Genomic DNA, 57,671 nt, shown 5'->3' on the forward strand with positions numbered 1-57,671 from the left:
CCCGAGAACATATAAATCAGTCCCAAATTCTCACTGGATAAAATCATCCCTTTTGTACTACCAGTCTTTTCCGCCAATAAGCGCTGGCTGATAGCAATATTCATGGCCGATTCCAACTTGAAATCTTTACTCGACGACATATACACACGGCACAGATAATTATACACCTGAAATTGATACTCAACAGCCCTACTATCTTTTTTCCCGATCGAATCAAGCTTGTTGGCCCAAAACACTAAACTGTCGACATCCTCTTTAATGGCATAATACTTACCAATGGCACTCATCGCACGATAACAGCAGTCAAGAGAATCAGCTTCATTTGCAACCTCTATAACCTGTTTCCAATAGGTCACTTCGTCTTGCTTTCCTGCACTCAGAGTTGCCAGGATTTGCAGAGTTTCTATTTTTTCATTCGGTTTATCCAGTTTCGATAAAACATGCAATAAACTATCCTGCTTTTGCTGCAAAACAACATTTGCTTCAGATGCCCGGCTCCGCGAGATAGTCAGAAGCAGAAGCAAGAGAATGAGTATCAGGCAATCAACAATATTCTTACTAATCACATTCATTTGTTATCCACATTTCCCGAAAAAGGTAACTCAAAGACAAAGCGAGCACCCTGTGTATAAAGCGAATCGACATACAAACGACCTCCGAAACGGTTAGAAATAGCACTGCAAATGGACAACCCCAGCCCTGCACCCTGCTTGAAATTATTCAACTTCTGGAAACGATTGAATATAATTTCCTGTTTATCCAGAGGAATGCCGCAACCAGTATCTGTAACAGAGAACTTAATCAGGTGAGCAGCTTTATCAACCTGATAATCCAAATGTATTTCCCCCTCTTCTGTACATTTTGCCGCATTCGTCAACAAATTTACCAGTAACTGTTGTAAACGGAGCGGGTCGGTGCTTATAATATAAGGTGCATCCGAACAACTGAAAACAAGATTTACACCGGAATTTACCCGATGCTTTATTGTTGTCAACGCATATTGGCAACACTCTTGAATATCAACTCTCTGATAATGCAACATAAAAGAATCAGCCTCCAGATGAGATAAGTCGAGAACATCACTAACGAGGTTCAACAGCAGATCAGAATTATTATTAATGACCTGCATATATTCATCACGTTCCTCCCTGGTAGAATCAGCCAACAGACTTGTAAAACCGACAATCGCATTCAAAGGCGTACGTATCTCATGACTGATATTTGCAATGAAATTACTTTTCATTCTATCTGCTTTTTCTGCTCGTTGTCTCGCGACTTCCAGATTCTTATTTGTCTCTATCAACGCAGATTGTTCCTTTAAAAGAATATTCTTCAATTTCCGGGTACGAGTCAAATAACGAAGCAAGAATAAAAGAGACAATAACAAAACCGAAGCAAGAATAATCAGCACAATCAATTGCAAACGTCTATTCTCAAGCTCTTTCTGTTGCAGATTAATTTTTTGTACAGCCTTATCCTCCTCGTTCAGTTTCTGAAGAGACCGAAGCTGGTCGATTTGCTTTGTATAAGCAAGTTCATTCTGAGATTTTCTATGATTCAGAAATTCCTGATAAACATTCAATTCATCCCGCTTTTTCCCCAACATCCTATAAATAGCAGCTCTTAATTCAAAGACAGGAGATTCCCGATCTGTTCGCCCATTAATAAACTCAAGAGCCTTCGAATAATCTTTCAGCAGATAATAATAACTAGCCATTGAGAGATTATAAACAGTCAAAATATAATTTTTAGATACATATTCTTTATACGGCTCCAGATATTCAATTGCTTGAGCGGCCTTTTCCGGCATACTTATTTCTGAATAAAGTCTGATCCGGTAAAGCGCAAGAATAGCATGCAACTCACCACCATAAAGACTTTTAAACCTTACATCACTTGCTTCCAACTTAGATAAAACATTTTCATAATCATCCAATGCCTTTTCTGCCTTTTGATAAGCATTCAAATATAAATAACTACGAATCAAACATTCATTCACCTGCAATTCATAAATAAATTCATTATCCAGTCGCTTCAGTATAGAGATACAATTTTCAAAGGCTTTGACAGATTCTTCAAAACGGTTAGTAGACATATAAATCATTCCCCAATTTTCATTACAACAAGCAAAACCATACTGGTAATCGGCCTTTTCTGCCCAGATTTGTTCCTTTACAGCTTCATTCATGGCCAGTTCATGTTCATCCAGGTTTAAATATAAACGACAGAGTGTATTATGAGTCAAAAATAATTCAACAGGATATTCCTTACGAACAGTTATAATCGAGTCAAACTTACTTACCCAATAAGTCAGGGAATCCAGCTGAAAAGTATTACAGTAATAACGACTTATAAAAAACAAAGACTCATAACGTTTATTTATTGAATCTGCCAGACAGGCAGCCTCATACATCTTCAACGAGTAATCCCTTTCCTCTTCCGTAAACCTGGTTAATGACACCAGATCACGAAATACCCCAATTCGCAGTGCCGGTTTCTCTGTCTTCGAAAGCAATTCCAACAGACTATCCTTTTTCTGTTTCAACAGATCTTCGTTATCATTAGCCTTCAGTGCCAATGTACTAAAGAATAAACTGAATAAAAGAAGTAACCAAAATGACTCTTTCTTCTTGATAATTATTAAAGTCGTTTTTTTCATATTACTTCAACTAACCAATGGAAGTTTAAAAATAAACCGGGCACCTTTAGTATAAGATGAATCTATCGAAACAGAGCCACCTAAACGACGAGCAATTTCACTACATATCGGCAACCCTAAACCTGCGCCTTGTTTAAAGTCATCCACTTTCTCAAACCGATTAAATATAGCTTCCTGTTTTTCCAATGGTATACCACAACCAGTATCTGTCACAGAAAACACAAGTTCCTGTGATTCCTTATCTATCCGATAATCCAGATTAATTTCTCCCTCTTCCGTATACTTAGCGGCGTTAATCAGCAAGTTAGTCAATAATTGCTGAAGCCGGGAAGAATCCGTACGCAAAATTAAAGGTGTATCCGGATGGGTAAAAGTCAGTTTAACTCCCTGAGCCACCTTGTGACTAATCGCACTTAGAACTTCCTGGCCACAATTCCGGATATCTACATCCTGAATATCCAATGTAAAACTATCGGCTTCCAGTTTGGACAAATCCAATACATCGTTAACCAGTTTCAACAACAAATCCGTATTTACATTAATTATATTGATAAATTCCGCCTGCTCTTCTTCTGTCACATCATTCAACAGGGCAGAGAAACCAACAATAGCATTTAGCGGAGTACGTATCTCATGACTGACATTGGCAACAAAAGAAGTTTTCACCTGATCAGCTTTCTCTGCTCTCTCTTTTGCGACCTTCAAATACGCTGTAGATTCTTTCAACGAAAGTTGTTCCCTTTCAAGTGCATTTTTTAATTTTCCAATCTTCAATGCATACCGAATAACACCGATAAGGAGAACAATCAACACACATATAAATATAAAAAATGCAATCAGTAATTCTTGCTTATGAACAATCTCTATTTTCTGGTTTTGCAGTAACTGAGCTTGCTTTTCCTTTTCAATCAACTCATGAAGGATACGCAACTGGTCAATTTGTCGTGTATAAGCCGAAACATTCAATTTTTCTACATATTTCAACGCATCCTGATATGTTTCTATAGCCTCATCAAACTTTCCGGCAGCAACTAATATTTTAATCTTTTCTTCCAAAGGCTCCAGCGAATAGTCTACCTCCAATGTCTTATTGACATATTCCAAAGCCAACGGATAATTATCCACAAAGTAGTAATAACGTGTCATGGCAAGATAATAAGCAGATGTATAACCAGGATCATATGTCTCATTCATATATTTGGTAGCCTTTTGAACCGCATCTCCAGCCTTTTCCCTCAGACTTTTTGCAACATAATAATTCACATAATATGAATAAAGCATGCAATAAGAGGCTTTTTCATACCTCCGGTCATCTACCGGATTTGCCAGAAGAATTCCTTTATCCAATACTGTACGATAAAAATCAAGCATCACTTTCATTTTATCCAATTCATTGATATGTAAATAAGCTGCTGCCAAATAAGACATGATCTGAACCTCTAGTATAGGTTTATCTCCTTCTTCTTTCAACAATGTCAAGCTCTTCTCCAAAGGAGGAATTGCATCCTCATCACGTCCGATCATCAAGTAAATCAATCCTATATTTTCATTACAAGTTATGATTCCATCTCTATAGCCAAGAGATTCGACTTCACGCAAAAGGCTAACAGCCTGATTCATAGCCACCTCATACTCACCATTTACGACATAGTATCGACAGACGCAATCACGTAGGTCAAAAGAGGCTTCTTTAAGCTCATGATGTTCTTTAGCAATCGAATCAACTATTGCCAAAGTTGATAATATACTATCGAGTTGATTGAAATTACAGTAATAGTGCCCCAAGGAAACAGATGCTTTGCCGAAGGCATCGATAGAATCATTTTCTAAAGATACTTTGACAAGCATCTTCAAATATTTCTCTTCATCCAGAGTAAATTTATTCAAAAAAATCAATTGACGGTACAATTCAATTCGCTTACCCGGATCCGTTGTATGATCCAAAACACGACACAGACTGTCCGTCATTTCATGGTATCTATCATTATTTGCTTTTATAGTGCATAATTCAAAGCAGAATAAACTCAACAATATAAATACATATTGATTACAAACTCTTTTTATCTTCATACTAGTGCTTAGGGTACGCTTCATGCATCAAAAACGCCTCATATTTTATTCCGGAAATAAATTACAATAATCGTAAATAAAAACGAAATAAGCAAGTTTTCTCTCAAAAAGAAAAGGTGATACATACTAATTATTAATATATATCACCTTTTACCCTTACTTTTTTATTCTGAATTACCTTCCCTGACGTTTGCGTTCCGTTTCATCCAGAATAACCTTACGCATACGCATATAATTCGGAGTTATTTCCACATATTCGTCGGCCTTGATATATTCCAAAGCATCTTCCAGACTGAAAACGATAGGAGGTGCCAATGAGACCTTATCATCCGAACCGGAAGCACGCATATTGGTGAGCTTCTTCGATTTCGTTACATTAACAACCAGATCGCCTTCTTTTGTATGCTCGCCAACTACCTGACCGGCATAAACTTCTTCCTGCGGAGAAATAAAGAAACGACCGCGGGACTGCAGATTGTTCAATGCGTAAGCAAATGCCGTACCTGTTTCCATTGCGATGATCGAGCCGTTGTTACGACGTTCGATCTCACCTTTCCACGGTTGATATTCGAGGAAACGGTGTGCCATGATCGCTTCACCGGCAGAAGCAGTCAGAACAGCATTGTTCAAACCGATAATACCACGCGAAGGTATATTGAACTCAAGATGCATACGATCGTTCTTACTTTCCATCATGGTCATCTCTCCTTTACGCTTGGTCACCATATCGATAATACGGCTGGATGATTCTTCCGGAAGATTGATAGTCAGCTGCTCGATCGGCTCACATTTTTCACCGTCGATTTCTTTGATAATAACCTGGGGCTGACCTACCTGCAACTCGTATCCTTCGCGACGCATCGTTTCGATCAATACGGACAAGTGAAGTACACCGCGACCGTACACCAACCATGAGTCGGCAGAGTCGGTCGGAACCACACGAAGGGCAAGGTTCTTATCCAGCTCTTTCTGCAGACGCTCAAAAATATGACGGGATGTCACAAACTTACCGTCTTTTCCGAAGAACGGAGAGTTGTTGATGGTAAAGAGCATAGACATTGTAGGCTCGTCGATAGCGATGGTCGGCAGGGGTTCCGGAGCGTTGACATCAGCAATCGTTTCACCGATTTCAAAACCTTCGATTCCTATTACTGCACAGATATCTCCTGACTGAACAGATGAAACCTTTGTACGTCCCAAACCTTCAAAGACATTCACTTCCTTGATTTTTGACTTTACCATCGAACCGTCGCGCTTGCAAAGCATCACATCCTGCCCTTCACGCAATTCACCGCGATGAACACGGCCTACTGCGATACGGCCTACGTATTTGGAGAAGTCCAGAGAGGTAATCAACATCTGAGGCGTACCTTCCAATACTTTCGGCTCCGGAATATACTCGATAATGGCATCCAGCAACGCCAGGATATCCTCTTTCGGTTCCTTCCAGTCGGTCGACATCCATCCTTGTTTAGCCGAACCGTAGATAGTCGGGAAATCCAACTGTTCTTCCGTTGCATCCAGGCTGAACATCAAATCGAATACCATTTCCTGTACTTCCGACGGGCGGCAATTGGGTTTGTCTACCTTATTAATAACAACAATCGGTTTCAATCCTAACTGGATCGCTTTCTGAAGAACGAAACGGGTCTGAGGCATCGGGCCTTCAAACGCATCGACCAGCAACAGACAACCGTCTGCCATGTTCAATACACGTTCCACTTCCCCTCCGAAGTCGGCGTGCCCCGGAGTATCAATAATATTGATTTTATAATCCTTATAATTAATAGAGACATTCTTGGCCAGGATCGTAATACCTCGTTCACGTTCCAGATCATTGTTGTCCATAAACTGATCCGGCTCAGCCTGTCCCTCACGGAAAAGCTTACCGGCTAATAACATCTTATCCACAAGCGTCGTTTTGCCGTGGTCTACGTGCGCGATTATCGCGATGTTTCTGAGTTTTTGCATCGAAGACTAATTTATTGGCTGCAAAAGTACGACATTTTTACGATATGTATGTGATATTCATGTTGCAAAATATAAAAAAGACAAGGAAAAGTGTTGCCAGACAAAAAAGTTATGCATATCTTTGTCGCCGCTTAGATAATATAGTATCAATTTATTAAAGTAAAAAGAATCATGTATTTAGATTCAGCAAAGAAAAAAGAATTATTCGAAAAGTATGGCAAATCAGCTGCTGACACAGGTTCTGCAGAAAGCCAGATCGCTCTGTTCACAGTACGTATTGCACACTTGACAGAACACTTGAAAGCTAATCACAAAGATTACAGCACTGAAAGAGCTCTGAAAATGTTGGTAGGTAAACGTCGTCGTTTATTGGATTATCTGATCAAGACTGATATCGAAAGATATCGTTCTATCATCAAAGAGCTTGGTATCAGAAAATAAGAAACTACTTCTCCGGAAGTTCACAAAAGGGCAATTCTTTAAAGAGTTGCCCTTTTTTTCTTTCAGTAAATTGCATTGGAAAATAAAATATTAATGTAAATTTGCGGCGTTTAGTTACAAATTAAAAGATATACTAATAAAATCATACTTATGGGAAACAACAAAATTATCGGAGCCAAGATAAAAAGTATCCGTGATTCTAAACAACTTTCCATCGAAGAAGTGGCCGAACGTTCCGGCCTGAGTGTAGAACAGATCGAACGCATCGAAAGCAATGTAGATTTTCCTTCGCTGGCACCACTCATCAAAATAGCACGGGTACTGGGTGTTCGCCTGGGCACATTCCTTGACGACCAGTCTGAACTAGGCCCGGTAATCTGCCGTAAAAAAGATAGTAACGATTCAAACAGCATCGGTTTCACCAACAATTCAATGGAAAACCGTAAACATATGGAATATCATTCTCTATCGCAGGATAAATCAGGACGCCATATGGAACCGTTCCTGATCGACGTTGCTCCGTCGGAAGAGGGTGTAGATTTTGTCCTTTCGACTCATGAAGGGGAAGAATTCATATATGTACTTGCAGGTGTTCTCGAAATAAACTATGGAAAGAATACTTATATCCTGGAAGAAGGCGACAGTATTTATTACGATTCGATCGTTGCACACCATGTACATGCCGCAGCCGACAGTACAGCTAAAATCCTTGGAGTTGTTTATACCCCCTACTAACTAATTGGAAGAAAGAGATGGAAATACAATTGCAAGATAAGACGCTGGGGCAATGGCTCGAACACTGGGCCGAAACGATCCCGGACAAAGAATATCTGGTTTATTCAGACCGCGACCTGCGTTTCACCTGGAAAGAGTTCAACGAACGTGTAGACCGGATGGCAAAAGGTATGTTGTCCATAGGGATCGGGCACGGCACACATGTGGGCATCTGGGCCACCAATGTGCCTGACTGGCTGACATTCCTTTATGCTGCCGCTAAAATCGGAGCAGTAGCCGTTACAGTCAACACGAATTATAAGCAGAATGAGCTCGAGTTCCTGGCGGAAAATGCCGATATCCATACCATGTGTATCACCGACGGTGTTTTCGACGGAAGCTATATCGATATGATGTATACCATGCTTCCCGAATTAAGGGAGTCACAGCGTGGATACCTGAAAAGCAAACGTTTCCCCAGATTGAAGAACGTGGTTTATATCGGCCAGGAAAAATACCGCGGCATGTATAACACCCCCGAATTGTTATTACTGGGAGAAAACATCAGCGACGATAAGTTGGAAGATGCCAAAAAACTTGTCAATTGTCATGATGTTGTCAATATGCAATATACTTCCGGAACAACAGGTTTCCCGAAAGGCGTTATGTTGACACATTATAATATAGCCAACAACGGACTGTTGACCGGTGAACACATGAAGTTTACTACCGACGACAAGTTGTGTTGTTGTGTTCCCCTCTTCCACTGTTTCGGTGTGGTACTGGCCTCTATGAACGTATTGACACACGGTTGTACACAGGTCATGGTTGAAAAATTCGACCCGCTGGTCGTACTGGCTTCTATTCATAAAGAACGTTGTACGGCTCTTTACGGTGTTCCGACCATGTTCATTGCAGAATTGAACCATCCGATGTTCCCGATGTTCGACCTGACTTCGCTCCGTACCGGTATCATGGCGGGCTCACTTTGCCCGGTGGAACTGATGCGCCAGGTGGAAGAGAAGATGTACATGAAAGTAACCAGCGTATATGGTCTGACAGAAACATCTCCGGGCATGACGCACTCGCGCATCGACGATCCGGCAGAAGCCCGTCACAACACGGTTGGCCGCGATTTCGAGTTCACCGAAGTACGCGTCATCGACCCCGAAACCGGAGAAGAATGTCCGGTTGGCGTACAGGGAGAAATGTGCAACCGCGGTTACAACAACATGAAAGGATATTACAACAATCCTGCCGCCACTGCCGAAGTGATCGACAAAGATGGTTTCCTTCATAGTGGCGACCTCGGGATCAAAGACGAGAACGGATATTACCGTATCACCGGACGTATCAAGGATATGATTATCCGCGGTGGAGAGAATGTCTATCCGCGCGAGATCGAAGAATATCTTTACCATCTGGAAGGGGTGAAGGATGTTCAGGTAGCAGCCGTCCCGTCAAAGAAATACGGAGAGGAAGTGGGTGCCTTTATCATCCTTCACGAAGGAGTAACCATGACCGACGATGTGGTAAAAGACTTCTGCCGCGGTAAGATCGCCCGTCATAAGATACCGAAATATATCTTCTTCGTCGATACCTTCCCGATGACCGGCAGCGGAAAGATACAGAAGTTCAAACTGAAAGACCTCAGCCTGAAGCTGCTGGCCGAACAAGGTATCACTCCGGTATAAATAAGAATTTCCGAACATAGATAACGCAGAATACGCAGATTATCGCAGACGGCATTGATTACTAATCAAATAAGTCTACGTGCTTCTGCGTATTCTGCGTTATTTGTATGTGCTCATTTTATTTGAAGAATTACCTTCTCTGCATTTCCACATATACATCTATTTACCAGCTGATTACAGTTTCCTCGTAATTTCCCGCTTTGGAAACTCCAGTTCCCTGCGGAGGGAACTGCAATTTCCTGCCGGGGGAACTAGCGTTTCCTGCCTGGGAAACTGGAATTTCCTAAGCAGGAAATTTTAATGATACCAGGAGATGGCATATGTTTGTCCCTAGGAATTATTCCTACAACCCAATAATTTGTTATCTTTGCCACACATTCAAAATAATTATTATTTATGTCACAATTATTTCCAACTAATCTGCCTTACAAAGTGGCGGATATGGGTTTGGCAGACTTCGGTCGTAAAGAAATCGAAATCGCCGAACACGAAATGCCGGGATTGATGGCGCTTCGCCAGAAATATGCCGATCAGAAACCTCTGAAAGGTGCCCGTATCACCGGCTCACTGCATATGACTATCCAGACTGCAGTGTTGATCGAAACATTAGTTGCGTTGGGAGCGGATGTACGCTGGGCAAGCTGTAACATCTTCTCTACACAGGATCATGCCGCCGCAGCTATTGCTGCAACAGGTGTTCCCGTTTTTGCCTGGAAAGGTGAAACACTGGAAGAATACTGGTGGTGTACCGACATGGCACTCCGCTTCCCCGACGGAAAAGGTCCTCAGATGATTGTAGACGACGGAGGCGATGCTTCTTTATTGGTTCACATGGGTTATCGTGCTGAAAACGATGCTGAAACAATCAACCGCAAAGGTGGTAACCATGAGGAACAGGTTATTCTGGATACACTGAACAGTATCCTGAAAGAAGACAACCAGCGCTGGCATCGTACGATAGCCGAAATGAAAGGTGTTTCGGAAGAAACGACTACCGGTGTTCACCGTCTGTACCAGATGATGGAAAAAGGCGAACTGCTGGTTCCGGCTATCAATGTGAACGACTCTGTAACGAAATCCAAGTTCGATAACCTGTACGGTTGCCGCGAATCATTGGCTGACGGTATCAAACGTGCTACCGACGTGATGATTGCCGGTAAAGTAGTAGTAGTTGCCGGATATGGTGACGTGGGTAAAGGTTGCGCTCACTCCATGCGTTCGTACGGAGCTCGCGTACTCGTTACTGAAATCGACCCGATCTGCGCATTACAGGCTGCAATGGAAGGCTTCGAAGTAACGACTATGGAAGATGCCGTTAAAGAAGGAAATATATTCGTTACCACTACCGGTAACTGTGACATCATCACGATCGGACACATGAGCCAGATGAAGGATCAAGCCATTGTTTGTAACATCGGTCACTTCGACAACGAGATACAGGTAGACAACCTGGTTAACTACCCGAATATCAAGCATACCAATATCAAACCTCAGGTGGATAAATATACGTTCCCTACCGGAAACTCGATCTTCCTATTGGCTGAAGGCCGTTTGGTAAACCTGGGTTGTGCAACAGGCCACCCGTCATTCGTGATGAGTAACTCGTTCACCAACCAGGTATTAGCCCAGATCGACTTATGGACAATGCCTTACGAAATAGGTGTTTACCGTCTGCCGAAACGTCTGGACGAAGAAGTTGCCCGTCTGCACCTCGAACGCATCGGCGTGAAACTGTCTACCCTGAGCCCGAAACAGGCCGACTATATCGGAGTGCCGGTAGAAGGTCCGTACAAGGCAGACCATTACAGATATTAAAAATAATTAGCCAATAAAAGAATGTGCCAATATGCCAATTTAGGAAATAATTGAATGAATTACTATTTCCATTGGCTTTTTGGCACATTCTCACATTAGCTAATTATTAATTGGCATATTGGCACATTAACTAATCGGCAAATTATTATGTTATACCGAAGTAAAGCACCTTTCAGACTGGGAATTGCCGGAGGAGGAACAGATGTATCTCCTTACTCAGACCTCTATGGCGGTGCCATCCTCAACGTTACCGTCAACCTGTACGCCCATGCGACCATTCGTCCGCTCAACAATGGGAAGATACGGCTCGTCCACATCAATGAAAACATTACGGAAGAGTTCGACGCGGTAAGCCAGTTGCCACTGGAAGGCCGGTTGTTATTGCAACGGGGTATCTACAACTCGATCGTTGCGCGGTATAACAACGGGGAACCGCTTTCCTTCGAACTGATCACCCAGATGGATGTACCTTCCGGTTCAGGGCTCGGCACCTCTTCCACCCTTGTTGTCGCCATCCTCGGCGCATTTACCGAATGGCTACGACTGCCGTTGGGTAAATATGACATTGCGCATTACGCTTACGAAATAGAACGCATCGACCTCAACATGGCCGGAGGTAAACAAGATCAGTATGCAGCCACTTTCGGAGGAGTCAACTTCATGGAATTCCTGGAAGACGATAAAGTGATTGTCAACCCTCTCCGTATCAGTGACGATATCCTGCAGGAATGGGCGATGAATACCGTCCTTTTCTATACCGACCAGCAACGTTGCTCCGGCAAGATCATCGAAGAACAGGCCGAGAACGTCAAAAACAACAAGAACGATTCGCTGGAAGCGATGCATAATGTAAAACATGAAGCCTTCCGCATGAAGAACTGCCTATTAAGGGACGAACTGATCGAACTGGGAAAAGCTCTCAACACAAGCTGGACCAATAAAAAGAAAATGGCCCGCAACATCTCGAATGAATTTATAGATCATATATACGAAACCGCCCTGTCTAACGGTGCGTTAGGTGGGAAAATCTCTGGTGCCGGAGGAGGAGGATTTATGTTCTTCTATTGTCCCGGAAATAGCTGCTACAAAGTATCCGAAGCATTAAGCAAGATGAATATCGGACGCATACAACAATTTGAATTTTGTAAGAAAGGACTGAACACATGGACAGTAAAGGAATAATCAGAAAACGGTTGGAGCAACACCGCGACGTGATCGAACAGATCTTGTCGGACGAGAAGTTGCAAGACATGATCGCACAGATCACTGAAACGATTGTCACCTGTTTCAAATACGGAGGAAGGGTTTATTTCTGCGGAAACGGAGGAAGCGCCGCCGATGCACAACACCTGGCTGCCGAGTTCTCGGGTAAGTTCTATCTGGAGCGGGATATCCTGCCGTCCGAGGCATTGCACTGTAACTCTTCTTACATCACAGCCGTATCCAACGACCTTAGCTTCGAAATCATCTATTCCCGTCTTATTTCGGGCATAGGGAAAGCCGGTGATGTATTGATCGGCCTGTCCACTTCGGGCAATTCTGCCAATATCGTAAAAGCATTCGAGACATGCCATGAAAAGGCGATCACGACGGTGGCCTTTACTGGTTCCGACGGGGGGCGGATGCGTGAATTATCCAAACTCATTATCAATGTGCCGTCTACCGATACACCGCGCATCCAGGAAGCGCATATCACCATCGGACATATCATTTGCGAGCTGGTAGAAGAAGAAATATTCGGTAAAAAGAAATAAGATGGAGTGTATCATATTGGCGGGAGGAATGGGGACACGGCTACAAAGCGTAGTATCGGACGTCCCTAAATGTATGGCGCCGGTAGCCGGACATCCTTTCCTGTATTATCTGATTACCTCGCTGACTGAAGCAGGTTTCAACCATATCATCCTTGCGCTGGGATACAAGCATGAAATTATAGAGGAATGGATCAGGGCGAATGCATTCCCCATAGATATATCGACTGTCACGGAAGAGACTCCGCTGGGTACAGGCGGTGCCGTCAAACTGGCTTTATCGAAGGCCAGAACCAATGAGGTATTTGTCTTAAACGGCGATACATTCTTCGGCGTCCGTTATGCGGAGATGTTGAGCTTACATAAGGCAACAAAACTGGCGGTTACCATCGCCCTGAAGGGAATGGAGAAGTTCGACAGATACGGAGTTGTCGATATAGAACGGCCAACAAGTCGCATCCTGCGCTTCAATGAAAAGCGATATTGCGAATCAGGTCTTATCAACGGAGGCGTATACCTGATCAACCGTCACGAACTGGATAACTTCCCGGTGAAGTTCTCACTGGAGAAAGACTTCTTTGAAACGGCTGTTCATACCTCTACCCTTTCCGGCTATATATCGGAAGGTTACTTTATAGACATCGGTATCCCCAAAGATTACGAACGTGCCCAAACAGACTTTAAAGATGAAAAATACAAAGCCATATAGCACGTTATTCCTGGATCGCGACGGGGTTATCAACAAACAACGTCCGCATGATTATGTCAAATCACCGGACGAGTTCATCTTTCTTGACGGAGCTTTGGAAGCCCTCGAACTCCTTTCCCCCTTGTTCGATCATATTGTGATCGTCACTAATCAGCGGGGGGTCGGTAAAGGGGTTATGAGTATGGAGGCATTGGAAGAGATACATGCCTCTATGTTGGCCACCGTGACACTTCACGGAGGAAGAATAGACAAAGTATATGCTTGTACCGCAACCAGCAATTCCCATAAAAGCCGGAAACCGAATATCGGCATGGCTCTTCAAGCTAAACAGGACTTTCCGGACATAGACTTCTCTACCAGTTTTATGGCAGGTGATAGCATTAGCGATATGCTCTTTGCAAAGAATGCGGGAATTACAGGTGTTTTTATTGGAAATAAATATGGCCCGGGAGAGATATCTAAAACACTCTACCAGGCCCATTATTCTGATTTATTAAGCTTCTCTCAGGCTTTCTTCTTGTAATGTTTCTTCAGTTCTGCTTCAACATCGACCTTTTGTTTCAAAATCACCTTACGAACAAAGGCATAGATAAATCCATTTCCATATCCCCCCAACTGGATAAAACTGGTTATAATAGACAGCAACGCGATAGACAGATTCTTATTTACCCACAAAGATTCCAGAAATAATGCCAGAATATATATACCTAAAGGTAACAATGCCCAAGGACAAATAAATGAGGAGATCAGCAGAAACAAAACTCCCAGGACAAAAACAGCAGGGAGCAGATGTACAGGTTTCAATGAGTCCGGATGCATCAGATATAAATCCACACGAGCCATACCAAACACATAGACCTGTTTGTAGAAAGATTTCAGACTCACCCGGCGCTTATGATAGACATAGGCTTCCGGGAACAACTCTACAGTGAATCCGGCTTTGCGGATACGGGTGCTCAAATCAATATCCTCTCCGAACATATCCTTAAATCCGCCAACTTTGAGATAAGCTTCCCGGGAAAATCCCATATTAAATGTTCTCGGAACGAACTTCTCCAATCCTTTTTTACTACCACGTATCCCACCAGTAGTTAGGAAAGAGGTCATCGAATAACTGATTGCTTTCTGCATCAAAGAAAAAGAGGAATGTGCCCTGTCAGGCCCTCCAAAGCAATCGGCATTTGTTTCTTTCAAATAGTCCGTCACTTTCTGGAAATAATCTTCCGGAATAATACAATCCGAGTCGAAAAAGACCAGATATTTCCCTTCTGCACGCTCCATCCCATAGTTACGGGTTAGGCTTCTTCCTGAGTTGGGTTTAAAAAAATAACGTACATTCAACCGATCGACATACTCCTTGGTTACTTCATCACATCGAACGGCAGAGCCATCCTCTATGATCAATACTTCAAAATCCTTGAATGTCTGCAACAACAGGCTGTCCAACAATTCGCGAACTTCAACGGGACGGTTATATACGGGAATTATGACCGAGTAAGTTATCATTTATCTTTTATATCTGTAGTATTACGACTCTGCTGCCAGTACTTCCATCCAGACCAGCCTACTGCTGCTATTAACAGCAATAAAATCAGGAAAGAGCTATAAGACGATACATAAGCTGCCGTTACATAAACTTCAGGACGGAATTCGAAAACAATTGTATGTTCTCCCGCCGGTACCAACATTCCGCGTAATATCCAGTCTGCACGGAAATGAGGGGCTTCTTTTCCATCAATCGTAGCTTTCCAACCCGGTTGATAGTATATCTCTGAAAAAACAGCCAATTGCTCAGAATCAGCTTTAGTCTTATAAGTCAAACGATTAGGACGGTATTTCTCAAGTACGATCGTTGCCGTAGAATCCTGAAGAGGAGTAAAACCTTCCAAATCTTTAGCAAAGCGTTTATCTACAACCGCTGTTTCCAACGGATTGATCACATTTAAAGCCTCTATCTCCGCATCTGCATTATCTACAATCTCCACCTTATTTACAAACCAAGCATTACCAAAGGCATACGGATTACGGATCGGAGCCTGATCCGGATTATAGATAATATAACGCATATTCAACATATTCAGCGAAGGTGATGCGGCCAAAACCGACATGATATCTTCTACCGATTGCGCTTTCTGCAAAGCTCCTATAATATTCCTGTACTCACCATCCAAACGATGATCGATCAACTCCTGATATCTACGCAATTTAACAGCATGATACCCTCCAATAGAATGGTGGAAATAAGAGACATTTGTATCCTGCCAGGGATTATTCAGACCGAATACACGGAATGACTCGTCCGTATCTTTGAATATCTCTTTATCTGCAACACTTTCTTTATAAGATTCCTGTGCCGTTTCTTTCACATAATTGTTATCATCCAAATAACGACGATCCACAGTCCACAGATCAACCAGGATTAACAGAGCAATAACTGCACTTACAAACATAGCTGTCGCCTGCTTATTCTTCGATTTCCAGTACCACACAAGCAATCCGGCACCTAAAAGAATAAAGATCAAAGAACGTAGAGCATCAGCAGAAGCCAATGAAGCACGGTCCATCAATAACGCAGTATAATACCATTCCGGAACCTGATTCTGGAATTGAGCATCATAGGCTGAATGGAAATTCAATAACAATGACGGCATCAGCCACAGTATTAAACAGAGTCCACCGGTTATCCCCAAAGACCAAAGGAAGCTCTTTTTCAAACGTGCTTCCTCAATCTTCTCCGCAAAGATTTCTTTCAATCCCCAGATTGCGACAAGCGGGAATACAAGTCCGGGTATTACCAGAGCCATCTCCACTGTGCGGAACTTATTGTATAGTGGCAAATAATGGAACATGATATCATTAAACGCATCAAAGTTCCTACCTAAAGCCAGAAATGTCAAAAAGACAGAGCCACCCAATAACCACCATTTCATCGGATTACGAATCACAAACATCCCCAGAACAAACAAGAAACAAACCAATGCTCCAAAATAAACCGGGCCGGATGTAAACGGCTTATCTCCCCAATAAGTATAAGTCTGTATTTCTTTTCCTACCTGCGCTCCATTCTTTTTGAGTTCTTTATATAATTCAGAAGAGCTATCCAATGTTCCTCCCGATCCGCCTCCATATACGTCAGGCACCATAACCGTAAGCAACTCTTTCCAACCATAACTCCATTGGAAAGCATAATCTTTATCCAGTCCGGTAGAAGCTTTCTCTACTTTTCCTGTTTCATCTGCCTTGGGTGTTAATTCAGAAGCTCCGCGAATAGAGTGCTGACCCAAATCCCAGTTTGAGTACATATGTTGAGCATTCGGCAACACAGCCAAAACAACGCAGCCAGCCATAATCAATGAACATTTCAGCCATTCACCATACGCCTTTTGCTTAAACATCTTTATAGCATATCCCAGATAGATGAATAAACAAAGCAGTACTAAATAATATGTTATCTGAATATGTCCGTTAGACAAAGAGAAGGCTACACCCAATAAAAATAAAACTGCTCCCCACAACCATTTCCGTTTAAACAACAAAAACATACCTGCCAATGTAACAGGCATATATCCTATAACATAAGCTTTCACTATATGACCAGCTTCAATTATGATAATATTGTAAGAAGCGAAAGCAAAAGCAATAGCCCCAGCTATTGCCAGCCACCAGTTTACCCCCATTATACACATCAAGAGATAAAAACAAACCAGACCCACAAAAACCATTGCAGCATGTGTATATCCTGGAGTCTTCAACCATCCATCAACAATACTATAAGAAGGTAGTTGGGGGGCAGGATTCCCATATCCCGGACCATAAGGCATACCTGAAAACATCGCATCAGACCAAACACTAAATTCTCCGGGCTCGGCCGTCTTTGCGTATTTATCAACCTGACTTGCCCCCATACCTGTTGCTTTTATATTATCTCCCTGCATGATAACCTTGCCATCAAATACAGCCGGAGAAAAATAAACCATTACTAATCCTAAAAATAAGATCAAGGCAGCGATATGCTTACCCGCATTTTTTACCATACTATGCATATATGTAATCTATATATATATTATTTATACTCTTCCTTTAAACCACTTGGCTGCATAAAAACGTATAGCAAACCATATATGGAATAACGATGTCGACACTACTCCATAATACTGACACATAATATCGTACCTCTCTTTTAAAGAAGCTTTCCGTTGGGTTGTACTTACACCACCATCCAGAAAGTTAGCAAGATTCATTCGTGTATTGTATATTCTACGTGCACTTTTCATACTGCGAATACACCAATCGAAATCAGCAGAATAACGATATTTTAAATCATATAACGGAGCAATAGTACGTTTTGTTATAAATGATTGGTGACAAACTAACATCCCCATCCTGAAACTTTTCCATGTAAGTTTTTTAGGAGCCTTCAATCTTCGGCTTCCCAATGATTTACCATCTTCATCAACAATATTTGTTTCCCCATAAATAATATCCGGCAATGTTCTCTTTTTCTGCGCTAACGAAGCAACAGACTGCACCGTATCGGATGTGTACAATGAATCACCGGCATTAATAAACCAAACATAATCGCCGGTCGCTTTTTCAAGCCCCTTATTCATTGCATCATAAATACCTTTATCCGGTTCACTGACCCAGTAAGATATACCGGAAGCATATTGCTTAATGATATCGACAGTCCCATCTGTCGATCCACCGTCAATAACGATATATTCGATATTCGGATACGACTGGCTCAACACATTCAGAATTGTTGATTCTACCCAACGGGAAGCATTGTATGTTATTGTGATAATTGAAAATACGGGTTGTTGCATGTCTACTTCATATTTACTTCGCATTTTTTATATGCTTGATTCGGATGATTTGGTTTATCTGGATATAGCCTGACCAAACGTCCAGTTTCCAACATAACCGGAATCAACTCATTTTTCAAATAAGCAGCATTCCTGTTAACCAAGGCTGCTAACTGATCTATTGTCAAATAACGGTCAGAAGAATGGTACTCTATCAATGCCATTAAATCATTTTTATTCATCCTCTTTTTTACGATTTCACCAGCTTGCAAGGTTTCTCCGCCAGCTTGCAAGGTTTCTCCGCCAGCTTGCAAGGTTTCTCCGCCAGCTTGCAAGGTTACGTCTTCCAATTTATCAGCAAACACCGTCACCATAAAACCATCAGATATATTTCCAAAGACCGGTTCTTTTTGCTTTTCCTTTCTGAAATAATCCAATATACGACGTATGCCTGAACCATATTTCTCTACAATCCCCAAATCTTTACAGAAATCAGCAATCAACTTATTTCTCGGAGTCGATTTATATGTATTTGCCCATAAATCCTCAACAGTTATATTATCCGGTAATCTTCCCGGATTATAAAATTCAATTTTATCAGGATAAATCTTAACGATAGAATCCGAAGCCGAACGATAATCCCGATGAATAATCATATTCATCACAATTTCTCGGATAGCTTCCAATGGATACTGCCACCGATGAATACTTTGTGGTTTTCCTGTGATAATAACCTCTTTATTTATATGTTTACGGACAAAATCCATTACCCGGTCTACCTGTGTCAAAATATCCTCTTTACTCCGATCCGAATCTTTAATAACAATTTCATCCTGAAAATATCCCAACTCAATAGTCGTTATCACAGAATTATCTTTCTTAAACAATAAATAAGCAGCATTACTCAATTTACCATCTCGTATTAAATCATATTTCATCAGGAACGTTAACGGATCATCATCAACCATTTTCCCTGTCAATTTCATTTTTTCAATTGCAGCCATAACCTTATCCAATGAAATATCCTCCACCGAATGCGAAGCATCCAAATAGTAATCCCAACTGGAATTCATTGACAACAGATGCATATCAACAACTTCGGCAATAGACAACTGATGATTGGAATTTCCAACCCGTTTATAATAACGTCCTTGTGTCGATACCGGTTTTACCGGATATTCCTGAACGGATAATAACAATATTGTACGCCCAGAAAACTCAATCACCTCGACATCCGGAATTAATGAAGGTATTGTTTTAAACTTTATTTCATTAACAATTTGTGCTATACTTTCTTTTCCTAGAAGAACACCTTTTACATCTCCATTATCTTCCATTCCGACATATACAGTGCCACCCTTACTATTAGCAAAGGCGACCAAGGTCTCTATAGTAGCAGCATTAAATGATTGCTTGAACTCTATATATTGATTTTCAGAATCAGGTAACAACATATTGTTTTAAAATCTTTATTCATAATCTAACGCCACTAAAATTCGATTAAATTAAGCAACCGCTCTGCCACCTTTCGTGGAGTATAATTCTCTAATACGAATTCCCGTCCATTCGCAGCAATATCTCCTAACAGAGATGATTCTCCTGACCTTTTTGAGTCCATAGCCAAAAGAGACTCTAATTTATCTATATTCTTGATATCTACACCAATATAATGTTTGCCATTCTCAGGCATTACAGGCAAAATACATCCATATTTGTCCAAATCAATATGAATAACACAACTTGCAGCAGCCCAAGCTTCCCACAATCTCCAGGAATCCCACTGACGAACCCGATCCCATTCATAAATATGGAAAACATTGTTTACCACACGAGCAATTTTTGCGGTATACTTATTATAGTTACCAATGGGTATAGCAAAAACACCCCCATAGCAGGCACAGACCATACTCGATGAAAGTTTCTTATAATATTCCGGATAATGCCTGGCACCAGTCTGTTCCCAAAATAAAAGATCATCACCTTCTAAAGTGTCAGAAGTAAATGTATCACACTCTGCATTCCAATTCATGTATTTTGAAAACACAGGCCGGATCAATTCTCCCATATAATCTCTTAATTGATGTTTCGCCCTGAAATTAACCAATATCTGAGGAATACGTTCAGAATACGGCAATGGAGAAACAGCATTCAATATGCGATTGGAAACGCCAAACTGCCAAGGACGAAAATTATCCGGATATTCATACAACCTGTTATAATGGGACTTCAATACATAGTCGCAATTCTGTGCCCCCTTTCTAAAGCCGGGAGTTCGCAAACCATCACTATCATCCAAAAATACTGTAATATATTTTCTAGGCAGTCTGTTCAACCGAATCAGAGTCTCATCTGCACGCACATCCCTTTCATACAAAGTATAATGAATAATTATAATATCGGCATCCTGGATATGATGATGGTCATCATATTTCATAAGGAAATCTTTGCCAATGCCCGGCAGGTAATTGGCAAAGTCTGAGTAGCATGCTACTCCCAAATCAGTCAATCCCTCTGCCAAGCAAATACAAGAATGATAAGCTCTCTTCCCCGGCAGCTCTCCTCCGAAATAAAAATATGCTTCCAATTTGATTTTTATAAAGATTCTTTCAAAACTTCCTTATACAAGGATATATATTTATGAGCAATGACTTCTTCTGAATATGCAGATTGAGTTTTTTTTATGCACAATTCAGATAATTCATCATACCTTTCATTATCCAAAATCCATTTTATTCCCCGAGATAAATCTTCCACATCCTTATATTCTGCAACATAACCATTTTGCAAATGATCTATCATTTCAGGGATGCCACCTATATTAAAACCAACACATGGAGTTCCACATGCCATCGATTCCATAATCGTATTAGGCAAATTCTCTTCCAACGAAGATGTAACAAACAAATCAACAGCATTATACAATAAAGCTATTTTCTTTTCTTCGGTCAAATATCCCATGGGATGAACCGGGACTGGTAATATATCTCGAATATCTTCCTTTATTTGTCCGAAAACAACTAATTCTATATTTCCCTGGTGTCGGTTTTTTTTCAATGCTTCAATCAAATAGAAAACACCCTTGCGTTCATCTGTAACGTTCAAAGCACCAAACAACAGTAATTGCTTGTCTTCAGGAAGTCCTAACTCTTGTCGGGCTTTTCCACGATCTTGACGATGGAAAATAGTCATATCCAACGTATTAGGAATAGACAATATTGATTTACCATGAAGTAATCTACTTTGTCTCGCACGATTAGCCAACCAATTACTACAACCAACAAAAGATATATCTGCTTTATTATATATTTGCTCCTTCTTCTTAAAAACATAAGTTGAAAGATCTTGACCACTTTTTGAATGAAGAAAAAAACAAGAACTACATTTCTCTTGATATTTCTCACATTCCCGAGCATGATGACAAATACCGGTACAAGGCCACATATCATGCATAGTCCAGACAATCGGTTTCCCTGATTCTACCAATTTTCTAATATCCTGCATCGAAAGAAATCCTTGATTAACCCAATGTAAATGAATGATATCAGCATTATTCACTAATGGATGTCTGGATATATCTTTACCTACATTAGCGATGGAAACACAAAATAAATCTTTCCTATTCAGATGATTAAATAAAAAGATAACAAGCCGTTCCCAATAAAAACGGAATAAGTTGGCAAACCGAATAATTGCATTCGTATTAACAGAAACAACATTACTGTCAGCCGATTGCTTTTCCCGCACAAGCATATTTACAGATACTCCGTTACGAAATAAAGCTTTAGCTAACCGTCCCGCAGCAACTGCCGCTCCACCTCTACGTTCTGATGTATTTATTATTACTACTTTCATTCAGATAACAATTGCAACAACTTTTTCATATTTAAACAAGTATATCCAATCCTTCTATCCTCCACGAAATTATCGATATACCCAACAACAGAAAAATACAAATGTAGTGAATCGCCACAAATATAAGCTGATGGCCGGTACGTTTTGATGTGGGATATAATCGGTTTTTCATATATCTGAAAATTATGATAATCCTCCGACACCGCCAGATATGTTTCCATCGGCGAACGGAACGACTTTTGTTTGTGATCGCGGCCGCAAAACAACATATACAGTTTTTGTTCATATTCGAACAAACAACAATGCCAAGGTTCTATTTTAACCTGAGCTTTATTCAAAAAAGAACCACCTTTTACTTCCTCAAAAACGGGATTTTCCAAATCGTCTCCTTCTAAGATGTCAATTCCTGTACATATTCCTTTTTTAGTAATTCCTGCATTCCCATTTAAACAATAAATCCTCAGTTTATTTTTGTACCTCAATATCGAAGGGGATAATAATTCCTGTTCAGGATTATCCGTTTCAAAAAAAGGACGGGCTTCACTCCATTGCTGCCCATCAGAGGAAGATTGTACTTTCAATATTTTTTGAAGCGACTTATCATCATATTCCCGAATGATAGAATACAAAGTATTATTGTCATAGAACAGTTCGATATCCGAGTTAAAGCGTGAACCTCCCGGCCAATCCAAAATAGGATTCTTTTTTATGGGAGTAAAATTTACTGGAGACCTTCCATTATCCCCCATCGCACAATAAATGCAAGGATTTTCATACTCCACCTGAGCCTCAGGATAAGGAGTTACTCCCAGCCAATGAGTTGCGCCATTCCAACCTTGTTTGATATACAAAATGGAAGGATGGGTTTGGCTTTGTTTGGGACAATTGTTAGGAACAGGTATTTTACACCAACTATATGGCAGATTTCCTATGATAACAGACTTTTTGTTGAATAGAAAAACTGTTCGGTCTAATATTTTCTGCAATAAAAGCCTTAATTCCTTCAATACAGATTCCATCTATTTTTTGTTAGGTTCACGATATTAATACAAAGAATATATCAATAATCTTTCAAGAGATAGCGCAATATCCGTTTATACGAAAAGAAATGCTTTTTTACCTCTGCGCTATCTATCAGCTTATTCGCAAATATATGCCGAGGATGTTTTAGGGGAAAACTAATTGATTCATAAGACCTATAAAATTTATCTGTATGCTTTTTCGTATGAGTGGCATTCGGATCATTCAGGCCGATATTGGTTACTAAATTAACTGATGGATATATCGATAACTGGTGCTGCAATCTAAGTGTAAAATAGTAAAACACCCCCCAAGGATTTAATCCATTACGTTTTGCTATGGCATCTGATAAAAACGATGTAAAATATATTTTCTCCCACATATTACAATAAAGAGAAGCATTCGAATACAGCTCTTTATTCCATAAGGAAGTACTCAAATCTACATTTTTCCATACCCGACGCCACGTAGCCCATCCCCAAATATGTGTTACCCAACAAAAATCGTAACTCAAATCAGCATTAACAGTATTCGGATAATAACAATTCCCCCCTATATGTCCAATGCGAGAATCATCTTTATATTTTATCAGTAGTTCTTCACAAAAAGGGAAAAAAGATAAATCCGGTAAACAATCATCCTCTAAAATCACACCATATTCTTCTTGTTCAAAGAACCAACTAATAGCTTCCGATACAGCTCTCTTACATCCTAAATTCTCTATTCTAAAGAGTGTCTTAACTTCACAAGGCCAATCAACCTGATGAACAATAGATCGAGTTTCAAGACACATCTCAACTTCTTTCGGTTTCGATTTCCTAGGAGCATCAGCAGCTATATATAATCTGGAAGGACGAATCTCCCGAATCCGATCAAATATAATTTTCGTTGTATCTGGTCTATTGAATATTAGAAATAGTATTGGAACTTCGTACATAAACAATTAAACTTTTTTGAAGAATTTCCCTTGAAAAAAATCTTTTGTACCACAAAAAACAGCTTTCGCCAAAACAGTTTTACGAGAAATCAATAATAGAAAAAGATGGTACACATTTAATAAGACTTGATATAATATAGACATCGTTTGTACTACACCTTTTAAATTCCTCTTATACAGCAACAAACGGTTTCTTGTATTATAATAACAAACTAAAGGAGATCCCTTTCCCGTACTTTGGCTACCTAAATGATATACAAACGAATTTGGTTCATACCAAATAGAATATCCCAAATTTTTTATGCATATTGACAAATCGACTTCTTCTGAATACAAAAAATATATATCAGGCCAACCACCGACACTATTCAAAATATCTCTTTTTATCATTAACGCAGCTCCATGAGCTAAAGAAACTTCTTGTAAAGTTTGAAGTCCATTTTTAGGATCTCCATTCAAATAATGTATTCTCAATAAAAAACGTCCAATAGGCTCACAACCACCATAACATAAAGAGCCATCCATATTCAATATTTGAGGAGACACTATTCCAACCTTCTCTTTTTGAGAAAAAATATCCAACAATGGAGTTATAAAATCAGAAGTAATAATGAGATCATTATTTAAAAACAACAAATAATCTCCTTTGGAATATTTAACCCCAAGATTATTCCCCCCTGAAAATCCCAAATTTACATCACTTCTAATAGCTTTAATCTGAAAAAACTCCTGCTGCAATAATTCAGCTTCATTTTCTTTAGAGCCATTATCCACAACAACCATTTCATACTCAATATCTACAATATTGATACATAAAGAATTCAGTAAATTCCTCGTATCAACAATTCCATTATAATTTACAGTAATAATTGAGATCATAAATTATGACAATGACATATGAAGCTTAAGAAATATTCTCTTTATCCAATATGGCGATTTAGATAATAAATAGCTTAAATACAAAACTCCACTATTATTTAAATAAAAAGCATTGAGTTGCTTACCCAAATAAGCATTAACATATTTTTCACAATTATACAAATCAGTAATTGCTCTTTCTGAAACACTCACACGTAACCAAAAAAGTTTTTTAAGAACTTTCCTTTTTAGACTAGAGGGTAAATTAATTTTTTTCAACAACATTAATTGATCTACAAATATATCACACCATTGTTCAAATACTTTTATCGACCACAAATTCCCTGCTGTTGAAGAAGTCTCTCTCAATATATAAGAATATGTAATATCAGAAATTACACTATAAGATCTGGCATATAACAATACTTGAAATGTGAAATAATTATCTTCAATCGTTTGATTGTCTATACATGCTATGTTGAATTCTTTCAAAAAGTCCAAATCATACAATTTATTCCAAGTATAAACAGGAAAACGCCCATCAAAAAAGCCCAATATTATACTCTCTTTATTTATCTCTACAGTTTGCTTCATACTGCAATCTATTGTATTGATAGGAGTTATTTTCTGATATGAACCACTAACAACATCGACTTTAGTACGACAAATCTCTTCATGCAACTTATATATACAGTCTAAGGATATCTCGTCATCACTATCCATAAAATAAAGGAATCTTCCTTTTGCATTTTTTATTGCAGTATTTTTAGTTGCGCCTGTACCTCGATTACAATCATGCTCTATTATCCTAACATATTTACCTCGAGGATGTTTTAATATAATATCCTTTACTATCTCTATAGAATTATCATTTCCTTTATCATCAACAACAATATATTCGAGGTTTTCATACGATTGATTCAATGCAGAAAGTAATGCTCTCTCTACACACTTTTCCACATTATATATAGGCATTGAAATCGTTATAAGATCCATACTTATTCTTTTTTCTTCCCTACGAAAATATAATTTAAAGTATACTTACTAGAGTCTTTACACTTATTATCTAAAAATAAAAATAAATCATTACATAACAAAGACATAGATCGCCTTAATAAAGTGAAGAACTTCCGCTTAAACAAAGCGGAAGTTGGATTGAACTCAATCCAACAGATTTGCAATAATAACTGTCCTAAAACAGCCCATTTTCCTCCATTAGCAATCTCCTCTACAATATCAAAACCGCTTTCTTCTAATAATGCTCTAAAGCCATATTTTGTAAAACGATAATAATCATAAGGTACCTCATGCATCTCCCAGATAAAATTACTACTTACAATAAAAAATCCTCCGGACTTAAGTAGCCTATTTGCCTCTTTAAAGACCTTTATGTGATCAAATACATGTTCAATAACCTGAGTGCAAATAACAATATCGTAAGAAGAGGAAGAGGCCGGTATATTTGTAGCATCACAAACTATATCGACCTTATTATCAGATGATTGAACAATATCACTCCCAATATACATTGCCGGAGTATCATTTTTCAATAATGATCGTATATATTGTTCAAAAGGTTTATTCCCACAACCAATATCAAAAACAAAATTATTTTCACAAATGTATTTATCAAGTACACCTTTCATATCAGTCAAATAACATTTGTAATAAATGTACTCCTTACTATATTTTGAAGGTATTTCAATATTTGACAAACGCATCAGAGCAATCTCTCTTTTATTATCCATCACATTCTACTTTATTCATAAATCTACTTACTAAAATCAAACAGATAAGATAGTACAATCTATTTTTGAAATATCAGCAGCTAAAGTTGAATATGTACTAGCAAAAGAACCGTATATTTTTTTTGTAGAAGACAGAAGATATAATTCAATAATAGCATCTGTTATACCTTCTAGAGAATCTCTTTTTTGTACACAATCTAAAAAATAGATTCTGTCAAAAAAAATTTTTTTAAGTTTTTCTTTTTCTTCTTTAGAGTCAGAAGCTACATAAAATTTCACATCAGGATTATCTTCAATGGACTTATACATAGAATCAATATATAAATCCAGAGGACTCTTACCTATAGATAAAGCATTATCAGTCCTACGAATATGTACACCTATTACATTTTTACCAAATGAAGACTTTAGATGTTCAATTTTTCTTCTTATATACAATTTAGGCCGCAAATAGCACAACATATTTTCCTTTGAATAAATAGGATAAAATGCAACTAAATAAGAATTACCTCCTTTTTTCAATTTTTGAAAACAAGATATTTCCTCATTATAAGCATCTTTTTCAAGTAATATTTGATCAAATATTACTCTTTGCCATAACAATGGCAACCAAAAATTTCTTTTTCTTGGTCTATCATAAACATAATGATACCATTTCGCATCTATAATTTCCACATTTGCTGTATCAACATCTTCAGACAATTCAAATAAAGAGTGGAAATCAGCTCCCATTCCTTTATCTTTAAACCAAATAACTTTAAGCCTTACATTATAGTCCTTACAAAATGCAATCGCCGAAGTTATTGCATAAAATCGATTTGCCAAACCTCCTATAGGGACTAAGGTCAACGTCTTCATAAATTTATTAATCCTAAAGCTTTTTGATAAAATTATTTACCAATAAATTTACATCTTCTGAAATCTTCAGTATGTAAATCAATGAACAAAGACATACCCCAACTATAACTGTACGATACACCCCATCAACTATGGCAATATGATATTTGGGTAATAATTCGTTAATACCAAACATAATAACAAATATCCCTATCAATTTAATCAATTTCAATGAGATCGGATTAGTTTTAATTTTTACTTGAACCAACCATTGTTGTGCACTATAGCTAATCAGACAAGTTAATGTTGTCGCTACCCCAGCACCTGTTACACCTAGAATTGGTATTAACCAATTATTAAAAGTAATAGCTATAGCGGTTATGAAAAAAGTAAAATACAATCCCCAATAATAATAACGAGAATAACTAATCAAATTATTTCCAAAATTCAAAGTCACTTCTATCAACTTTCCTAAAGCCAAAAAGAATACAACCCATTTACCCTGACTATACACTTCTCCATTCGGTATCAGGGCGAAAATGTTATCAATATTGATCCATATCAACAAAAAAACAAATCCGCCAACCATCAATTGGTGTAGTGACACTTTACGATATAATTGAGTCACAGCATGTATATCACCTTCTTTTAAAGCAGAAGATGCTATCGGAGAAGAAATTGTAGCTATTGAACGAGAAGGAATCTCAATAACAGCCACTATATAAAAAGCAATCGAATAAATACCTGCATAATCAAGCCCTAATTGTGAACCAACCATAAATAAATCCAATCGGCTTACAATATTCGAACCTAAAGCACCTATCATCCAAACCAATGTATAACTACATATTTGCTTTCGCAAATCGGTACTTATAAAGGAAAAATTATGTTTTAAAGATATCGATCCAATTTTAGATACATATAAAAATGCAAACATCATCGATATGGCATATACAGAGATATAACATGCTACAAAGCCGTTCATATCAACGAAATCGAATGCATACAATAAATAGGCTACAATTAATAATAATCTTAATATTACTTCCCGTATCAGTTTTGGCACAGCTATACGCATTAACAGGCTAGAGTATACCTCAAAAACAGTCCAATATAATAAAAATATCATAAAGGGAGGTACACTGTCAAAGTAATCGACAAACAACTTTGAATTCTTTATAAACAAAGCGGTAATAGGGTCACGCAAAAGATAATATAAAGTAATAAATACAATACTACCAACAAAAGGCAATAACATTAAATAAAAAAAGAATCCGTTGTTCTTCCCGTCCTCACTTTTGAAATACGGGAAAAAACGAATAGCCGAAGACGATACTCCAAACAAAGCAAAACTACTCAACAATGATGCAGCTTCAAACAACACGCGAGTTAGACCAATTTCTTCTGGAGTCAAAAACTTCGTTAGAATAAAGAATGTCGTTAAAAAGCCAATAAAAGCTCCTATATATGTAACAACAGTCCCTTTTATGCTTTGTCTTATAACAATTCCCATCTACCTCTTTTTCTCAACATTACACAAACGATATTGAACAGTTTTAATAACCTGTAATTGTTTTCTTTTTATTCTCTATCATTTTACAAAACAACTATCATACTATCATAAAAGCAATTATCTATTTACTAAAAGTATATTACTTATTTCCAATAATATAACTATTAAAACTCATTGAGACCTAGGTCTCGAAACCTTCACACCCAAGTCTTTGTATCGTTCAGATCGGGGTATAAAATGCATGAAAATAGGGGTCTCAAATAACTTTTCTCCTTATTTAGTCTTAAAAAATTACTTATTCGATATAAAAAAGTATGTACATAACACAAAATAGATCGAAGTGATAGTTAAAATGACAGTTAATTCTAATAAACATCTTTATGATCAGACACTATCATCTTCTTTTCACTGTATGCTTAAGCTTTAAAACAGCTAGGTTCTATTGTAATTTCCGGATATGTTACTTCATGTTCCTCATACAACAAATCAACCACCTGCTCACGTGTTACAGGTAAAGTCCTTTTCTGTAAAAACAATTGGAAGAGCCGTTGAATGCATTAAAAAATTGAACTAATCAGAATTTTTGACCAATTCAATTTTTATTTTGTAATATATATATATTCTACCTCCCTATACAATGATAAACAAACCCATTTCCTTCCATCTCTTTAATATCATAAATATTACGGCCATCAAGGACTAACGGGGTAGCCATCAGCTTCTTTACGGCAGACCAGGAAGGCAAACGGAACTCTTTCCATTCCGTAACGAGCATCAAGGCATCGGCATCCACCACGGCGTCATAGATATCCTTTGCATAATGAATCGAGTCGCCGATACGACGTTTTGTTTCTTCTACAGCTACCGGATCATAAGCATAGACCTCACAACCTGCGGCTAATAGTTTTTCTATCAGTACTAATGACGGAGCTTCACGCATATCATCTGTTTCCGGCTTAAATGCCAATCCCCAGATAGCGACGCGCTTACCTTTCAAATCTCCATTGAAATGCTTTTCCAGTTTACGGAACAACAAAGATTTCTGCTCATCATTTACTTCTTCTACCGCCTGCAATATACGCATTGGGTAGTTATTCAGTTTCGCTGTATTGATCAGCGCTTTCACATCTTTCGGGAAGCAAGAACCACCATAACCGATACCGGCATATAGGAAGCGATTACCAATACGATTATCCGAACCGATACCTTTACGCACCATATTTATATCGGCACCGACAATTTCACATAGATTGGCCACATCGTTCATAAAACTGATACGAGTAGCCAACATGGCATTTGCTGCATATTTGGTCATCTCTGCAGATGGCACATCCATAAAAATTACACGGAAATTATTTAAAAGGAAAGGACGATACAGACGAGTCATCAACTCTTCTGCACGCTCCGACTCGACACCGACAACAACACGATCCGGACTCATAAAGTCGCTGATTGCTGCCCCTTCTTTCAGGAATTCAGGATTGGAAGCAACGTCAAATTCGATCTGCACTCCCCGTTTATCCAATTCTTCCTGAATAGCCTGGCGAACTTTCTTCGCAGTACCGACTGGAACCGTACTCTTTGTTACCACCAAAATATGTTTCTTGATATGACGCCCCACAGTACGGGCTACTTCAAGCACATACTTCAAGTCTGCACTACCATCTTCATCAGGAGGTGTACCTACGGCACTGAACAAGACTTCTACCTCGTCCAGACACTCTGTCAAATCGGTTGTAAAATGTAATCTCCCGGCCAGTTGGTTACGATGAACCATTTCTTCGAGGCCAGGTTCGTAGATAGGAATTATGCCTTTTTTTAGATTCTCAATTTTTTCGGTATTTACATCTACACAAAAAACTTCGGTACCCATCTCGGCAAAACAGGTTCCGGTTACCAGGCCAACATAGCCTGTACCAACTATTGCTATTTTCATAATTTATAATCAAATACAAAATTAAAGGCTCTTGAAATATTTAATTGTCTCTACCAAACCCTCCTCCAAACGAATATTCGGTTCCCAGCCATTCAATCTTTCTTTGGCTAAAGATATATTCGGCTTACGCTGTTTGGGATCGTCAGCAGGAAGTGGAGTAAATATAATTTTCGATTTTGAGTTAGTCATCTTAAGTACCAGTTCCGCCAGTTCTATCATAGTAAATTCTCTCGGATTACCCAAGTTAACAGGACCTGTGAAATTTTCTGTAGCCATCATACGCACCATTCCTTCAATCAGGTCATCCACATATTGAAAACTACGAGTTTGCTTACCGTCTCCATAGATAGTGATATCCTCCCCTTTCAAAGCCTGCATGATGAAGTTTGAAACAACTCTTCCGTCATCCGGACGCATACGGGGACCATAAGTATTAAAGATACGGATAATCTTAATGTCTACATTGTTTTGTCTGTGATAATCCATAAACAACGTTTCTGCACATCGTTTTCCTTCGTCATAACAACTTCGGACACCTATCGGGTTCACATTTCCCCAGTAACCTTCTTCCTGCGGATGAACGAACGGGTCACCATAAACCTCACTTGTTGAAGCCTGGAGGATACGGGCTCTTGTACGTTTAGCCAACCCAAGCATATTGATAGCACCGATAACAGAAGTTTTAGTCGTACTCACCGGATCGAACTGATAATGTATAGGCGATGCCGGACAAGCCAGATTGTAAATCTCGTCAACTTCTACAAAATAAGGAAATGTTACATCATGACGGATCAGTTCAAAATAAGGATTATTCAATAAGTGGACGACATTCTGTTTTCGACCTGTAAAATAATTATCCATACAAATCACATTATTTCCGTCTTTCAGCAAACGTTCACAAAGATGAGAGCCAATAAAGCCAGCCCCTCCGGTAACTAAAATTTGTTTCATACTAGCTGTATAATTTGGGTTTTCCTATGTATCTCAAGTATCTTCAAAAAATGAAGATACACTAAGGTTCGTCAGTCCCAAGCCGAGAATGACAAAACTTTTACAAAGATAGGAAATTGATGGGATTTTATCCCTATAAAAAGCATATTTAAACAATTGCTCCCAACCGACATATCATCAGACTAACCAACACAATCAATGCTATTGCTCTTTTAGTGCGTAAATACGCTGTATCATATCCACCACTTTCATGCCTTCCAGTACATTAGTGGTAATACTTTCTGAGCCGGAACCCGAAAGTACACGGACAACATTGCGAATTACGAAGTTATGATTCTGAGCCGAACCTTTATAAGGGCCATAGTCATTACCAGGATTAGTCGGAGCCAGTTCAGGCATTTCGTAATCCCTCACATGACAATATTCCACTTCGTTCATATATTGTCCACCGATCTTTACGCTACCATTCTCGGCTACGATCAGCATACTGCTTTCCATATTTCTATTCCATACGGAAGTAGAATAGTTCAAGCTCCCCATACCACCGTTCACGAAGTTGAAGTTTACAAAGCCGGAGTCTTCGAAATCCGTCAGCTTTTCGTGATTGAAATCAGCAAAACGAGCCTGAATATTACATATATCACCAAACAACCAGTACATAATATCGATAAAATGAGAGAACTGAGTGAATAGTGTTCCACCATCAAGTGCAGCATCTCCATGCCAACCACCCGGTTTATAATAGCGGTCGTCACGATTCCAGTAGCAATTCAGCTGAACCATATAGATCTTACCCAATTTTCCGGACTCAATCATCTCTTTAATCCAAACAGAAGGAGGAGAATAACGGTTCTGCATCACACAAAACACTTGCTTATGATATTTCAAAGAGGCATAGACCACCTTCTCCGCATCTGCCAATGTCAGAGCCATCGGCTTTTCTATTACTACGTTACAGCCAGCCTCAACAGCCTGTACTGCCATAGAGGCATGTAAGCCATTCGGTGTGCAGACATTAACTACATCTACCTGAACATTACTCTGCAACAAATCTTGCAAACCATGAAAGAAAGGAACATCGTAAGCCTCGATTCCCAATTCTTCACGCGGACGAATATCACACAAGGCAACCAGTTCGGCATCCGGATCACGGGTCACCATTTCGGCATGACGTTTTCCGATATGCCCACAGCCTACTACAGCAAATTTTATCTTATTCATTATACTTAAAATTGACTATCGCATCAATTATATACTCTTGTTCTTCTTTTGTCATTTCAGTATGGATCGGTAACGACAGAACGCATTGACTCAAACGAGCCGATTCATCAATGCTTCCCGGAGTACGTGCCATCCATTTATAAGCATCCTGCGCCTGTAAAGGCAACGGATAATAAACCATTGAAGGAATACCTTTCTCTTTCAGATAATCCTGTAAAAGCTTCCGTTGCTCCGCAATAGATGAGAAACCAGCAACAGGCTTCAACCGAACCGTATACTGATGATATACATGAGTGGAAAAAGCTGATCTCTTCGGAAGAATCAGAAAGTCACACGAAGACAGCCCCTCATCGTATCTTGCAGCCACTATCCTGCGGGCTTCCGTAAATTCATCGATATATTTCAGTTTCACATCCAAAATAGCGGCCTGCAAAGTATCCAATCTTGAATTACATCCGATCAGTTTATGATGATATTTAAGCTCCTGCCCATGGTTGGCAATCATACGGATACGTTTAGCCAAAACTCCGTCAGAGGTCATCAAGGCCCCTCCATCCCCATAACAGGCCAACGGTTTGGAAGGAAAGAAAGATGTTGTCCCTATATACCCCATTGTACCCGTTTTCTTTACGTGACCATCTGCAAAAGTATATTCAGCGCCAATGGACTGGGCATTATCTTCTATCACATACAAATGGTACCTATTAGCAATCTTCAGAAGCGGCTCCATATCGCAGGATTGCCCGAATAAATGTACCGCTATAATAGCCTTTGTATTGCGGGAGATCGCTCCCTCTATCTTCCGAGGATCGATATTGAATGTTTGCGGATCTACATCTACCAGTACCGGTGTCAACCCTAATAAGGCAATCACTTCCGCAGCAGCTACATATGTGAATGAAGGGACGATCACCTCATCACCAGGTTGTAGTTCCAGAGCCATCAATGCAATCTGCAAAGCATCCGTTCCATTCCCGCATGGAATCAAATAAGGAATATTCAGATACCCGGCCAAATGATCTCCAAAGGTTTTCACCTGAGGTCCGTTGATAAAGGCACTGTTTTCAATTACTGCTTGCATTGCAATATCTATCTCCTTTTTCAGACGATAATATTGTCCATGCAAATCGACCATTTGTATCTGTTTTTCAAACATCTTTATTTTCTTGTACCCGTTTTGTTTTTCCTTGCTTTAAATAACGCAGCAATAGTCATATTATTATAAAAAAAGTGTGCCATTCATGCAGAAACAAGATGACACACCCTTTACCTTCTACGCAAGGCTTATTTCTTTTATTTTACTTCGCTACCTGGTTTCACCTCTTTCTCAGGAGTAATCACAGCCAACTTGCCATCAAAGTTTTCCGCAGACAAGATCATACCTTCTGATACAATACCTTTCAATTTGCGGGGAGCCAGGTTTGCTATAAAACAAACTTGTTTTCCTACCAACTCTTCAGGTGCATAATGCTGGGCAATACCGGAAACAATCGTACGTTTCTCCAACCCGTCGTCAATACGGAACTGCAACAGCTTATCTGCTTTAGGCACTTTTGTACATTCCAATATCGTACCTACACGGATATCCAGTTTAGTGAAATCGTCGAACTCGATATTTTCACGAACCGGTTTTGCTTTATAACTTGCTTCCTCATTGGCTTTCTTTGTATCCAGCAACTTCTGTATCTGTGCCTCTATCACACTATCTTCAATCTTTTCGAACAGAAGTTCTGATTTACCCAGTTGATGACCGGCTTCAAGCAAATCGGTTGAACCCAAACGATTCCAGCCCAGCGGCTCTACATTTAGCATCTTATTCAGCTTATCCATACTGAACGGCAGGAACGGTTCAAAAGCAATTGCCAGGTTGGCTGTAATCTGCAATGATATATTCATGATCGTCGCCACACGTTCCATATCCGTCTTCGCCAGCTTCCAAGGCTCTGTATCAGCCAGGTATTTGTTACCGATACGAGCTAGATTCATCGCCTCTTTCTGTGCATCACGGAAATGATATGTATCCAATAAACGTTCTACATTAGCTTTTACATCTGCAAAATCCTTCAATGTCTGACGGTCATAATCTGTCAGTTCACCGGCAGCAGGAACCTTTCCTTCGAAATATTTCTCTGTCAGCACCAAAGCACGATTCACAAAGTTACCCAGGATAGCAACCAGTTCATTATTATTACGAGCCTGGAAATCTTTCCAGGTAAAATCGTTATCTTTTGTTTCAGGAGCATTAGCAGTCAGGACATAACGCAATACATCCTGTTTACCCGGCATATCCACCAGATATTCGTTCAACCAAACCGCCCAGTTACGGGAAGTAGAAATCTTGTCACCTTCCAGATTCAGAAACTCGTTGGCAGGTACGTTCTCCGGCAAGTTGAAAGAACCTTCCGCTTTCAACATAGACGGGAACACAATGCAGTGGAACACAATATTATCCTTCCCGATGAAATGCAGCATCTTTGTTTCAGGATCTTTCCACCACGTCTCCCAGCTATCCGGTAATAACTCTTTTGTATTGGAGATATAACCGATCGGCGCGTCAAACCATACGTAAAGCACTTTACCCTCCGCCCCTTCTACGGGAACAGGAATACCCCAGTCCAAGTCACGACTTACCGCACGTGGTTGCAATCCCATATCCAACCAGCTCTTGCACTGTCCGTATACATTTGATTTCCACTCTTTATGGTCTTCGAGAATCCACTGACGCAGGAACGGTTCATGTTTATCCAACGGAAGATACCAGTGTTTGGTTTCCTTCATCACCGGCTCGCTACCACTGATGGCAGACTTCGGATTGATCAGGTCTGTCGGACTTAGAGAGGTACCGCAGGCTTCGCACTGGTCACCGTAAGCTTTCTCGTTGCCGCAATGCGGACATGTACCGGTTATATAGCGGTCGGCAAGGAATTGTTTCGCTTCCTCGTCGTAATATTGCTCACTTGTCTTTTCAATAAACTCACCTTTTTCATACAGGGTACGGAAGAAGTCCGATGCCACCTGACGATGTGTCGGCGAAGTTGTACGAGAATAGATATCGAACGTGATACCGAAGTCCTCGAAAGATTTCTTGATAATGCCATGAAAACGATCCACCACATCCTGTGGTGTAACCCCTTCTTTCTTAGCGCGAAGGGTAATAGGTACCCCATGCTCATCCGATCCTCCGATCATCAAAACCTCTTCCCCCTTCAGGCGAAGGTAACGGGCATATATATCGGCAGGCACATACACACCAGCCAGGTGACCAATATGTACCGGCCCGTTCGCATACGGCAACGCCGTAGTAATCAGCGTTCTCTTAAACTGTTTCTCCATACCTTGTGTTCTCTTTTTGAGGGGCAAAGGTACGGAATAATTTGGTTTATTGAAAAAGAATAGTTTCCTTTGTAACAGAGTACTCATTAATCAGATTTTAATTATGGAAAAAGAATTAGGCAAGTTTTTATTAGATGTAGCCAAACTCATCATTGCCGGAGTTATTTTAGCTACGATCATGGATGATGTAACAAGCAGATGGCTGATCTATATGTTAGGCGGTTTATCTATATTTCTGTTAGTTACTTTTGGTTTATATCTAATTGATAATAATAAATTAAGGAGGCAATGAATATGATAACACCAGCAGTTGTAGTATTTGGGACATTTTTTCTTATCGGTTTGATTGGCTTCATAAGAATTATCAGTACCCAGGATGGGAGAGATTGGTTACACAAGTTTTTTAAATTATTTTTCTAATAACTTATGCAACGATTTATTTCCGTGTTGGGGCAGATAAGCTTGAACCGGAAATAAATCGTTCCCCTTTCTTCTTTCATCGAACTATAACCTTCCTCACTCCATTATCCCCAACCTTAACCAGATAAACTCCGGCTGGCAAACTCAGACTATACCCTCCGGCCGGTATCTTCAGGTTACGGAATAGAGAACCTTTGTAATCCCAGATATATAATAGTGATTCTTCGGCTGCAACAATAGACAAGGTTTGTCCGGTTGTCGTGATCTGAACACTCTCCCCGTTTTGGATCGATTCGTTATCGACGGTAGACTCTGCACCCAGGAAGTAGGCTTTTACTTCCGTATCGGATGTGACCGTATGTGGATAAGGATTCAGGGTGTTGCCGTCCCACCATTTGATGAATAACATTCCTGATGACGGTTGTGCCTTTAGTTGAATCTTATCGCCATGAGTTACCTTCCCGACAGGAGTTGCAGATACAATTCCGCCGTCCGTTTGGGTCATTGTAACATTATAGGTATTTAATTTCAATTCCGAAACCTTTATTGTAAGTCCATCTTCCTGTACCGGTAACATATATACATACGTTTTCGTTTCAGTAGCAGCACGCAAGGAAACTTCCGGAGTCAGTATTTTATCATCGGCCGTCAACACTACTTCGCTCTGACTATACGCCGGAAGCAAAACAACTTTTAATTGAACAAGATCTCCCTTCTTTACCGCATCCATATTCGCATTAACACCGGTAATAGCCGCTCCGGCCGTTTGGTTCAGAACTACTTTTGCATAGGGAGCATCCCCTTTATCATCAAAAAGAGGGATTAATTGTTTTGCATCCAATGCCGTCGACAAACGAGGATTATCCGTTTTGCCATCTGTCCATTTGGTAAAGACTTTTCCTGCCGGCGCTTCTGCATGCAACAGGACAACTGTTTCTTCATACACTTCCTGTTTAGTTGCATCTGCCATAGTCTCTACAACTTTTGCATTTACATGTTCTGGTACTTTCAACGTCATAGCATCCCTACCAATACCTTCAACAGAAATACTGATATTTTTATTGATATGGTAAATCGCATACCCGCCCTTATTCTTCACCAACTCTTCTCCGTTAGCACGAACAACCAGATTATCTTCGTGATAACCACTGGCAAACTGCAGATAGAATTTGAAAGTCCCGTCTTTCTTCACTTCGGTAGTATAGCCGGAAAAAGGCTTCACTGTTACACCTTCCAATTCCGGCAACGTAACAGCATAGGCTTTATAATCGGAAATAAAACGTGCAGAAACAGTCGTATCTCTTGTTACCGTCAGTTTCAACGGATTAGTTTGGCTACCGGTACTCCATTGCAGGAATTTAAAGTCTTCGTCTGCCACTGCGGTTACAGATATTGTCGCTCCATAGTCAACTGTTGTTGTCGTTTCTTCAGCTCCATCGGTAAAACGAATTTTTCCATTTTCACTCTGTTGTAATGTTACCGTACTGGTTTTAGCTTTCAAGCCGAAAACAGAAACTGTTACATTCGAAGAACAATTTGTCAGGGTATAAAGCCCTGAAGATCCGGCTTTAATCGTTGAGTCATTCGCTGCAACAATCATTGAATCCAGGTTGGTATAGTAACTCTGATCCACTGTTAGTTTAAACTCGAATGAGCCACCGGCAACTATTGCTGAGACAACATCGCCTCCGGTTGGATTGGTAGCCTTAACACCTAAAGGCAAATTAAAAGTAAGAGTGATTTTATTATTATCGAACACGACTTGTCGAGTTGTCACTCCATCCTTAAAACCAGTTTTACGAGAAATCGCCTTGATGACCAGTGTATCCTTTGCACTTGAGACAAGGAACTCACCACTATAAGCTTTCTCTGGAGCACCATCCACGCTATAATACAAAGAAGCTGACTCATCCGTTTTATTCAGCTTTACTTTTACACTCTCCCCTTTCGGAACTTTGTCCGTATTGGCAGGCGTTGTTACGATTTCAGGAGCAGCAACAGCCGTCCGGTTATCAACAAAAACAGCAGAAACAGCCAGACCACCAGTTGCAGGCATTTCCACCTTAGCCGGATTGCCTGTTACATCCTTCCCATTGACAACCCATTTACTTAATGTATAAGGAGCGACAGGAGTTGCAGTCAATATCAATTCAGTTTTAGGTCCAACATATTCGCCGGATTTAATTTCTTTATCTCCATTCTTCACAGTAAATGTACCATTCGCTCCCTGAGATATATTTACGACAGAACCGGCAGACCATTTAGCATAAAAGGTTTTATTACCAGTCGTACCTTTAGGAATAGCCATTACCGACTCTCCTTCCAAACGGTCTGATACGTACCATCCGGCAAAACTATACGCATTACGCTGAGGTACAGGCAAAGTGGCCTCTTGTTCAATAGTATAAGTAGAAGAGGGTACGGTTACATCACTATAAGTATTATAAGTGATTGTATAATTAATTGGAATCCATTTGGCATACAAAGTAAAATTACCGGAAGTCCCTTTAGAAATAGTTTCACCAAAAGCTTGTGTACAATTTTCATCTTTATACCAGCCGGCAAATGTATATCCTTCTTTCCGAGCTTTTGTAGACAAAGCCATATTATCCGTATCGACGGTATAAGAAACATCGCCTAAGGAAGAACCACCTTTAGTATCTAACTTAATAGTATAGGTTGTTAGATTCCATTTGGCATATAAAGTTTTATCTTCAGAAGATCCTTTAGTTATCGTTGTAATTGATTGACTAAAATTTGAATCAGTAAACCAACCGGCAAAAGTACCTCCAGTTCTGGTTGGAGCCAGCAACTGTATATCATTATCTTCAATTGTATAGGTTTGCTTAGTACCTTCAGGGTTTGTGCCGCCATTTAAGTTATAAGTAATTTTATAAACAGTTGGAGTCCATTTTGCATAAAACGTCTGATTCTGTTTTGTTCCTGTTTGAACATTAGTTATAGCTGAGCCTGAAAATGAAGTATCTTTATACCAGCCCGAGAAATTATATCCGTTACGTGTAGGGGTTGGTAATGTTATATTAGGAGATTCTTCAGTGAATGATTTCACAGCATCGTCAGGATTCTTACCTCCATTCAAATTATAAGTAATTGAAAGAGAGGGAAGCCATTTAGCATAAAATGTTTTATCACCTGTTGCGTTTTTCGGAATTGAGTGATATGCTGTTCCACTAAAATCTTGTTTTTCAAACCAAGCAACAAAACCACTATTATCTTTAGTTGGAACAGGCAGCTCCAATGCCTCTTCAGACACATATTTAGTAGGATAACTAGCAGGCATTTTACCATCATTCACTATATAATTGATAGAATATTCCCGATACCATTTTGCATAAAATGTTTTATCGTCCAAACTTCCTTTAGGAATTGATATCTGACGGTCTCCGGAAAAATTTTCTGATGTATACCATCCCATAAAACGATAATCGGTTCGAGTTGGGGTTGGCAATGTTATTTCGTCCGATTCATAAGTAAAAGATATCGGAGCATTAGAAGGATTATTACCACTATTAAGATTATAATTTATGCCATATTTATTCAATGACAGATCAGCTTCAAAAGTTATATCAACAGTCGAAGTTCGATCTGAAGTAGTCGGCAAATTAGATTCATCAACTTTGTTCCCATTATAGAGCCATCCATTAAATGTATATCCTGTTTTAGATACAGCAGGGAGTTTGAAGTCTTTTTTTTCAATAGTATATGCTGACATGAACGATGATTGTAAGGATCCACCATTAGTTTCATAAGTCACTTTGTAAGTAACAAGATCAACTGTAGTAGAGGTGGCTATAAGACCTTCACTCTCATAATCAGTACTTGAACCACCGACAATATACGCTCCATTAGGAACCATCATACTGACTTTTCGTATTGTACCATCATCTTTATTAGGGTCAAGGGTATAACCTTTTCCATCTTCCCTACCTAATCCAGAACCATTTGTGGGATGAGCCTCTAATTTTACTTTTTTAATCGCGATAACACCTCCATTATATGAAATAGTGACTGCTGAATACCCTTTCGACCCAACAACATGACTAGAAGAACCTTTTGAGGTTGCAGATATTGTCCCTCCACCTGTAATAACTAGATTTCCTCCATTCACACTTATACACGTAGCAGCTCCATTATTATTACGAGTCGCATATAAGGTTTTCCCATCTAAATCCAGAGTAATATTTCCTGAAGATACTATTAACGTCTCATCTCCGAGTCCAATATCGTTTACCAATTTAATATAGGAATCACCCCGGTTAACTGCTGCACGTAACTCTTCGAAATTTTTCACATCTATAGACCATGAATATATTACATTTCCCATTAACAGGGTTAAGATTAACCAATATCTCATTCCTAGTTTCATTTCTCCCATTTCTTCTACATATTATGCTTCTACTCAAACACCAACTCCAGTTCATCCAGCAACAACACACTACTCGTACTGCCTGTAAAGTAATCGCCATACTTACTGGCTGAAGCTACAATCAATATATAAGTAGGCTTCGTTGTCTGATCACGATACTCCAGGTCTATACGGAACTGTGTGTAATTTTTGACCGTTTCACCTTGAACCAATTGACCGAAAGCTATCATATTTTCGTTTTTCCAGCTAAGGTCAACGAAAGTCCCTGTATTTGTATTGACAGGGAAAGGAGCCGACCAACCGGAAAACAACGCCATATAGATATGGCAGGAATCCTTGCGGCCTTCCAATTCTTTATAAGGATCTTTCGCCTTATCGATCGTACCTGAATTATATTTATAGTAACCACGCAAAGCTGAAGGACGACCGGTATACGGACGACCAAAATTAAGCGAAGCACCACTCAAACCTTCCACTTTACCGAATGTACCGCAGTAAAGACTACCGGCAGCAAATACCCCGGCCACCGTTTTACTTTCCAGACGGGCAGCCTTTCCTTTTACGACATCACTTGTCTCCGGCGAAGTCGGATTTGCTTCACCTACTGCATTCGAACCTTTGTTTCCCGAATCCCAGAAATAATTCTCAGTCGTCAGGTCAAGATTAGCATACCAACTCTTTCCATCTTTATACCAATCGTCCAGTGAAAGGTTAGGAACAAGCTCAATCTCCTCAGTAGTGAATGTTTTTATATCCTCAGTCTTGCCATCTACGGTCAGTACATATTCATACATCATGCCCGGCTTTAAATGTGTAAAGACCAGGGAGAAGTTACCTTCTTCATCTATATCGATCTCGCTGGAAAGCACCTCTTCCCAACCCTCGTCCGAATCAGCTTTTGTTTCTGTTTGGGGTTTACCGCGATAACGTGCCGCCACTTGTCCGGTCTGCGTCTTCCCTGTTACACAAGCCCGTTTAGCCCAGGCCGAAACAGAAGTAAACGACATGCCGGCAGGTGGATAAGCCACACTGACAGTCCACTCCTCCGTTTCATCAAAAGCCGAAACCCGAAAGGTACGGGGACGGGTAAAATCTGTTATCTCCTGCCAATTCTCAGGTATAATTTTCGCAATAGAACTACCCAATTGTAATGTTTCGAGCTTTATATTACGCAAAGAAGGCTGGTTCGTTGAATCTACATATACAACAACATTATGATTATCTTCATCAATCAGGGATTCGCCCAATTGATTTGCCACAGTTACTTTACGCTTAATCTCATGCGCCACTGTTACCGTCCATACATAATCCTGATACAAACGCAACAGGAAAGATACCGGTTGTTTAAAATTCATCCGGGTATTAGCACCGACAGGCAGACTGTCTACCGAGACGAAACCGGTATCCGGAAAATGCTGAAAGGCCTTGCAAGCAGCAGAGTCGGGTATCACATTCATTCCCTTTGTTACTACCAACTTTGTCACTTTAAGATCTCTCAGATCCAATGTATCTGCCACTTTCACAGAAATACTGGACGAAGCTTTATCAATCTTCACCGAAGTTTCCCCTTCAACACCAAACTCTTCAATCACTCCTTCGATAGTTGGATAAGGCAAATCGTTCTCCACACACCCCGGTAATAAGAGCATCAGCAATAAACACAAAATACTATATCTCGTTTTCATGCTTCGTTTTTACAGATAAAAGACAATACCTAAATCGATAGACAGCAGATTAATTTTGAAATTAGCAGAACTGGCAGTACGTTTTCCTTTATACACCTGATCTTTCGTCTGATCGTACCAATTAAAGTTCAATCCAGCAACACTGATTGAAGCTTCCACTGCCGCAAAATCGTTTACAAAACAGGTGATGCCGGGAGCTACTCCTATATTCAAATTATGCTTCAGTTCATACATTCCGGAAAGATCCTTTCCTGCACCGGAACGACTGTTGCTTTCAGAATAACCATACGAGACGCGCGCCTCGTTGAACAAACCAAAACGCTTGCTGTCACCCAGATTTAAATAAGTACGCAGAAAGATAGCAGCAGTATAAGTATTGGAGGTTGCCTTGTAATCTTCCACGCTAAAGCTTAAGTCATCTCCCAATTCGAGAGAAAGATTTCCCAGATCCGTATAAGAACGAGAATAAGAGAATCGCCCCCCGATACTGATATTATCCCGGATGAAATAACTCACCAAAGGGGTTACTTTAAATGTATATCCATCGCTTTCAATATCCTTCAATACCGATAGAAATTCAAAATTTTCATCTACATGTTCACTATATGAAAAAGTAGTACCAACCATCCATTGTCCTTTCGGGATAAAGGTTTTTAACAAAATACCCCGATCGTATTTGTTCTTCTCTGCCAATGCAGGCAAAGAAAAACAGATAATTAATAAAAGGGTAAAGGATAAGAGTCGTTTCATATGTATCATTAATCATTAATATTTATAGGAGTCATACCTTCAAATTCAGTTCCAACAAAGGAAGCAGCGTTGTAATCGTAATCCAGACTAAACTCATCAATATATAATTCACTACTAGTTGAACCAGTAAAATAATCTCCATAACGACTAGCTGTTGCTACAATAAAGAGATATACTACACCATCCTTAGGAGGATTTTCTTTATAAATCAAAGGAATTTTAAATGGAGCATAACCATTCAAAACTGATTCTATTGTAGATTCTCCTGTCCGATCTTCCGTCTTTGTTGTAATATACTCACCATAGGCAAATATACCTTCTCTCTCTTTGTTAAATACTTTAATTTCAGATGTTGTTGATACTACATCTAATGATTTTGTACCTAAAGCTATATAAATAAAACACTGGTCCGTATCTCCTTCCTTTACTCCTGAAGGCGTTCTTCCTTTAGTGTCTGTATAATTTATCGTACCCGGAGTATATTTATAATATCCTCTCAGACAAGTTGGATAACCATTATGCTGATGACCATACTTCAAAGTAGCTCCTGATGAAGAAACAGATTGAGCCTCTCCTACAAAAGCACTACCTGCTGCAAAAGCACCAACCCCCAACTTTGCCGCATACTGAGATTTAAGAAAAGCTCCTAAACTTGATTTAGCAGTAGCATTCTCACTGGTACTGCTCGTTAATGTTGCTCCGGCAGCACTAGCACCCCAGTTCCCTGAATCCCAATAAATACTCGAATTTACATTATTTGGAGTCATAAATGTTCCTCCCATACCAAAAGCTACAGCGGCTTTTTTTCTTTCACTCCAATCTTCAAACCCCAAATTGGGCACTTCTATCTTTTTTTGAATATCAAAATTTATCGGTTCACATTTTATATCTGCATTTTCGTCTGAAACAATCCAATATTTATAACTATTTCCAGCATTCAACCCTGTTACCAAAGCTGAAATATAGCCATCGTTCTTATTCCTCTTACTCGGTCTTATATCTTTAACATTACCTACATCATCTCCTATTTGCAATCTGAAATAACAACTTTCATCCAGACAAACGCCTTGAAGTACGGCAAAAGTTGTCCAACAAATCGGATTTTCCACATAAGCAGACACATCCGGCATTATCTTAATAGTAAAAGCCATAGAAACTTCCTGATATTTATCATCTAAAATATCAACCGTAAAGGTATGTAGTGTCGGTTGATCGTCTTTACAATCCAGATGTTCTACAATAGCGGATATATCCATCCGGTAAGTCGCATAACGAGGATCACTGCTATCTACCGGAGATTCGGGTAATGCAGGAAAACCAATCTGACCACCTTCCCCTTTTGATATATCAAAACGCAATTTGCCCAATGTTGGTGAGTTCATAGTTACTACAAACGACTGCAATGAGTTCTTACTGCCCAATGTATAATCCAACCAAATAGTTCCTGCATTAGGTCTATGGCTTTGTTCCGTTCTCTTAAACGAATAAATGCCATCAGCCGTAAATGCACCTCCTAACTTCATTGAAGGTTCGCCTGCACCAGTCAAGTCCTCTTTCTTTATAAATATATTATAAGTAATCTCCTTATGTTCATCATCCACATCAATATCAAAGTCAGCGCCTGCATCATCACTTGTATCTTCATTGGAAATAGTAAACTCAAAAGTATAATGATACTTCGGTTCAATATCCGGATATACTTTCTTTATTGTAAACTCATTACCATCATTATTCACCAATTTCAATTGGACAGTCAACTTCTCCGGGGTAAAGAAACCTGCACGATATTCATCGCGAGTATAAGTCAATGATCCAGATGAATTACTAACCGTTGTTTGGTAGTCGGTAAAATGCTCTTGTACTGATTTACCATACACAACAGACACTTTTGTATTTGCAATCGTACAAGTTATTTTTGTATTGGTAATTTCTCCCTGTTTCACTTCCACCTCTTCCTGTCCCCGGTAAAGAGGAGTTTCCCAACCTGCGCCATCTACTCCATTAGAACAAACAGCCACTGTGTACTTGCCTACCGGAAGTACCAACCGTTGTCCTTTTACCTCTTTCAAGTAATCGTTATAGACCTTCAATGTATCTTCCTCGCCTTTTAGTATCGCAACTTGCAATGACTCATACGTCACATCTGTTGTTGCACGAGTCTGCAAAGTTCCGTCCTCCTCTACATTCAAATACAAAATACCGGTAGGGACAACATTGTTGCGATCATCATTACAGGAAGCAAACAGACCTATCAGCAAGCAGATACTGTACCAAACTTTTATATAGTGTTTCATATAAGCTATTATTTCTTTGTCAACTTTATTGTAGCACTCGTACTCTCTCCATTCTTATCTTTCAAAGATACTTTGAATGAATTGTTCGTATCTAGCATACCCATAAACGGAGATATATCAAATTTCAAATCGCCTTTCTCCCCCTTTGAAGGTACTATTAATTTTTTCCCCATATCGGATAATAACTCGTTGACCTCATCAACGGAAGAAGAGTCGAGTAAGTCCAAAGAGAGTTTTATAGCATCTCCTATCTCTACATATACATCCAAACCTGCAAGTCCGGTGGGAAGATACAAGTTGATAACGACTTTAGAACTTGCTGTTACAGTTTGCGTTGTTCCTAAATTAAATGATTTACCATCAAGCGAACCGGTAATAGCGATTTTCTTCTGTACATCACCACCACCTGGATTTTCACTACCCCCAGGATTATCATCCCCACCCGGCGTATCTGGTTTATCCGAATCAACAAAATCAGAAGGTATTTCAATAATATAATCTTTCTCGATCAAAGACACGTCGACTTTAATAACAGGCCCTTTAACAGGGAATTCCGGAACATCGGGATTGTCGGGAGTATCAGGTTCTTCCGGATCTTCCGGTTCCTCGGGTTCGGATGGGTCGGAAGGATTATCATCATCTCCTCCGGGAGTGTTCGGGTTGTCAGAAACAGAGCCTAACAAGATAAGAATGTTATTATGCGACTGTATCAAATCTTCTTTTGAAAGATCATAAGAATAAGTATAGATATTATTTTCATGCGTTGTTGCATACATTGTGAAGCGCAAAATACCGGTGTCTTTCAAATAAGCGACACGCATCTCTTCTTTCGTAAGCGTTAATACACCGGAACCATTATCTATCACGATATAATAATTGTCAGTAAACCGTGAGAGGAAATCTTGATCACATAAGAACTGTACCTTTTTATTTCCAAGCTTACATTCAGCTACCACTTTGACAACTTCCTTTTCAGAAACAACACAAGTCGTATCTCCGACATAATAAGGAGTATTAAAACCGGCTTTCAAATCGCTTCCATAAGTGGCCTTTATTGAATATTTCCCAACTGGCAACAAAAGTTCCCCATCTTCACGCATAGCAGCATACGATTCGTATACCTTCACTGTCTGACCAATGCTATCCAAAATAGAAATGGTGAAATCTTCCGGGTTTAAGTTATTTTGTGAAGCGTCACCATTCACTTTTGTACCGGGAGCATCCGGTTCCTTCTCTGCTTTCAGCTCCAGATCCAACATTCCAACATTCTCATAGGTTGGCTTCCCTTCTTCAGAATCTTTTCCTCCTCCCAGCAAATCCTTTTTCATTTCACAGGAGAAAAGAACTGGAAGACAGCATAATAATATATATAATGTACGCATAAACATCATTCCTCTATTTTATCAGTTAATGATACTGCCTTTAAAGAAAGTTTTTGGGGTTGCTCTCCTGCATCCAGATTAATGATATAATACTCACCTAGTTTAGGAGAATTTGTATTATTCTTTACACGGTACGTCCGTTCCGGATACCACTGGTCGCCACTACCTAAACGAACTGTCACTTTTATGAGCAGTTCATCGCAAGGGTCGATGAAATAACCGGAATCCATCTTGTCAGGAGTAAATTCCCAGTCGGCAACACCGTTGGAAACGGTTACTTTATAACTATAATTATTCGGTTTCAACTCCAGCATCTTTTTGAATTGTTCCGAAAGAGCAAGTTCTACACCTAAACTTTTAAAGGTACATTTCAAATCGACATTAGTCGTTGTCTTCTCTTCGATTGTAAAGTTCCGCTGATCAACAAAATAGGGGGTAGCCGATACTTTGATATCTCCTAGTTTATAGGAACTGGCAATAACCGAATAGTCACCATGCGGCAAAACTAATGGAAGTCCTGCATCCACCAATCCGGTAAAAGTATCGAACTCTTTAGCTACTGATCCGTCGGCCTTAAGGATTCCAACATAAAAGTTATCGACCTCGATATCGCTAAAATCAGCACTCTTTGTAATTACCGGAATGGTAATATTTGTAGAAGTACTATTTTTCAGGCTTAAACCACCCATACCATCGGTATAAGGAGAGTTATCCAAGTCCGCTCCTTCGCTACATGCGGTAAAGGCAGCGAGAAGGGGTAAGAATAAAGTATATAATATTGTCTTTTTCATATTCTCGTTATTCATATATTAATGAAACATCATCTACCGTAAGAACACTACCTATATGGCGAGAATCGCCATAACCCTCACCTACAGGACCCAAACTCCCTTGAATAGCTAAAGTTGCAGGTTGAGACACATCTGTAGACAAAAAGACAACAGTCATTTTAGCAGCTTTCTTCATTACAGTGTAATCAATAGGAATAACTCCTTCCATATATTCATCCGTAGCCGTTTTTATTTTTAACTCTCCATACCCAATAGAAGATCCATCCTCATCCCACAATTGAGCATAAGCCTTAGTAGTCTCATTATTATAAGAATAAAATTTATAATAAAATTTCACACCCGAAGGACGAGTTGAAAAGGATTTACCAAGAGACTCCTTATGATTTGTTAGATCATAATCACCTATATATAACATTCCGGCTGTACGATAATCTACATCATTCTGTGCACTACTCTGAGAGGTCCAATTATTACCTCCCCAACCCACAGTAGATATCTCCATAGCATTCTCTCCTCCATGCGCAGATATACCTAAAGATTGACCGCCATAATTATTTAAATGAGATGTAGCAGCATAAGTAAGCTCTTTGATTGGCACAACCCCTGAAAATGCACAATAATACCACGACGCATCTCCCACAGATTGAGTTGTAGTTCTATTACTGGTATTCCACCATTTATCACCACTATTTAGATAGGGATAGAATGCATAGATTTTCAATCCTCCTGAGAGAAAAATCGTTTTTTCCCAAACCATTTCACTAGAATACTCCTCAAACCCTGCATTAGGAATATTATAGACTGGATCTTCCGTCCTTACCGTTGTTTCTTTGCGATATTTATCATTATATATAACAGCAAGATCATACTCTGTATTAAATTCCAATCCATCAAGTGTATACTTATAAATTGTCGATCCGGATGTTTCCGGTTTAAGTGTTATAGCTCCTACATTAATCCATTCGGAAGCATCATGTGTCCGATATTGGTATCTCAATTTACTCGGATCGCCACTACGCAAATCCGTTCGCAAAACAATTCGCTTGGCAAAAGCAGCTCCCTCATCCGTTAAGAAATCGAAATCAGGTGCATTTATTCTTATCACATAAGGTTTCTGAGATTCAGACACCTTATTATTCTCATCTTTCAATTTGAAAGAGAATTTGTAATCCGTATAACCAATTTCTGATGCAACCAACCGCTCAGTAAACGTCTTCGGAAAAGTAACAGTCGCTGATGTATTTTCCACCTTTAACTGAATATCATAATCCTTCTCTAACTTTGTAATACCATCCTCTGTAAATGGATACTCTTGATTGGTATTATCATGGCCTACGACTAATTTTGTTTCACTCTTATTTATTCCACCTTCCATAGTCACAACCGCAACACTCTCTTTAGACAGTGTATTACCTTCTACTATTTCAGCTTCAGGAAAACCGGCAAAGTCGACAATTGGTAAATTACCTGCTTGTACTTTAATTTTCAGCACAAGAGGATATGGAGTTGTTGCCTGTTCTTTTCCGGTAGCATCTGTACCATAAAAATGATAGGTATAAGTAGTTGTTCCTTCTTCCGGTGCTTTCAAATTGCGGATAGCCTCTTTTAAATACAAAACACCCGTTTTTCTAACTTCCGAAAGATTTAGGTTTTTATCTCCATTGACTTCCCAACTCAAATTATTTTTCAAAGCAGCTTCAACACCTTCCTTTGTTGCCAGATCAAACAGAGTTGCCTCTTCTTCATCAACATCTTCTGCCCAACACTTAACATATAAATGCCCAATACCACCGGGCATTCCAAAACCAACAGACAGATCAGAGGAGAAAGTACTTGTCTTAACAGTAAATTCATCCCCATCCTCAAACCCATCAGCAACCAGTGTCGGCTTCGTAAACTGCTGCCACATAAAATCCGGTATCTCCGTTGTAAACGTCATTTCTTCCATTGCATCATCCAATACAACTTCCAGCCCGATCCCTTCCAACGCTTCTCCATCCGTCTTGAACACCAGGCGTACATTCTGGCGGCGTTCCAGTTTTAAAGCAGTCGGCACGTAATATGTTTTTTCTTCTTCTGCGTTTATTTTCTTTAAACGGATACCGATGGCTACATCGGTGCCCTCTTTTGCCACTTGCAGGTAAGCCGGGCGCGTTTCCCCTTTGGCAATCTCAAATTCGGTAGTAGCAAAGGAAGAGCTTAACAGAACCGTATAGTCGGAATACGCTTCTTTGAAATCATCTGTATATTCGGCAGTAATGCGTGCATTCCCCAGCGTACAAGTCATATCCAGCGGAGTACTCATATCTTCCTTAATTGTAAACGCCGTACTCCCCTCAAAATAAGGATTTTCAAATGCAGCAGGAAGGTCGGTACCTTTGGAAGCTACTATTGTGTAGGCACCTTCGGGGAGTTCGATCTCGGAAGGCATTTTGTCGAAGCGGTCGTAAGATTTTACTGTATCTTTGTCGGTGACGATACGGATCTGGTAATCTTCTACGGTCAGGAATTTCTCAAACTCATCCGAAACAGCTTTCGTCAGATTTGAGTTCACTCCTTTCTTCAGGGAGGTAGTATCAGCAGTCAAACTTAAACGGAGTTTCCCCGAATGAGCGGAAGAACCGTCTTTCTGGTCATCACAAGCAAATAAACCTATTATTAATACAGAAATACATGCAAATAATGCCACAGTTCTTGCAGGACTCAGCTATTCCGGTATTCCTGCGGCCCCATGCCGACATGTCGTTTAAAGTATTTGCCGAAGAAAGACATATTGGTAAAGTTGAGCGAGTAGGCGATGTTTTGTACCGATGCATCCGTTGATTTCAATTGTGCCTTTGCATCCATAATAACCATCGAAGCTATGATATCCATACATGTTTTCCCAGTGACCTGCCGTATCGTAGTGCTCAAATGTGCCTGTGTAATACCCAGTTTACCGGCATAGAAGGCCACATTTCGTTCCTGGCTGTAATATTGCATGACCAGCTGTGTGAAGTCGTGCGCAATCTTTTCGCTTTTGCCCAGTATGGTTTTTATCGTCCGGATGTCTTTATACAATTCCCCCAGTCCGTAAACCAGTGTGAAAAGTATGTGTTTGATTACCTCTTTACTTATTTTCCCGTAAAAGGTAAGATACGTTTTAGCAAGTAAGGCCAGATGATCCTGTATGATGGCGGCGATTTCCGCTTTCAGCGGGATGACGGGCGTGGCCTTTATCGTATAGAAGATATCGAGTGTCGGTTTGATCACATTGGCTTCCGTGATAAACTGTGAGGAATATCCCAGGAAAAAGATCTTCAGATCCCCTTCCACCTTATGTATCTGAAGGATACTACCGGGGATGATTGTCACGAAATCGTTCTCTTTTACCTTATATTGGGTCATATCGATCGAAGCCTCGATCTCTCCACCCATGCAAAGCACGAAGATACCGGCCTTCAGTCGACAGGGAAAATTGGTATACATATTCAGTATTTCCCGACTGATGTCCATCCCTACGATCCAGTCTTCGGGTATGTCCAGTTTGGGTAGCTCCTTGGGTATATTTGCGTTCATTTGCTTGCTTTTTTACTGGATACAAATGTATTTATTATTTTTCAAAGGATGTCGTCTTTTTCTTATAAATAGAACACCAATATTATCCTTTCCGGTACCATATCGTATATAATAAAGTAAGTTAGTTAATATGTTTTAAGACATATCTAATAAAAAGGACAGTAAATCGCACAAATAGACCTTGCGAGAGTTTACAATTCAAGGTTACTTTGCACTCGATTAAAAGTGCATAGACATTAGTATATAACCTCAAATCCGCAATTGCCATCAACAAGCTGAGTTTAAACCAAGTTCGTGATAATTACGAGCAATTACCCTATAAAAAGGCTTGATAGCCTCGGTAATCACAATCACTACCCCTTACCCCATAAAGCGACTTGAGACAATACGCTGTTTTTACCAATATTTTCTTCACTCTCAGCCAAAATCCATCAAAAAGGGTTTGGCATAAGCTTGATTGCATGTATAAACATTCATCACATGTCGCCTTGAAGTCTTAATCCATTTTGCTGGGACGGAAATAAACTTGAAGACAAACGCTTTTATACGACTTGTCTGTTTGAGCCCAAACTTCTTCACATCAAGTTTCTGCATAATAGTCTTGTAGAAATTACGAATCAAAGCTGTCAGAAGAAGGAATACAGTATTCTCAGCCATGAATGATTTGGGAAGTCTGTTCCATCCGAATCCATTGTTCATATCATCAAAAATACGTTCCTTTTCTCCACGCATGTTGTAGAACTCTACGATTTCTCTGACCGATGCCTCGTAATCATTGGTAAGAATACAGCGGTATGTGTACTCGCCTTCCCATAAGTCAAGGTCACCATTGTCACGCTTCTGTCTCTGAATAACAAGTCGATATGCCTTTCCCTTCCATTTTTCTACAAGGATGGAATTAAGCTCGAACTCTATTCCGTTTATCTCCTCCCTTTTCCATCCCTTGAGAGCAAAAATGCTGTCATAGAGTGAGCTACAACGGTTGGCACGGATATAGAACTGCTTGCAATGTTTCTCCACCTCACTTACAATATCCTCGGAGCAAGAACCACAGTCAGCCCTAAATCGCCTAATTATAAGTCCTTTCCGTTCCAGCCGTTCAAAAAATCTTTTCAAGGTGTCATTCTGATGAAAGCGCACATTGGTATTGCCGTCACTGTTCTCTATGCCGACAATCTTGTCGCCAATAACAGCAACACCAGGTCGGTAGCCAGGAAACTTCTTGTAAGTAGGCTTTGCATCATACTTTTCAGTCTCAATGAACTGGTGATCAAAGTCAACATCGTATTCTTCACCCACTTTTAAATCGTTTGTGGCAAATAAACAATCAATCAGAAGAGAGTTGAGATTGTCGGCAGTATTGAAATCATAGCTCTTTCCTATTTCCGATGTATACGAGATGTTACTAACTGTCAATTCTTTAATAGCTCTAAGGATAGTATCGGCGCTGCAAGTACAGAGAGTGGGGTGAAGTGAAAGATGTGGCATGAGGTGGGTGGTAACATCCTCTATACATGAGCCGCCACAGAAGAAGACACTCATAAGCGAACGAATAATCTCACTATATTGATAACCGAAAAGACTGCATCTGAGACCAAGCGTGGAATCGATTATAGATGAAAGCATGGAGTCGAATTGTTCCATGATTGAAAATATACCACCAAACGGTGTAAGTTTCTCAGATTTTATTTGTATTTTTGCCATGTCGTATCAGTGTTTTGCTATTCTTTTGTTTCGCAGCACTAAGATAAGTGAAAATCCTGACATGGCAAAACCCTGAGCAATTTATTATTGCTCAGGTACTTATAACTACTCTTAAACTAATAAGCTGCGGAATTAAGGTATAATATTAAGGTTAGACAATAACCGCAAAAATAGGTAGATGAGGGAAATGGAAATGACGAAAAGACATAGTTCTGCAAGAACTCGAGTGCAAAATTGTTTTTCCACAAAAAGTGCGTTCATGCCTTCATATGCTCCATATTAAACTAATACAAAGCAACTTACAACACAAATACACAACCGGGAGCATTCATACCAGCCTTCATTCCGCCTTCATCCGAAAAGACTAATCCGTCGTAATATTTGAATCGACGATCAGGCTACCCGGTTCCGGTTCATCGTTCCCGGCGGGGCGGGTATAGATCGCTATATGGCGGGTGCCGGTCTCTTCAAGAGTGCCGGTCTCCACAAATCCGGCCAGGTCTTTCCGTGCCGCATAATCCGAGCAACCGTTCAATCCACGATATTTCATAACGGTGATATATGGGTGGCGATCCATATACCATTGCAGCCGGCGGAATTTCTCATCATCGTTGAAAGTACGCGACTTTTCTTCTTTCAAACGGGTAAGCGGCATTGTCTTCAGCCTGTCTTTCAACGACTGGCTGCATCTGAAGTTTACGTTCTTAAAATGCACCGACTCGCTTCGCAACTCCTTCTTGTCCATCACCGGGCGCGACTGAAGCGAGACGCTGAAAAATCCCAGCCCTTCGATCTCAACATTATTTCCCGAACGCAGATTTTCCGCCACCAGATCGGTTATCAGTCGCAGTGCGCCTGCAATATCGGCTTCCGAGTAAGTAGACCGCTCTTTGCCGTATCGCATCAACTCTCTAATACTGTAAGTATTATGAGGGATCAGGCGGGGATGCAACGGCATCTCATCGTTCGCGCCTTTGGGATTGGGGTTTCGCTCCATTTTGTAATTAGCTCCCATATAGTATTCAATTATAGGTTAATATACTAGTGCTTATTGTTTTTGTCCCTACTTAGTAATCTTTTGACAATTGTCGGAAGATTATTTGCCTAGTGCCGAAAGATTATTTGACAGCTGACAAAAGATCTTATCACAATTGGGAGAAGAATAAGAAGTCGGCATCTAAGATATAAAGAATAAAACCATAAGATACAACGACTTATTTATTAGTAGCGGACAGAGCAAAAACCGGATAACTATCGGTCGGAGTGTTCTTTAAACCGGGTATGGCAATTGTATATTTGCTGACAGAAACATCAAAAATCAATAGATATGGAAGCAACTATTTACAAAAGCACGAACAAAAAGATGAAAAAGATTGCGTTGGCAACCCTGCTGGAAGAGATGCGGACAGCGCAAAAACAAATTCCGGTAACGGCGTTTCGCGAAATGCTGGATTATTGTATGCCGGAAAGCCATCCGGCCGATGTGGAGAAGTTGCCGGTGACGGTTTTCAGCGGAGTTTACAACCGATCGTCGGGCAGCTCCGTCCTAAAACGGTATAACGGTATCATCCTGGTAGAAATCAATCGGCTTGCCAACCGCTCTGAAGCGGAGAAAATACGGGGAAAAGCGACGGAAATCCTTCAAACTTTGGCGGCCTTTGTCGGATCGAGCGGTAGAAGCGTAAAAATACTGACACGCTTCACGCTACAGGACGGTTCATTACCGGACGAAGAACGACAGATCGGGTTGTTTCACGCACATGCCTATCGCCGGGCAGCCATCTTCTACGGAGAACAGTTGCAGCAGCAGGTTACACCGACCAGCGCTTCGCCATCGAAAGGGGTTCGCTACACGTTCGATCCCGGACTTTATTATAATCCCGACGCGATCGCGATCCGTATGCCCCAACCACAGCAGGAGCCGGATGAAATGCAGACAGAAAGTAGAGCGAAAGAAAAGAAAGAGCCGCTGCACCGCTTGATGCCGGGTTACGAACGTTACCAGATCATCGCCCGATTGTATAACGTGGCACTCAAAAAGACACTGATGGCTACACCGGTTCCCAAAGCGGAAACCGATAAGCAGGCGTTTCTGGTAAACCTGGCCGAACATTGTTTCCACAACGGGGTACCGGAAGAGGATGCCGTACGCTGGACGTTGTTGCATACGGGCTTCCGCAAGTTCGAGCCGGAACTGCGGGAAACGATACATACCTGTTACCTGCTGGAGAAGAATTTCGGCGGCAAGCCGGAGCTTTCGTCTGGACAGGTATTGATGGCACAGCTGGATGATTTCATGTCGCGCCGCTATGAATTCCGGCGTAACAAACTGAGAGGTGACATGGAATACCGGGAGCAGTGCTCCTTCTGTTTCCGATTCCGCCCGGTGACGGATGAGGTGATCAACACGATCAGCATAGAGGCACAGAAAGAAGGGATCGAGTTGTGGGACAGGGATGTGAAACGTTTCATCTTTTCCACGGCAACACCTTCTTATGATCCGCTGGATACTTATCTCGGAAATCTACCGGACTGGGACGGAAAAGACCGGATACGCAGCCTGGCCGACTCGTTACCGGTGGAAAACGGGAAGTGGCGGGATCGTTTTTATATCTGGTTCCTGGGAATGGTTGCCCAATGGCGGCAGACAGACAGGATGCATGCCAACAGTGTGGTTCCGCTTATCGTGGGACCGCAGGGATGCGGCAAGTCCACCTGGTGCCGGTCGCTCCTACCGCCGGAGCTGCGGGAGTATTATGCCGAAAGTCTCGATTTCAGCAGTCGGCGGGAAGCGGAAATGGCGCTGGGACGTTTTGCGTTGATCAACCTGGATGAGTTCGATTCGATCAGTTCCACGCAGCAGGCTTTCCTGAAACATTTGTTGCAGAAGCCGGAAGTCAAGATCAGGCAACCGTACGGGCAGAGCGTTCGCAGCCGGCAACGGTATGGTTCGTTCATGGCGACCTGCAACAATCTCGACCTGCTGTCCGATCCGACAGGTAGCCGCCGTTTCCTTTGTATCGAGCTTACCGGACTGATCGACAATAATCGGACAATCTGTTACGAGCAATTGTATGCACAGGCACTCGAAGCATTGAAGCGTGAAGAGCGGTATTGGTTCACGCATGAGGAAGAGGTCGCTATCATGCAGGACAACAGAGGATTCCAGCAATGCCCGGCTGAAGAGCAGTTACTCCTTCAATATTACCGGAAGGTGGAACCGGGAGAGGAAGGTCTTTGGCTGTCGGCCACCGAGATGCTGCTGGATATGCAAAAACGCAGCGGCGTACAGCTAAGCAGAACCAATATGAATACCTTCGCCCGTGTCCTCATAAAGAACGAAATAGCGAAAAGACATACGATGAGGGGCAACCTCTGGCATGTAATAAAAGTTGAATGAAGGCTCTATGAAGGCCAAATGAACCCGGAATGAAAACCGGGTTCATTTATGATCTTTTATTAATCAACGGCTAGACTGGGGATGAAGGCGTGAAACCTTATCACCACGATCACCGAGTATTTCTTCATTATACCAAGCTAAGACCTTTGCTTGAAAGGCATCACGTTCCGGGGTTCCATATTCACCATATTCTTTAGCTAACTTGTCACTAAAACTAGAAAACTTCGTTTTATTTCTAACTTCTATATCTTTCATAAGTCATATTTTTCAATAATTCTTAATGCTTTCTTTATTTGCTTATCATAGTCTTTGGTTGACTTTTTAAGAAAACCGTTCAGCAGTAAGACTTTTGTAGACAAAATTATGTTTCTATCATCTAGTGCAAATAACACTCTTCGATATTCATTATTTCCCAAAGAAATCCTCATTTCATAGAAAGGAGGATGAACCAACTTTTTTACCAAC

General features: G+C 40.1%; 44 protein-coding genes (2 of these 44 cut by a window edge). 10 read left to right on the plus strand and 34 right to left on the minus strand.

Annotation, left to right across the window (positions count from 1 at the left end):
- The 4 genes from QZ076_RS00200 to typA form a co-directional block, all read right to left on the minus strand.
- A protein-coding gene (locus QZ076_RS00200) for a HAMP domain-containing sensor histidine kinase (protein ID WP_293709205.1) crosses the window boundary here: on the minus strand, positions 1-572 show its 5' portion. 1,501 nt of this gene lie to the left of the window's left edge; 572 of the gene's 2,073 nt are visible here — the first part of the coding sequence; it begins with the start codon at positions 570-572; the stop codon falls past the left edge of the window.
- A complete protein-coding gene (locus tag QZ076_RS00205) occupies positions 569-2,659 on the minus strand; it encodes an ATP-binding protein (protein ID WP_293709207.1) in 2,091 nt (696 codons plus the stop codon). Before QZ076_RS00205 ends, QZ076_RS00200 begins: the two co-directional genes overlap by 4 nt.
- A 6-nt stretch (positions 2,660-2,665) precedes the next feature.
- Complete coding sequence (locus tag QZ076_RS00210) at positions 2,666-4,729, minus strand: HAMP domain-containing sensor histidine kinase (protein WP_293709208.1); 2,064 nt, start codon at positions 4,727-4,729, stop codon at positions 2,666-2,668.
- 174 nt (positions 4,730-4,903) lie between these two features.
- Complete coding sequence (typA, locus tag QZ076_RS00215; RefSeq protein WP_293709209.1) at positions 4,904-6,700, minus strand: translational GTPase TypA; 1,797 nt, start codon at positions 6,698-6,700, stop codon at positions 4,904-4,906.
- Positions 6,701-6,871: 171 nt separating this feature from the next.
- On the opposite strand from typA, the gene rpsO reads away from it, so the two are divergent.
- The 8 genes from rpsO (at position 6,872) to QZ076_RS00255 (ending at position 14,347) form a co-directional block, all read left to right on the plus strand.
- Positions 6,872-7,141 carry a 30S ribosomal protein S15 gene (rpsO, locus tag QZ076_RS00220; protein WP_075559871.1) on the plus strand — a complete coding sequence of 90 codons (270 nt, stop codon included), beginning with the start codon at positions 6,872-6,874 and terminating at the stop codon, positions 7,139-7,141.
- A gap of 150 nt (positions 7,142-7,291) precedes the next feature.
- Complete coding sequence (locus tag QZ076_RS00225; RefSeq protein ID WP_075559870.1) at positions 7,292-7,876, plus strand: XRE family transcriptional regulator; 585 nt, start codon at positions 7,292-7,294, stop codon at positions 7,874-7,876.
- Between the two features lie 17 nt (positions 7,877-7,893).
- The gene (locus QZ076_RS00230; protein WP_293709212.1) at positions 7,894-9,549 is read left to right on the plus strand and encodes an AMP-binding protein; all 1,656 of its coding nucleotides are present in this window, start codon (positions 7,894-7,896) and stop codon (positions 9,547-9,549) included.
- A gap of 396 nt (positions 9,550-9,945) precedes the next feature.
- Complete coding sequence (ahcY, locus tag QZ076_RS00235) at positions 9,946-11,364, plus strand: adenosylhomocysteinase (RefSeq protein WP_293709214.1); 1,419 nt, start codon at positions 9,946-9,948, stop codon at positions 11,362-11,364.
- A gap of 147 nt (positions 11,365-11,511) precedes the next feature.
- The gene (locus tag QZ076_RS00240; RefSeq protein ID WP_293709216.1) at positions 11,512-12,546 is read left to right on the plus strand and encodes a dehydrogenase; all 1,035 of its coding nucleotides are present in this window, start codon (positions 11,512-11,514) and stop codon (positions 12,544-12,546) included.
- Positions 12,528-13,118: an SIS domain-containing protein gene (locus QZ076_RS00245; protein WP_028726472.1), complete on the plus strand. Its 591-nt coding sequence runs from the start codon at positions 12,528-12,530 to the stop codon at positions 13,116-13,118. Before QZ076_RS00240 ends, QZ076_RS00245 begins: the two co-directional genes overlap by 19 nt.
- Position 13,119: 1 nt before the next feature.
- Complete coding sequence (locus QZ076_RS00250) at positions 13,120-13,824, plus strand: nucleotidyltransferase family protein (protein WP_293709220.1); 705 nt, start codon at positions 13,120-13,122, stop codon at positions 13,822-13,824.
- The gene (locus QZ076_RS00255; RefSeq protein WP_293709222.1) at positions 13,802-14,347 is read left to right on the plus strand and encodes an HAD family hydrolase; all 546 of its coding nucleotides are present in this window, start codon (positions 13,802-13,804) and stop codon (positions 14,345-14,347) included. The genes QZ076_RS00250 and QZ076_RS00255 overlap by 23 nt, the downstream gene beginning before the upstream one ends.
- Here QZ076_RS00255 and QZ076_RS00260 read toward each other — a convergent pair.
- From QZ076_RS00260 to metG, 18 genes are all read right to left on the minus strand, one after another.
- Positions 14,329-15,330, minus strand: a complete 1,002-nt coding sequence (locus QZ076_RS00260; RefSeq protein WP_293709224.1) for a glycosyltransferase — start codon at positions 15,328-15,330, stop codon at positions 14,329-14,331. The genes QZ076_RS00255 and QZ076_RS00260 overlap by 19 nt on opposite strands.
- The gene (locus QZ076_RS00265; protein WP_293709226.1) at positions 15,327-17,867 is read right to left on the minus strand and encodes a YfhO family protein; all 2,541 of its coding nucleotides are present in this window, start codon (positions 17,865-17,867) and stop codon (positions 15,327-15,329) included. The genes QZ076_RS00260 and QZ076_RS00265 overlap by 4 nt, the downstream gene beginning before the upstream one ends.
- A gap of 24 nt (positions 17,868-17,891) precedes the next feature.
- Positions 17,892-18,650 (minus strand): glycosyltransferase family 2 protein, encoded by a 759-nt coding sequence (locus QZ076_RS00270; RefSeq protein WP_293709467.1) that lies wholly within the window; start codon positions 18,648-18,650, stop codon positions 17,892-17,894.
- A gap of 2 nt (positions 18,651-18,652) precedes the next feature.
- Positions 18,653-20,083, minus strand: a complete 1,431-nt coding sequence (locus tag QZ076_RS00275; RefSeq protein ID WP_293709228.1) for an RNA-binding domain-containing protein — start codon at positions 20,081-20,083, stop codon at positions 18,653-18,655.
- A gap of 35 nt (positions 20,084-20,118) precedes the next feature.
- Entirely contained in the window at positions 20,119-21,213 is a 1,095-nt protein-coding gene (locus QZ076_RS00280; RefSeq protein WP_293709230.1) for a glycosyltransferase, read from the minus strand.
- 8 nt (positions 21,214-21,221) lie between these two features.
- Complete coding sequence (locus QZ076_RS00285) at positions 21,222-22,481, minus strand: glycosyltransferase family 4 protein (protein ID WP_293709231.1); 1,260 nt, start codon at positions 22,479-22,481, stop codon at positions 21,222-21,224.
- Positions 22,478-23,500 (minus strand): hypothetical protein, encoded by a 1,023-nt coding sequence (locus tag QZ076_RS00290; RefSeq protein ID WP_293709232.1) that lies wholly within the window; start codon positions 23,498-23,500, stop codon positions 22,478-22,480. Before QZ076_RS00290 ends, QZ076_RS00285 begins: the two co-directional genes overlap by 4 nt.
- A gap of 41 nt (positions 23,501-23,541) precedes the next feature.
- Positions 23,542-24,438 (minus strand): hypothetical protein, encoded by an 897-nt coding sequence (locus tag QZ076_RS00295; RefSeq protein ID WP_293709234.1) that lies wholly within the window; start codon positions 24,436-24,438, stop codon positions 23,542-23,544.
- 6 nt (positions 24,439-24,444) lie between these two features.
- Complete coding sequence (locus QZ076_RS00300; RefSeq protein ID WP_293709235.1) at positions 24,445-25,317, minus strand: glycosyltransferase family 2 protein; 873 nt, start codon at positions 25,315-25,317, stop codon at positions 24,445-24,447.
- A 3-nt stretch (positions 25,318-25,320) separates the two neighbouring features.
- Positions 25,321-26,292: a glycosyltransferase family 2 protein gene (locus QZ076_RS00305; protein ID WP_293709237.1), complete on the minus strand. Its 972-nt coding sequence runs from the start codon at positions 26,290-26,292 to the stop codon at positions 25,321-25,323.
- A gap of 2 nt (positions 26,293-26,294) precedes the next feature.
- A complete protein-coding gene (locus QZ076_RS00310) occupies positions 26,295-27,044 on the minus strand; it encodes a methyltransferase domain-containing protein (protein WP_293709239.1) in 750 nt (249 codons plus the stop codon).
- Between the two features lie 36 nt (positions 27,045-27,080).
- Entirely contained in the window at positions 27,081-27,902 is an 822-nt protein-coding gene (locus QZ076_RS00315; RefSeq protein WP_293709241.1) for a hypothetical protein, read from the minus strand.
- Between the two features lie 13 nt (positions 27,903-27,915).
- Positions 27,916-29,394, minus strand: coding sequence for a lipopolysaccharide biosynthesis protein (locus QZ076_RS00320; protein ID WP_293709243.1), 1,479 nt, complete (start codon positions 29,392-29,394; stop codon positions 27,916-27,918).
- A 622-nt stretch (positions 29,395-30,016) separates the two neighbouring features.
- Complete coding sequence (locus QZ076_RS00325; protein WP_293709245.1) at positions 30,017-31,330, minus strand: UDP-glucose/GDP-mannose dehydrogenase family protein; 1,314 nt, start codon at positions 31,328-31,330, stop codon at positions 30,017-30,019.
- Between the two features lie 21 nt (positions 31,331-31,351).
- A complete protein-coding gene (locus tag QZ076_RS00330) occupies positions 31,352-32,281 on the minus strand; it encodes a UDP-glucuronic acid decarboxylase family protein (RefSeq protein ID WP_293709247.1) in 930 nt (309 codons plus the stop codon).
- A gap of 201 nt (positions 32,282-32,482) precedes the next feature.
- On the minus strand, positions 32,483-33,502 hold the full coding sequence (locus tag QZ076_RS00335; RefSeq protein ID WP_293709249.1) for a Gfo/Idh/MocA family oxidoreductase: 1,020 nt from the start codon (positions 33,500-33,502) through the stop codon (positions 32,483-32,485).
- Positions 33,495-34,658, minus strand: coding sequence for a DegT/DnrJ/EryC1/StrS family aminotransferase (locus QZ076_RS00340; RefSeq protein ID WP_293709251.1), 1,164 nt, complete (start codon positions 34,656-34,658; stop codon positions 33,495-33,497). Before QZ076_RS00340 ends, QZ076_RS00335 begins: the two co-directional genes overlap by 8 nt.
- 137 nt (positions 34,659-34,795) lie before the next feature.
- Entirely contained in the window at positions 34,796-36,835 is a 2,040-nt protein-coding gene (gene metG / locus QZ076_RS00345) for a methionine--tRNA ligase (protein WP_293709253.1), read from the minus strand.
- A 103-nt stretch (positions 36,836-36,938) separates the two neighbouring features.
- On the opposite strand from metG, the gene QZ076_RS00350 reads away from it, so the two are divergent.
- Positions 36,939-37,127: a DUF6722 family protein gene (locus tag QZ076_RS00350; protein WP_293709255.1), complete on the plus strand. Its 189-nt coding sequence runs from the start codon at positions 36,939-36,941 to the stop codon at positions 37,125-37,127.
- 204 nt (positions 37,128-37,331) lie between these two features.
- Here QZ076_RS00350 and QZ076_RS00355 read toward each other — a convergent pair whose 3' ends face one another.
- The 10 genes from QZ076_RS00355 to QZ076_RS00400 form a co-directional block, all read right to left on the minus strand.
- Positions 37,332-41,600, minus strand: a complete 4,269-nt coding sequence (locus tag QZ076_RS00355; RefSeq protein ID WP_293709257.1) for an InlB B-repeat-containing protein — start codon at positions 41,598-41,600, stop codon at positions 37,332-37,334.
- Positions 41,601-41,671: 71 nt separating this feature from the next.
- Complete coding sequence (locus QZ076_RS00360) at positions 41,672-43,327, minus strand: PCMD domain-containing protein (RefSeq protein ID WP_293709259.1); 1,656 nt, start codon at positions 43,325-43,327, stop codon at positions 41,672-41,674.
- Between the two features lie 9 nt (positions 43,328-43,336).
- Complete coding sequence (locus QZ076_RS00365; RefSeq protein ID WP_293709261.1) at positions 43,337-44,077, minus strand: hypothetical protein; 741 nt, start codon at positions 44,075-44,077, stop codon at positions 43,337-43,339.
- 8 nt (positions 44,078-44,085) lie between these two features.
- Positions 44,086-46,371, minus strand: coding sequence for a DUF4493 domain-containing protein (locus QZ076_RS00370; protein ID WP_293709263.1), 2,286 nt, complete (start codon positions 46,369-46,371; stop codon positions 44,086-44,088).
- An 8-nt stretch (positions 46,372-46,379) separates the two neighbouring features.
- Positions 46,380-47,699 carry a DUF4493 domain-containing protein gene (locus QZ076_RS00375; RefSeq protein WP_293709265.1) on the minus strand — a complete coding sequence of 440 codons (1,320 nt, stop codon included), beginning with the start codon at positions 47,697-47,699 and terminating at the stop codon, positions 46,380-46,382.
- Positions 47,700-47,758: 59 nt separating this feature from the next.
- Positions 47,759-48,544: a DUF4493 domain-containing protein gene (locus QZ076_RS00380; protein WP_293709267.1), complete on the minus strand. Its 786-nt coding sequence runs from the start codon at positions 48,542-48,544 to the stop codon at positions 47,759-47,761.
- A 7-nt stretch (positions 48,545-48,551) separates the two neighbouring features.
- Positions 48,552-51,233, minus strand: coding sequence for a DUF4493 domain-containing protein (locus tag QZ076_RS00385; protein ID WP_293709269.1), 2,682 nt, complete (start codon positions 51,231-51,233; stop codon positions 48,552-48,554).
- 14 nt (positions 51,234-51,247) lie between these two features.
- Positions 51,248-52,090, minus strand: coding sequence for a helix-turn-helix domain-containing protein (locus QZ076_RS00390; RefSeq protein ID WP_293709469.1), 843 nt, complete (start codon positions 52,088-52,090; stop codon positions 51,248-51,250).
- A gap of 429 nt (positions 52,091-52,519) precedes the next feature.
- The gene (locus QZ076_RS00395; RefSeq protein ID WP_293709271.1) at positions 52,520-53,806 is read right to left on the minus strand and encodes an IS1380 family transposase; all 1,287 of its coding nucleotides are present in this window, start codon (positions 53,804-53,806) and stop codon (positions 52,520-52,522) included.
- A gap of 364 nt (positions 53,807-54,170) precedes the next feature.
- Positions 54,171-54,821 carry an HU family DNA-binding protein gene (locus QZ076_RS00400; protein ID WP_293709273.1) on the minus strand — a complete coding sequence of 217 codons (651 nt, stop codon included), beginning with the start codon at positions 54,819-54,821 and terminating at the stop codon, positions 54,171-54,173.
- A 312-nt stretch (positions 54,822-55,133) separates the two neighbouring features.
- Here QZ076_RS00400 and QZ076_RS00405 point away from each other — a divergent pair, with 312 nt between their 5' ends.
- Positions 55,134-57,206, plus strand: coding sequence for a VapE domain-containing protein (locus QZ076_RS00405; RefSeq protein WP_293709275.1), 2,073 nt, complete (start codon positions 55,134-55,136; stop codon positions 57,204-57,206).
- A 63-nt stretch (positions 57,207-57,269) separates the two neighbouring features.
- Here the strand turns inward: QZ076_RS00405 and QZ076_RS00410 are convergent, their stop codons facing one another.
- A complete protein-coding gene (locus QZ076_RS00410; RefSeq protein WP_293709277.1) occupies positions 57,270-57,461 on the minus strand; it encodes a hypothetical protein in 192 nt (63 codons plus the stop codon).
- Positions 57,458-57,671, minus strand: the 3' portion of a protein-coding gene (locus QZ076_RS00415; RefSeq protein WP_293709279.1) for a type II toxin-antitoxin system RelE/ParE family toxin. 149 nt of this gene lie beyond the right edge of the window; 214 of the gene's 363 nt are visible here — the last part of the coding sequence; the start codon falls outside the window, past its right edge; the stop codon is at positions 57,458-57,460. The genes QZ076_RS00410 and QZ076_RS00415 overlap by 4 nt, the downstream gene beginning before the upstream one ends.

It is taken from the genome of uncultured Parabacteroides sp. (genome assembly GCF_905196875.1).
Lineage (GTDB): Bacteria > Bacteroidota > Bacteroidia > Bacteroidales > Tannerellaceae > Parabacteroides.

Bases quoted from the DNA above. Each gene is read 5' to 3' on its own strand.
- QZ076_RS00270 (WP_293709467.1), bottom strand. From the start codon at position 18,650: ATGCAACAACCCGTATTTTCAATTATCACAATAACATACAATGCTTCC.
- typA (WP_293709209.1), bottom strand. From the start codon at position 6,700: ATGCAAAAACTCAGAAACATCGCGATAATCGCGCACGTAGACCACGGC.
- QZ076_RS00360 (WP_293709259.1), bottom strand. From the start codon at position 43,327: ATGAAAACGAGATATAGTATTTTGTGTTTATTGCTGATGCTCTTATTA.
- rpsO (WP_075559871.1), top strand. From the start codon at position 6,872: ATGTATTTAGATTCAGCAAAGAAAAAAGAATTATTCGAAAAGTATGGC.
- QZ076_RS00210 (WP_293709208.1), bottom strand. From the start codon at position 4,729: ATGAAGATAAAAAGAGTTTGTAATCAATATGTATTTATATTGTTGAGT.
- QZ076_RS00340 (WP_293709251.1), bottom strand. From the start codon at position 34,658: ATGTTTGAAAAACAGATACAAATGGTCGATTTGCATGGACAATATTAT.
- QZ076_RS00330 (WP_293709247.1), bottom strand. From the start codon at position 32,281: ATGAAACAAATTTTAGTTACCGGAGGGGCTGGCTTTATTGGCTCTCAT.
- QZ076_RS00275 (WP_293709228.1), bottom strand. From the start codon at position 20,083: ATGTTGTTACCTGATTCTGAAAATCAATATATAGAGTTCAAGCAATCA.
- QZ076_RS00225 (WP_075559870.1), top strand. From the start codon at position 7,292: ATGGGAAACAACAAAATTATCGGAGCCAAGATAAAAAGTATCCGTGAT.
- QZ076_RS00240 (WP_293709216.1), top strand. From the start codon at position 11,512: ATGTTATACCGAAGTAAAGCACCTTTCAGACTGGGAATTGCCGGAGGA.
- QZ076_RS00395 (WP_293709271.1), bottom strand. From the start codon at position 53,806: ATGGCAAAAATACAAATAAAATCTGAGAAACTTACACCGTTTGGTGGT.
- QZ076_RS00400 (WP_293709273.1), bottom strand. From the start codon at position 54,821: ATGGGAGCTAATTACAAAATGGAGCGAAACCCCAATCCCAAAGGCGCG.
- metG (WP_293709253.1), bottom strand. From the start codon at position 36,835: ATGGAGAAACAGTTTAAGAGAACGCTGATTACTACGGCGTTGCCGTAT.
- QZ076_RS00245 (WP_028726472.1), top strand. From the start codon at position 12,528: ATGGACAGTAAAGGAATAATCAGAAAACGGTTGGAGCAACACCGCGAC.
- QZ076_RS00310 (WP_293709239.1), bottom strand. From the start codon at position 27,044: ATGGATAATAAAAGAGAGATTGCTCTGATGCGTTTGTCAAATATTGAA.
- QZ076_RS00375 (WP_293709265.1), bottom strand. From the start codon at position 47,699: ATGAAAAAGGATTTGCTGGGAGGAGGAAAAGATTCTGAAGAAGGGAAG.
- QZ076_RS00255 (WP_293709222.1), top strand. From the start codon at position 13,802: ATGAAAAATACAAAGCCATATAGCACGTTATTCCTGGATCGCGACGGG.
- QZ076_RS00410 (WP_293709277.1), bottom strand. From the start codon at position 57,461: ATGAAAGATATAGAAGTTAGAAATAAAACGAAGTTTTCTAGTTTTAGT.
- QZ076_RS00405 (WP_293709275.1), top strand. From the start codon at position 55,134: ATGGAAGCAACTATTTACAAAAGCACGAACAAAAAGATGAAAAAGATT.
- QZ076_RS00205 (WP_293709207.1), bottom strand. From the start codon at position 2,659: ATGAAAAAAACGACTTTAATAATTATCAAGAAGAAAGAGTCATTTTGG.
- QZ076_RS00300 (WP_293709235.1), bottom strand. From the start codon at position 25,317: ATGATCTCAATTATTACTGTAAATTATAATGGAATTGTTGATACGAGG.
- QZ076_RS00315 (WP_293709241.1), bottom strand. From the start codon at position 27,902: ATGAAGACGTTGACCTTAGTCCCTATAGGAGGTTTGGCAAATCGATTT.
- QZ076_RS00365 (WP_293709261.1), bottom strand. From the start codon at position 44,077: ATGAAACGACTCTTATCCTTTACCCTTTTATTAATTATCTGTTTTTCT.
- QZ076_RS00265 (WP_293709226.1), bottom strand. From the start codon at position 17,867: ATGCATAGTATGGTAAAAAATGCGGGTAAGCATATCGCTGCCTTGATC.
- QZ076_RS00250 (WP_293709220.1), top strand. From the start codon at position 13,120: ATGGAGTGTATCATATTGGCGGGAGGAATGGGGACACGGCTACAAAGC.
- ahcY (WP_293709214.1), top strand. From the start codon at position 9,946: ATGTCACAATTATTTCCAACTAATCTGCCTTACAAAGTGGCGGATATG.
- QZ076_RS00350 (WP_293709255.1), top strand. From the start codon at position 36,939: ATGGAAAAAGAATTAGGCAAGTTTTTATTAGATGTAGCCAAACTCATC.
- QZ076_RS00295 (WP_293709234.1), bottom strand. From the start codon at position 24,438: ATGTACGAAGTTCCAATACTATTTCTAATATTCAATAGACCAGATACA.
- QZ076_RS00320 (WP_293709243.1), bottom strand. From the start codon at position 29,394: ATGGGAATTGTTATAAGACAAAGCATAAAAGGGACTGTTGTTACATAT.
- QZ076_RS00260 (WP_293709224.1), bottom strand. From the start codon at position 15,330: ATGATAACTTACTCGGTCATAATTCCCGTATATAACCGTCCCGTTGAA.
- QZ076_RS00285 (WP_293709231.1), bottom strand. From the start codon at position 22,481: ATGAAAGTAGTAATAATAAATACATCAGAACGTAGAGGTGGAGCGGCA.
- QZ076_RS00230 (WP_293709212.1), top strand. From the start codon at position 7,894: ATGGAAATACAATTGCAAGATAAGACGCTGGGGCAATGGCTCGAACAC.
- QZ076_RS00290 (WP_293709232.1), bottom strand. From the start codon at position 23,500: ATGGAATCTGTATTGAAGGAATTAAGGCTTTTATTGCAGAAAATATTA.
- QZ076_RS00335 (WP_293709249.1), bottom strand. From the start codon at position 33,502: ATGAATAAGATAAAATTTGCTGTAGTAGGCTGTGGGCATATCGGAAAA.
- QZ076_RS00355 (WP_293709257.1), bottom strand. From the start codon at position 41,600: ATGGGAAATGTAATATATTCATGGTCTATAGATGTGAAAAATTTCGAA.
- QZ076_RS00370 (WP_293709263.1), bottom strand. From the start codon at position 46,371: ATGAAACACTATATAAAAGTTTGGTACAGTATCTGCTTGCTGATAGGT.
- QZ076_RS00305 (WP_293709237.1), bottom strand. From the start codon at position 26,292: ATGGATCTTATAACGATTTCAATGCCTATATATAATGTGGAAAAGTGT.
- QZ076_RS00325 (WP_293709245.1), bottom strand. From the start codon at position 31,330: ATGAAAATAGCAATAGTTGGTACAGGCTATGTTGGCCTGGTAACCGGA.
- QZ076_RS00380 (WP_293709267.1), bottom strand. From the start codon at position 48,544: ATGAAAAAGACAATATTATATACTTTATTCTTACCCCTTCTCGCTGCC.